At 49.6% G+C, this 57671-nt stretch carries 55 protein-coding genes (1 of these 55 cut by a window edge); 44 read left to right on the top strand and 11 right to left on the bottom strand.

All coding sequences use genetic code 11. The annotated features are described in order from the left end of the window. Positions 1 to 224: 224 nt before the first annotated feature. Positions 225 to 1034 carry a histidinol-phosphatase gene (locus tag BLS14_RS26120; protein WP_063566084.1) on the bottom strand — a complete coding sequence of 270 codons (810 nt, stop codon included), beginning with the start codon at positions 1032 to 1034 and terminating at the stop codon, positions 225 to 227. Positions 1035 to 1066: 32 nt separating this feature from the next. Next, positions 1067 to 1969 (bottom strand): LysR family transcriptional regulator, encoded by a 903-nt coding sequence (locus BLS14_RS26115; protein ID WP_063566083.1) that lies wholly within the window; start codon positions 1967 to 1969, stop codon positions 1067 to 1069. A 447-nt stretch (positions 1970 to 2416) separates the two neighbouring features. Between BLS14_RS26115 and BLS14_RS26110 the strand changes: the two genes are divergently transcribed. The 5 genes from BLS14_RS26110 (at position 2417) to BLS14_RS26090 (ending at position 7291) form a co-directional block, all read left to right on the top strand. Beyond that, positions 2417 to 2875 (top strand): chemotaxis protein CheX, encoded by a 459-nt coding sequence (locus tag BLS14_RS26110; RefSeq protein WP_063566082.1) that lies wholly within the window; start codon positions 2417 to 2419, stop codon positions 2873 to 2875. Between the two features lie 56 nt (positions 2876 to 2931). After that, entirely contained in the window at positions 2932 to 3705 is a 774-nt protein-coding gene (locus BLS14_RS26105) for an SDR family NAD(P)-dependent oxidoreductase (protein WP_063566081.1), read from the top strand. 212 nt (positions 3706 to 3917) lie between these two features. Then, positions 3918 to 5291: a DEAD/DEAH box helicase gene (locus tag BLS14_RS26100; RefSeq protein WP_090954660.1), complete on the top strand. Its 1374-nt coding sequence runs from the start codon at positions 3918 to 3920 to the stop codon at positions 5289 to 5291. A 27-nt stretch (positions 5292 to 5318) separates the two neighbouring features. Further along, positions 5319 to 6071 carry an ABC transporter ATP-binding protein gene (locus tag BLS14_RS26095; RefSeq protein WP_072735467.1) on the top strand — a complete coding sequence of 251 codons (753 nt, stop codon included), beginning with the start codon at positions 5319 to 5321 and terminating at the stop codon, positions 6069 to 6071. A gap of 2 nt (positions 6072 to 6073) precedes the next feature. Further along, positions 6074 to 7291, top strand: a complete 1218-nt coding sequence (locus BLS14_RS26090) for an ABC transporter permease (RefSeq protein ID WP_090954659.1) — start codon at positions 6074 to 6076, stop codon at positions 7289 to 7291. Between the two features lie 160 nt (positions 7292 to 7451). On the opposite strand, the gene BLS14_RS32765 is transcribed toward BLS14_RS26090, so the two are convergent. From BLS14_RS32765 to BLS14_RS26080, 3 genes are all read right to left on the bottom strand, one after another. Next, positions 7452 to 7589: a hypothetical protein gene (locus tag BLS14_RS32765; RefSeq protein WP_162842448.1), complete on the bottom strand. Its 138-nt coding sequence runs from the start codon at positions 7587 to 7589 to the stop codon at positions 7452 to 7454. Between the two features lie 283 nt (positions 7590 to 7872). Then, positions 7873 to 9171: an aminotransferase class I/II-fold pyridoxal phosphate-dependent enzyme gene (locus BLS14_RS26085; protein WP_063566077.1), complete on the bottom strand. Its 1299-nt coding sequence runs from the start codon at positions 9169 to 9171 to the stop codon at positions 7873 to 7875. Positions 9172 to 9349: 178 nt separating this feature from the next. Then, positions 9350 to 9967, bottom strand: a complete 618-nt coding sequence (locus BLS14_RS26080) for a pyridoxamine 5'-phosphate oxidase family protein (protein WP_064635740.1) — start codon at positions 9965 to 9967, stop codon at positions 9350 to 9352. A 136-nt stretch (positions 9968 to 10103) separates the two neighbouring features. Here BLS14_RS26080 and BLS14_RS26075 point away from each other — a divergent pair, with 136 nt between their 5' ends. Further along, on the top strand, positions 10104 to 11561 hold the full coding sequence (locus tag BLS14_RS26075; protein ID WP_090954657.1) for a MocR-like pyridoxine biosynthesis transcription factor PdxR: 1458 nt from the start codon (positions 10104 to 10106) through the stop codon (positions 11559 to 11561). Between the two features lie 121 nt (positions 11562 to 11682). Next, on the top strand, positions 11683 to 12468 hold the full coding sequence (locus tag BLS14_RS26070) for a helix-turn-helix domain-containing protein (protein ID WP_053783204.1): 786 nt from the start codon (positions 11683 to 11685) through the stop codon (positions 12466 to 12468). A 500-nt stretch (positions 12469 to 12968) separates the two neighbouring features. Here BLS14_RS26070 and asd read toward each other — a convergent pair whose 3' ends face one another. Together asd and BLS14_RS26060 are read right to left on the bottom strand one after the other, a co-directional pair. Continuing rightward, a complete protein-coding gene (asd, locus tag BLS14_RS26065; protein WP_063566074.1) occupies positions 12969 to 13760 on the bottom strand; it encodes an archaetidylserine decarboxylase in 792 nt (263 codons plus the stop codon). Positions 13761 to 13845: 85 nt separating this feature from the next. Continuing rightward, positions 13846 to 14976 (bottom strand): YheC/YheD family endospore coat-associated protein, encoded by a 1131-nt coding sequence (locus tag BLS14_RS26060; protein WP_090954655.1) that lies wholly within the window; start codon positions 14974 to 14976, stop codon positions 13846 to 13848. Positions 14977 to 15370: 394 nt separating this feature from the next. On the opposite strand from BLS14_RS26060, the gene BLS14_RS26055 reads away from it, so the two are divergent. Next, a complete protein-coding gene (locus BLS14_RS26055) occupies positions 15371 to 20602 on the top strand; it encodes a WIAG-tail domain (RefSeq protein WP_090954653.1) in 5232 nt (1743 codons plus the stop codon). 182 nt (positions 20603 to 20784) lie between these two features. Here the strand turns inward: BLS14_RS26055 and BLS14_RS26050 are convergent, their stop codons facing one another. After that, positions 20785 to 22350: a M4 family metallopeptidase gene (locus BLS14_RS26050; RefSeq protein WP_072735461.1), complete on the bottom strand. Its 1566-nt coding sequence runs from the start codon at positions 22348 to 22350 to the stop codon at positions 20785 to 20787. A gap of 763 nt (positions 22351 to 23113) precedes the next feature. On the opposite strand from BLS14_RS26050, the gene BLS14_RS26045 reads away from it, so the two are divergent. The 15 genes from BLS14_RS26045 to BLS14_RS25975 all read left to right on the top strand — a co-directional run bounded on the left by BLS14_RS26045 (position 23114) and on the right by BLS14_RS25975 (position 40042). Beyond that, positions 23114 to 24061 (top strand): glycosyltransferase family 2 protein, encoded by a 948-nt coding sequence (locus BLS14_RS26045; RefSeq protein WP_090954651.1) that lies wholly within the window; start codon positions 23114 to 23116, stop codon positions 24059 to 24061. A gap of 62 nt (positions 24062 to 24123) precedes the next feature. Continuing rightward, complete coding sequence (locus BLS14_RS26040; protein WP_256336679.1) at positions 24124 to 25239, top strand: glycosyltransferase family 2 protein; 1116 nt, start codon at positions 24124 to 24126, stop codon at positions 25237 to 25239. Further along, positions 25236 to 26009 carry a glycosyltransferase family 2 protein gene (locus BLS14_RS26035; protein WP_090954650.1) on the top strand — a complete coding sequence of 258 codons (774 nt, stop codon included), beginning with the start codon at positions 25236 to 25238 and terminating at the stop codon, positions 26007 to 26009. The genes BLS14_RS26040 and BLS14_RS26035 overlap by 4 nt, the downstream gene beginning before the upstream one ends. Then, positions 26006 to 26737 carry a sugar phosphate nucleotidyltransferase gene (locus tag BLS14_RS26030; protein ID WP_079696647.1) on the top strand — a complete coding sequence of 244 codons (732 nt, stop codon included), beginning with the start codon at positions 26006 to 26008 and terminating at the stop codon, positions 26735 to 26737. Before BLS14_RS26035 ends, BLS14_RS26030 begins: the two co-directional genes overlap by 4 nt. Positions 26738 to 27549: 812 nt before the next feature. After that, positions 27550 to 28314: a GT-D fold domain-containing protein gene (locus BLS14_RS26025; protein WP_244552230.1), complete on the top strand. Its 765-nt coding sequence runs from the start codon at positions 27550 to 27552 to the stop codon at positions 28312 to 28314. A gap of 64 nt (positions 28315 to 28378) precedes the next feature. Beyond that, positions 28379 to 29935 (top strand): glycosyltransferase family 2 protein, encoded by a 1557-nt coding sequence (locus BLS14_RS26020; RefSeq protein ID WP_176854761.1) that lies wholly within the window; start codon positions 28379 to 28381, stop codon positions 29933 to 29935. Positions 29936 to 30363: 428 nt separating this feature from the next. Further along, positions 30364 to 30639: a glutaredoxin family protein gene (locus BLS14_RS26015; RefSeq protein ID WP_063566643.1), complete on the top strand. Its 276-nt coding sequence runs from the start codon at positions 30364 to 30366 to the stop codon at positions 30637 to 30639. A 308-nt stretch (positions 30640 to 30947) separates the two neighbouring features. Continuing rightward, positions 30948 to 32288, top strand: a complete 1341-nt coding sequence (locus BLS14_RS26010; RefSeq protein ID WP_063566644.1) for an LLM class flavin-dependent oxidoreductase — start codon at positions 30948 to 30950, stop codon at positions 32286 to 32288. 194 nt (positions 32289 to 32482) lie between these two features. Further along, positions 32483 to 34126, top strand: coding sequence for an ABC transporter substrate-binding protein (locus tag BLS14_RS26005; RefSeq protein ID WP_063566645.1), 1644 nt, complete (start codon positions 32483 to 32485; stop codon positions 34124 to 34126). A gap of 42 nt (positions 34127 to 34168) precedes the next feature. Beyond that, positions 34169 to 35101: an ABC transporter permease gene (locus BLS14_RS26000; protein ID WP_062324145.1), complete on the top strand. Its 933-nt coding sequence runs from the start codon at positions 34169 to 34171 to the stop codon at positions 35099 to 35101. A gap of 55 nt (positions 35102 to 35156) precedes the next feature. Beyond that, a complete protein-coding gene (locus BLS14_RS25995) occupies positions 35157 to 36074 on the top strand; it encodes an ABC transporter permease (RefSeq protein ID WP_170867948.1) in 918 nt (305 codons plus the stop codon). Positions 36075 to 36098: 24 nt separating this feature from the next. After that, positions 36099 to 36647: an NADPH-dependent FMN reductase gene (gene ssuE, locus BLS14_RS25990; protein ID WP_090954647.1), complete on the top strand. Its 549-nt coding sequence runs from the start codon at positions 36099 to 36101 to the stop codon at positions 36645 to 36647. Positions 36648 to 36714: 67 nt separating this feature from the next. Continuing rightward, a complete protein-coding gene (locus BLS14_RS25985) occupies positions 36715 to 37587 on the top strand; it encodes a LysR family transcriptional regulator (RefSeq protein WP_063566647.1) in 873 nt (290 codons plus the stop codon). 70 nt (positions 37588 to 37657) lie between these two features. Then, positions 37658 to 38719, top strand: coding sequence for an LLM class flavin-dependent oxidoreductase (locus BLS14_RS25980; protein ID WP_090954646.1), 1062 nt, complete (start codon positions 37658 to 37660; stop codon positions 38717 to 38719). 96 nt (positions 38720 to 38815) lie between these two features. Beyond that, positions 38816 to 40042 carry an amidohydrolase gene (locus tag BLS14_RS25975; RefSeq protein ID WP_371121673.1) on the top strand — a complete coding sequence of 409 codons (1227 nt, stop codon included), beginning with the start codon at positions 38816 to 38818 and terminating at the stop codon, positions 40040 to 40042. A gap of 185 nt (positions 40043 to 40227) precedes the next feature. Here the strand turns inward: BLS14_RS25975 and BLS14_RS32760 are convergent, their stop codons facing one another. Further along, entirely contained in the window at positions 40228 to 40386 is a 159-nt protein-coding gene (locus BLS14_RS32760; protein ID WP_161490625.1) for a hypothetical protein, read from the bottom strand. Here BLS14_RS32760 and BLS14_RS32755 point away from each other — a divergent pair. From BLS14_RS32755 to folE2, 7 genes are read left to right on the top strand one after another with little or no spacing between them, the layout of a single operon-like run. Continuing rightward, a complete protein-coding gene (locus tag BLS14_RS32755) occupies positions 40371 to 40541 on the top strand; it encodes a hypothetical protein (RefSeq protein WP_176854759.1) in 171 nt (56 codons plus the stop codon). The genes BLS14_RS32760 and BLS14_RS32755 overlap by 16 nt on opposite strands. A gap of 42 nt (positions 40542 to 40583) precedes the next feature. Next, complete coding sequence (locus BLS14_RS25965) at positions 40584 to 41780, top strand: GTP-binding protein (protein WP_090954644.1); 1197 nt, start codon at positions 40584 to 40586, stop codon at positions 41778 to 41780. Between the two features lie 30 nt (positions 41781 to 41810). After that, complete coding sequence (gene rpsN, locus BLS14_RS25960; protein WP_063566651.1) at positions 41811 to 42080, top strand: 30S ribosomal protein S14; 270 nt, start codon at positions 41811 to 41813, stop codon at positions 42078 to 42080. 5 nt (positions 42081 to 42085) lie between these two features. Beyond that, a complete protein-coding gene (locus BLS14_RS25955) occupies positions 42086 to 43222 on the top strand; it encodes an NAD(P)/FAD-dependent oxidoreductase (protein ID WP_090954642.1) in 1137 nt (378 codons plus the stop codon). Next, positions 43216 to 44886, top strand: a complete 1671-nt coding sequence (locus BLS14_RS25950) for a nucleoside recognition domain-containing protein (protein WP_090954640.1) — start codon at positions 43216 to 43218, stop codon at positions 44884 to 44886. Before BLS14_RS25955 ends, BLS14_RS25950 begins: the two co-directional genes overlap by 7 nt. 27 nt (positions 44887 to 44913) lie before the next feature. Beyond that, positions 44914 to 45246 carry a DUF3024 domain-containing protein gene (locus BLS14_RS25945; protein WP_090954638.1) on the top strand — a complete coding sequence of 111 codons (333 nt, stop codon included), beginning with the start codon at positions 44914 to 44916 and terminating at the stop codon, positions 45244 to 45246. A gap of 45 nt (positions 45247 to 45291) precedes the next feature. Then, complete coding sequence (gene folE2, locus BLS14_RS25940) at positions 45292 to 46236, top strand: GTP cyclohydrolase FolE2 (RefSeq protein ID WP_176854757.1); 945 nt, start codon at positions 45292 to 45294, stop codon at positions 46234 to 46236. Positions 46237 to 46379: 143 nt separating this feature from the next. On the opposite strand, the gene BLS14_RS25935 is transcribed toward folE2, so the two are convergent. Further along, positions 46380 to 47438, bottom strand: coding sequence for a substrate-binding domain-containing protein (locus tag BLS14_RS25935; RefSeq protein WP_090954729.1), 1059 nt, complete (start codon positions 47436 to 47438; stop codon positions 46380 to 46382). Positions 47439 to 47700: 262 nt separating this feature from the next. Between BLS14_RS25935 and modA the strand changes: the two genes are divergently transcribed. Then, positions 47701 to 48573, top strand: a complete 873-nt coding sequence (gene modA / locus BLS14_RS25930) for a molybdate ABC transporter substrate-binding protein (protein WP_090954636.1) — start codon at positions 47701 to 47703, stop codon at positions 48571 to 48573. Next, positions 48570 to 49253 carry a molybdate ABC transporter permease subunit gene (gene modB / locus BLS14_RS25925; RefSeq protein WP_170867947.1) on the top strand — a complete coding sequence of 228 codons (684 nt, stop codon included), beginning with the start codon at positions 48570 to 48572 and terminating at the stop codon, positions 49251 to 49253. The genes modA and modB overlap by 4 nt, the downstream gene beginning before the upstream one ends. Before the next feature lie 143 nt (positions 49254 to 49396). Here modB and BLS14_RS25920 read toward each other — a convergent pair whose 3' ends face one another. Then, positions 49397 to 49915 (bottom strand): GNAT family N-acetyltransferase, encoded by a 519-nt coding sequence (locus tag BLS14_RS25920; protein WP_256336677.1) that lies wholly within the window; start codon positions 49913 to 49915, stop codon positions 49397 to 49399. Positions 49916 to 50198: 283 nt separating this feature from the next. Here BLS14_RS25920 and BLS14_RS25915 point away from each other — a divergent pair, with 283 nt between their 5' ends. From BLS14_RS25915 to BLS14_RS25865, 12 genes are all read left to right on the top strand, one after another. After that, positions 50199 to 50528: a hypothetical protein gene (locus BLS14_RS25915; protein WP_063566659.1), complete on the top strand. Its 330-nt coding sequence runs from the start codon at positions 50199 to 50201 to the stop codon at positions 50526 to 50528. Between the two features lie 294 nt (positions 50529 to 50822). Continuing rightward, on the top strand, positions 50823 to 51662 hold the full coding sequence (locus BLS14_RS25910) for a transporter substrate-binding domain-containing protein (RefSeq protein WP_063566660.1): 840 nt from the start codon (positions 50823 to 50825) through the stop codon (positions 51660 to 51662). A gap of 26 nt (positions 51663 to 51688) precedes the next feature. Next, positions 51689 to 52432: an amino acid ABC transporter permease gene (locus BLS14_RS25905; RefSeq protein WP_072735444.1), complete on the top strand. Its 744-nt coding sequence runs from the start codon at positions 51689 to 51691 to the stop codon at positions 52430 to 52432. 4 nt (positions 52433 to 52436) lie between these two features. Next, entirely contained in the window at positions 52437 to 53147 is a 711-nt protein-coding gene (locus BLS14_RS25900) for an amino acid ABC transporter permease (RefSeq protein ID WP_063566662.1), read from the top strand. Further along, positions 53144 to 53896, top strand: coding sequence for an amino acid ABC transporter ATP-binding protein (locus BLS14_RS25895; protein ID WP_063566663.1), 753 nt, complete (start codon positions 53144 to 53146; stop codon positions 53894 to 53896). Before BLS14_RS25900 ends, BLS14_RS25895 begins: the two co-directional genes overlap by 4 nt. A gap of 121 nt (positions 53897 to 54017) precedes the next feature. Further along, positions 54018 to 54305: a hypothetical protein gene (locus BLS14_RS25890; RefSeq protein WP_063566664.1), complete on the top strand. Its 288-nt coding sequence runs from the start codon at positions 54018 to 54020 to the stop codon at positions 54303 to 54305. 23 nt (positions 54306 to 54328) lie between these two features. Next, entirely contained in the window at positions 54329 to 54667 is a 339-nt protein-coding gene (locus tag BLS14_RS25885; RefSeq protein WP_063566731.1) for an alpha-helical endospore appendage domain-containing protein, read from the top strand. Next, positions 54664 to 54963 (top strand): hypothetical protein, encoded by a 300-nt coding sequence (locus BLS14_RS25880; protein ID WP_063566665.1) that lies wholly within the window; start codon positions 54664 to 54666, stop codon positions 54961 to 54963. The genes BLS14_RS25885 and BLS14_RS25880 overlap by 4 nt, the downstream gene beginning before the upstream one ends. A 1-nt stretch (position 54964) precedes the next feature. Next, the gene (locus BLS14_RS25875; protein ID WP_063566666.1) at positions 54965 to 55306 is read left to right on the top strand and encodes a hypothetical protein; all 342 of its coding nucleotides are present in this window, start codon (positions 54965 to 54967) and stop codon (positions 55304 to 55306) included. 22 nt (positions 55307 to 55328) lie between these two features. After that, complete coding sequence (locus tag BLS14_RS32355; RefSeq protein WP_139295735.1) at positions 55329 to 55508, top strand: hypothetical protein; 180 nt, start codon at positions 55329 to 55331, stop codon at positions 55506 to 55508. Between the two features lie 56 nt (positions 55509 to 55564). After that, positions 55565 to 56659, top strand: a complete 1095-nt coding sequence (locus tag BLS14_RS25870) for a CgeB family protein (RefSeq protein ID WP_063566667.1) — start codon at positions 55565 to 55567, stop codon at positions 56657 to 56659. 63 nt (positions 56660 to 56722) lie between these two features. Further along, positions 56723 to 57671, top strand: partial view of a CgeB family protein gene (locus tag BLS14_RS25865; protein WP_240321512.1) — the 5' portion only. It continues 191 nt past the right edge of the window; the window shows 949 of its 1140 coding nt (coding positions 1–949); the start codon lies at positions 56723 to 56725; its stop codon lies off the right edge, out of view.

Here is a 57671-nt window from a genome sequence, read left to right as displayed (position 1 = left end):
GATAATGCTGTTGGGACTCGCGCTTAGCGGGTTCATTTTTTTTGTCTGTATAAGTTTAACTATGGAATTTCTACACCAACACTCCGATGACAGAACTACTTTCTGTTATCGTGTAAATATTTAGTTGAACGTATATAACATCTTTTTTTATATTAGGATACAAAGAAAAACCCCCACAGCGTTTTTTTTTACGCCGCCGTGAGGGCTATTGTGGTGCTCTATGTTTAAAACGGTACAACTTGCATTTGTTTCTGCTTGAAGTATACCCATTCGGTGAATCCAATCTCTTGCAGACGTGTACGAACGTCATCCAGTTCATCAGCAACACGCTGCGGTTTGTGGGCATCCGATCCGAAGGTCACTTTAACTCCGTAATGATGCGCACGCTCCAGAATGGCATCGGAAGGGTACCAGCCCCCACTGAGCTTGGTTTTACCCGATGTATTAATTTCAATAGCCACGTTCGATTCTGCAATGACCTGCAACGTTTCATCGATGGCTTGATCCGCGATAATATCCGAGAAAGGTGGATAATTTCCTTTCATGGCATCAATATGTCCGAGAATCTGGAACATACCGCTTCGGGCTGATTGCCGAATCAATGCATAGTAACTCTCTTTCACTTCAACCTTACGTGCATCGCTTAATCCGTTCCAGCGGGTTTTGTTGAATATGCTGACATCTTCCGTATGATGAACTGAACCAATAATATAATCAAAAGGATATTGCCCCAGTGTATTGCGATACAAATCGGCATGGACAGGGAAATAGTCGGATTCAATGCCAAGCAGTACATCAATTTTGCCCGCGTATTCTTCCTTCAGAGCCAGTACTTCTTCCACGTAATGACGCAATTCCGACTTGCCCATCGCGATTCGGGGAAATGCCTGCTCCTCGTCACTACCGAAGTAAGGTGTATGATCTGAGATACCGATGACCTGAAGTCCAGATTGAATACCTGCCTCAATATAGTCACGAATATTGCCGTCTGCATGACCACAACGAAAATGATGGGTGTGAAGATCAAATTTCATATGGAAATCCTTCCTTTCTCATGGCTCATTTATCATTCTGAACTGATGAACTGGGTCTCCGGCATGCCTTTGAGATCGCTCAGGAATTGCTGCATGGCCGAATTCACATAACGACTTGATTTGTAAATGACTCCGACAGGGTGACTGACTTCCAGTTCACTCAGTGGAATCATGCGCAGTGTGCCTTGCCGCAACTCGTGGGCAACGGATTGTTTGGATATAACGGCTGCCCCGAGATTAATCTCAACCATCCGTTTTACTTCCTCGCTGCTCGACAACTCCATAACGATATTGGGCTCAATATTATGTTTTTTGAAAATGCCTTCCGTAAAGCGGCGCCCCACTGTATCCGGAGATAGCAAGATCAGAGGTGTGCTGCGCAGGACATCCACCGCGGCATGCTTTTGCTTCGCCAGTGGATGGAAAGGAGATACCACAAGCTCGAAAGTATCATAATACAGCACAGACGTATTCAGGTTAGGATTACGCTCTGTAAGATAACCGATACCGATATCGACCATACCATTCTCGACCTGGGTATAGATCTGGGAGGAAGGCAGGGATTGGATACTGGTCTTGATGAGTGGAAATTGATCCTGAAAGTAGGATAAGACCCGTGGCAAAATCTGAATAGCAATGGATGTGGTTGTACCGAGTCTGATATGTCCCTGAGGGGTCTCATCGAGATCCATCAGCTTCTGTTTCAGCTCCCCCACGATGTCCAGCATACGTTCGGCATGTTGAAGAAATACCTGTCCGCGATCGGTGAGGGTGACCGGTTGGTTCCGATCGACAAGAACGGTTCTGAATTCATCCTCCAAGCTCTTGATCTGGGCCGAGACGGCGGGTTGAGTCAGATTTAGAAGTTCTCCGGCTTTGCGGAAACTCATCGTTTTCGAGATGGTAATCAGCGTCTCCAGTTGACTGATATTCATGTATGGCCTCCTTGCACGTAAAATGTCTTCTGTCTATCCATAGGTGGAATCCCGTAACTGGTCATTGTTCCGTTCCTTAAATTATAGGTGATTCAGGACAGCAGGGCAATGAAGGGAACATCATGGATTTGGGGAGGTCCATTAGAACGAGAAATTAATTTTATTTCAAGAAATTAAATTTTTAACATTTTAAGAAACAGTAAAAAAGTCCTAAATGCCTTTTGCCATGCCTCTCTATGGCAATTGTTCTTGCAACAGATGCGAGAAGCCTCGTTTTTTCGCTAGAATCAGCTATAAACATTTGCCCCGCGGATGACGATAAATTATAGTACACATGCCTTACCGAATTCTTGGTGAATTCTTGTACGTGATAAAGTATAATAAATTTATTGAATATGGGACTTTTGGTGTGTGACCAATAACCCAGTGTAAGGGGGACATTAGACAGTGAAAGCGGAAGTGATTAATCCTTTCCTGGAATCCGCACGGAACGTATTCGAACAGCTCATCCAGGTTTCGCCTTCCACCGGGAGTCTTGGCGTGAAAAATGTGGAGTACATTGCAGACCATGTCTGGATCGTGATCGGAATGACTGGACAACTGAGCGGAAACATCGTGTTTGGAATACAAGAGTCGGTAGCATTGAAAATCGTTTCTGCCATGATGGGCGGCTTTGTCATTACAGAAATGGACGAAATGAGTAAAAGTGCTATTTCTGAACTTGGCAATATGATTAGCGGCAATGCAAGTACCATCCTGTCCAATCAGGGTGTCGTTGTTGATATTACACCTCCACAAGTGATGAATTCTGAATACGTGAGTTCTTTTAGTGCAACGAAGGCATTGAGCATTCCTTTGCTGATGGACGGAATCGGTGAGATGGATATTCAAGTGATGATCTCGTAGAATAGAACCATACGCCTCTTGGGGCAATATGTGTTCAATACGGGAGGACATCGGGTATGTTGAAAGATCAGGTTGTTTTTATCACAGGTGCGTCGAGCGGAATTGGTGCGCTCTGTGCACAGATGCTGATAGAAGAAGGAGCCATCCCGATTCTGGCTGCCCGCTCGCGGGACAAGCTGGAAGAGATTGGTGCTTCGCTGAAAGGGCAACATGAACTACTCACGTTAGATGTAACGAATACTGAGCAAGTTCAGACAGCCGTGGATGCGATGTTGCAGAAATACGGACGAATCGATATTTTGCTGAATAACGCTGGTTACGGAAAATTTGCAGCGATGACGGATATGTCTGTGCAGGAATTCGATGAGATGATGGACGTTAATTACATGGGCATTGTTCGCTGCACCAAGGCAGTGCTGCCGCAGATGTTACAACGAGGCAGAGGGCAAATTGTGAATGTAGCTTCCATGGCTGGCAAGATCGGAACTGCAAAATCCGCTTCATATACGGCAACCAAACATGCCGTACTTGGCTTCAGCAATGCCCTGCGCCAGGAACTTCGCAAGACCGGAGTCACGGTAACGACCATTAATCCCGGACCCATCGATACACCGTTCTTCCAACGGGCAGACCCCTCCGGTAACTATGTTAATAATGTACGCTGGATGATGCTAAAGCCGGAAGAGGTTGCGGGGCATATGATCCGGGCGATGAAGAAGCGCAAGGAAGAAGTGAATCTGCCCAGACTGGCTTCGGCTGGAGTGTGGCTGTATCAGCTATTTCCGCGTCTCGCTGACAGGCTGTCGCACGGAGTAATGAATCAGAAGTAAGATGCAACAATGGGCATCATATATCGGATAAAAGAAGGGCTCCGCCGAGGGGCTTTTCTTTTTTTTGCGTGCAAAAACATGTTTCATGAATAAGATTTGGTCCGCAGGCTTTTTTCGCATATAATGAAAGGTAATGTGATGACAGGCTTCGGTTTTATTAGTACAAGCAGGGCTAGAGCATCAAAACGAATAAATTTAAAGGATGGACATACATGACGAATCAAACATTTGCTTCAATTGGCGTAGAACAGGATCTTGAGGCTGTACTCGCCAGACATGGCATCAACGAACCTTCACCGGTACAGGCACAGACAATCCCGGTTATTTTGGAAGGTCGCGATGTGGTTTCAAAATCGCAGACGGGAACAGGCAAGACACTCGCCTATTTGCTGCCACTGCTGCAATCCATCAAAAGTGATGTAAAAGGGACACAGAAGCTCATCATAGCTCCTACACAAGAGCTGGCGATGCAGATTGTCCGCGAGGCACAGCGCTATGGAGAAGAACGCAATATTGGCGTTCTGGGGCTAATTGGCGGCGCCGCAGTAAAACGTCAGATCGAGAAGCTGCGTGAACACCCGGAACTGGTTGTAGGAACGCCAGGACGTCTGAAGGAACTGATCACGCTGAAAAAGCTGAAAATGCACAACGTCTCCACGATCGTTATTGACGAGGCAGACCAGGTATTCCAGCTCGGCGGGGTAAGTGACGTGGACTTCGTATTGCGCAGTGCCCTGCGCGACCGTCAGCTCATTTTCCTCTCAGCAACGATTGATGAACATACCGCAGGACTTGCGAAGCGGGAGATGAAAGAGCCGGTACAGATCGGAATTGAACCGGACCGGGCAACTGCGGCGGGACTGGAGCATTTTTATTTTGTAGAAGAAAACCGCAACAAAATTGATATGCTGCGCCGTCTGGTTAGACAGTATAACCCGGATCGTGCCATCGTCTTTGTGAATGCTACCGAGGATATTGGCGAGGTTGAAGCGAAAATGAATCATCTGGGCTTCTCGGCAGCTGCGCTGTATGGAGATGCTGACAAAGTGACCCGCAGCAACGTGTTATCCGCTTTCCGTAACGGGAAACTGCAACTGCTGATCGCGAGTGAGGTTGCAGCCAGAGGACTGGATATTGAAGGTTTGCCGATGGTCATTAACTATGATCCTGCATTTGATTCGGAACACTATGTTCACCGTGCAGGAAGAACAGGTCGTATGGGTCGCAGTGGTATCGTGTTGTCGATCGTGGACGAAACGCAAATTTTCATTATGCGCAAGTTTGCGCGGGAACTTGGAATCGAATTGCCGGAACGTGTATTGTTCGGGGGTAAAGTGCTGGAGGCTGATCCGCGTCCGGATACGCGGCCTGAAGGACATTCTTTCTCCAGAAAACCAGGGCAGTCCCGGGATCGTAAACCTGGTCAGGCCAGCCGCAATGGCGGCGCCAGAACTGCTGCTTCGAATCAACGTCCGGCGGGCGGCAAGCCAGCTGGCAATACAGGCAGAACAGAACGGGACCAGGATCGTAAGAACAAGGGCGCTCCTAAATGGAGTAAAGGTAAAGAGCCACGCTCTGAAGAATAAAACCTGACGAAAGAGGTGCAGGGATAGATGGATAACGTTCAACCACCCGTATTGAAAATCAACGGGCTAAGCGGAGGATACAGTGCCAAGCGGCCGGTCCTCCACGGCATCGATCTGGAAGTTGGACGCGGAGAAATGGTCGGACTGATCGGATTAAACGGTGCTGGCAAAAGTACTACGATGAAGCATATTTTAGGATTGATGACCCCTCAACAGGGAGAAGTGCGGGTCATGGGCAAGAAGCGGGACGAAGATCCACAGGTATATCAATCCGCCATGGCCTTTGTACCGGAATCTCCTGAGCTGTACGACGAGATGACAGTCATGGAGCATCTGGAGTTTACGGCCAGAGCATATGGTGTTTCTGAGGCTGATTTCAAAAAGCGTACGGAGAAACTGCTCGACTTGTTCCGCATGAATGAGAAAAGTACCAGTCTGTCGACCCACCTGTCCAAAGGTATGCGGCAAAAGGTCATGATCATGTGTGCTTTTGTGGCGGGTCCGCCACTCTATATCATTGATGAGCCTTTCCTGGGACTTGACCCCCTCGGAATCCGCTCTTTGCTTGATTTTATGCTTGAAATGAAGGCTTCGGGATCATCCATTTTGTTGAGTTCACACATTCTGTCCACCATTGAAAATTACTGTGACCGTTTTATTGTCCTGCATCGAGGACAGGTCATTGCTCAAGGGACGCTGAATGAGCTGCGTACTCAATTCGGGGAATCGGATGCCACGTTGGAGCATATGTTCTATTCCCTTGTACAAGGCAGGGATTAAGCATGGATCTCAAGCAGTTATGGAAGCAAAGACGCACGGGATTCTGGAATGGAATTCTTCCTTATCTGGGTTATGTCATTCAGAGCGGCGTAGCCATGGTGTTCTTATTTCTCGTCATTGCGTTCTCCGCCTGGTATACATCGTTTGTACAGCACATTCCGGAGGGATTTCCGATTCGCTGGATAACGTTGCTATTGTTGGCGCCACTGGTGCTGTTTAGCAGCTATCGTACATATCTGCATCCGGCAGACATCGTATTTTTACGTCCGCAGGAATATCGGATGCACGAATATCTGAAAAACAGCTTTGCTCGTGGCATTATCTATAAAACCTTGGGTATGCTGCTCGTATTTGTAACGTTGTGGCCGCTCTATGTTCGAGCAGATCAGGATGCAAGGCCATTTGGCTGGTTTATCCTGCTTCTTCTGTTGTGGAAAGGGTTATCGAGCTATGGGGCTTGGCAAGAACTACGCATGGTGCAAATCGGTGCCGCTAGAGGATATCGTTTGCTCCGATGGGCTTTGGCTATACTGGCGATTGCCGCCTGGTTGTGGCAGCCTCCACAGCGCAGTATCTGGTTCCTGCTGCTGCTGGCCGTCGTTTATATCGTTGCTCTGCGTATCCCTCTGAAACATCGGGTTTCATGGGACCGTCTCATTCAGGTGGAGCAGGGCCAGGCTGGACGAGTGATGCGTACGCTGGGATGGTTCGTAGATGTGCCTTCATCAGGCCAAAAAGTAAGTTCTCGCCGCTGGCTCAGCAAATGGGGGAGTGGCCTCCCGTGGAACGCAGGGAAAGCCTATCGCTATCTGATCACCAAAACGTTCATCCGAACTGAAGTGTTCTCTATCGTTGTGCGCTTGGTTGTACTGGGCATGCTGCTGTCCTGGTGGACGGCAGGCAGTTATTTCGGGATTGGTGTATACCTGTTCTTCCTGCTGCTTGTGGGTATGCAACTGGGTGCACTGCGTCGCAGTCATGGTGAATCGTTCTGGATTATGATTTATCCCATCTCGGGAGAAAGTCGTCGTTTCCAGGTGCTGGGGTTCATCTCGAATCTGCATGCACTGACTGCCTTGCTCATGTGGCTGCCGATGCTGGTTGCGGGATGGAATGGACTGAGCATGATCGGAGCAGCACTGGTTCTTGGTGTGCTGGTCATCTACTTGATGCGACGTTCTCAGGGCAACAAGTGGTTGAAGGAAGAAGAGGATGAATGAACGATCAATCGAGCGTGTGACTAGTTAACGTTCAATGGCAACGCCGACTAGGGACGCTTGCGTAACATAACAAAAGAAGGGTATTCCGAGCTGTATCCCGGAATACCCTTCTTTGTGCTGTCAGCTTACCTTGTTCCGACTCCTGGTGAGGACGTATGAACTAACAGAGGAATGATTTTGTGATAATGACGAGCAAGATGAACAGAACGAGAATGGCACCTGTATTTGTAAATCCTCCTCCGTAACCGTAACCGCCGCATCCATAACCGCCTCTTGTTTCTTCAACTACTCCAGACATGGTCATTCCCCTTTCAAGTGGTGTTGGGCACGCCCTTGCGTACATCGTATATTATGTTCCTTGGGGATAGGCTGATTGGGCCGTTGCCCGGTAGAGCCTGAAAATTCATCGTTTTGGGCCTTTGCCCGTCAAGATAGCCACACGTTTTCAAAGCGGAACACAAAATACCCCTTTATATCGAGAGACATTCATCAGGATACAAAGGGGTTCGTATTTGAGTCAGGCAACGGATGCAAGTCCGCTCCCTGACTTATTTATTTGGATTAGCATTACTGCATATAAATTAAGTTGTCTGTAGATCCAAAACTCCACGATAGATCGTGTCGAACAGATCTTCCAGTCCGGATTCTTCAATACAGGAGAAGGCGATTCGCAGATCCGCCTCACCCAGCGCAATCGTACCGACGCCGTATTTCTGTAGCAAATGGGTCCGGAGCTGCTCTGCGCCGACATCCTTCAGCTTCAGGCACATGAAGTAACCGGAGTTGAACGGATAGTAATCCCATACCTCACCGTATTTACCGCTATCGAGGATGGATTTTACTTTGTTGGCGCGGCCTTTCATGATTTCAAACTTCTCCAGCTTCTGTGCTTCGAACTCAGGTGCTTTCAGCGCATCCAATACAAAAGTTTGGGAAGGATGCGGACCACTGGAGATGGTTGCCCGGATAATACCGAGTGTTTTTTGCTCCAGAGCATGGAGAACTGCAGCATCTTCATGGGCGTACGTGATGAATCCAACGCGGAAGCCCCATACGAATTCTTCCTTCGTGGCACCGTCAACTTTAACAGTTAACACACGTGGGTGGAGGTTCGCCAGTTTGCCAAACAGGGATTCGTGAATGGAATCTTCGAAGAAGAGACCAAAGTAGGCATCATCTGTCACAGCAACGACGTTCACACCAGCCTCAGCCGCTTGATGGATCGTATCCACGATTGCATCTGCTTCTTCGGCTCCAGGCGTATAACCTGTCGGGTTGTTCGGGAAGTTCAGCAGCACGATGGCTTTGCCTTTGTCCTTCTGCGCAAGCAACGCTTCGAGCAGGCCAGCACTGTTGAAGTTCAATTGATCATCGAACAGGGGATAATGAACTAACTCGCCATGACGACGAATTCCGAAGGTCAGCTCATAATTTTCCCAGTTTTTATCCGGATATATAACAGCGTCCCCTTCTTCGGCGAACAGGTCGGCTACGATACTCAGTCCATGAGTTAATGCGTTAGTCACAATGGGGTTACCAAATGTTTTACCTTCAAGGGAAGGTGTTTCCTTCAGCATCTTGTCTCTCCATACGGTCCGCAACTCAGGCTTCCCTGCAGGCGGAGCATAAGGGTACAAATCTTTCGGTTGGTATGCGGACAGCTTATCCTGAATAACAGCTAGGTGCATCGGCACACCGCCCTCCAGAGCAATACCAATCGTAGCATTGTAGGTTTTGGCCAGACTTGCTGCTTCAGCAGACTGACTCAAGATACCTTCTTTTGGAAAATAGATTTCTTTGCCGAGCTGCGACAGCATGGAGTAGACGTGACTGCTGCCTGCCTGAATACTTTCGTTCAACTGTTCAGCCAGTGGATTCATTCTTTTCATCCTTCCAAGTCTTTGGGATTCAACTGCCTAACATTATAACACCTTGCCTTGCCCCCGTCACGGAAATTACGCATAATGACAGTTTTATCACTTCACCGCGTTGTTGCAGGTGTTTTTGAGTGAGGTTAATGTTACTTCTCCCGATTGATTATACTATGGAAAATGAATGTTATTTCTGATGGAAAGGACAATATTTCCGCATCATTTCGGCAGTTTCTGCATCTCGTCCTTCGTTACGCTGTTCCAGTTCGCCGCTAATATGGTCAAAGCGTTCAGCAGAGAGGTTCTGTCCAAATTTGAACTTGGCACTGATCCGTTCAGGAACAATGCGAACCACAGCAACGGCTTTGAGATTACCTTTGTAGCGGGGATCAGCTGCATCAATGGGGACATATCCGCCCTGCGGCTGGAGTTTCTCCATAAAGCGTTGAAGAACCTGGCCCTTAACGTCCAGATCCTGAACCGGCTCTGCCTGTCCGAATGCCATTACACTTTTGAAAAAAGAAGTTGCCGGACAAGCTAATTCGGGATCACTGAAATAAGATGGAATCAGGGAAAACTCTTCTGCCACGGTAAAACTGACGGAGGAATCCTGCTTGATCTGTTTCATTTTCTCTCCGGCAAGACTGCCATGGAAATAAAAACAACCGTCCATATATACGAAGTTTAGCGGTGTTACCCGTGGCTGCCCGTCCGGACTAACCGTTCCCAGAAAACCAAAGGAGCATTGGTCCAGAAATGTTATCATTTCCTGTTCTTCATCTACATTGAATTCTTTTCTTCTCATCGGTGTTCCCCCTTGAATAGCATGTGGATTAAATCGCTGTACCTTAGCCATAACAATAGAACTTGCATTGACATATAAAAAGATCCAATTTACATTCACTTTAATAGACCAATTTATTTGGAAAAAGAGGTGCACGATGGAATTGTGGCTGCCTATGGATTCATACGTGGTTCAACACCGTTACAAATACGAGGCATTGTACCATGCCTTGCGTGACGCCATTCATGCAGGGACGCTGGTTGGAGGCACAAGACTGCCTTCCACTCGCGAGCTGGCACGTCAATATGAAATGTCACGCGGCTCCGTGGCACAGGTATATGACATGCTGCTGGCTGATGGTTACGTGCGAGCGCATAGGGGAAGAGGGACTTTTGTTTCGGACACCATAACAGCACAGGACCATGCAGAGCAGGAGGCAATGATTCAACTTTCTCCATGGGGAGAGCGGGTGAGTACGCTGAATATTCAGAATGAAAAGGAAAAACCGTCAGCCATTGACTGGGAGCAACGGGTCATCACCTTCCATGTACAGCGTATGCCTGCCGAGCATTTCCCACAAGCGGAATGGAAAAGTGCGCTGGCTGCCGTTCATCGGAGCGGATCGCATGAACGAAGTGGTGCTGCTGGAGACCTTGAACTACGTGAGGCCATCGCATCACATCTGAGGTGGACACGGGGCATTCAGGCTGAGGCATCACAGATCGTACTGTTTAGTGGTTCCATGCAGGGCATCACTTTGATAGCACAGCTGCTTATCCCTGAGGGGGCCGCTGTTGTATTGGAAAACCCGGGATATCAGGGAATTGCTCATGCCGTTAAGTCCTGCGGAGGAAAGATTATTCCAGCGGAAGTAGATACCGGGGGGATTATTCCGCATTCCTGGGAAGCACAGACGTTATTTGTGACACCTACTCGCCAGTTTCCTACAGGGGCTGTCCTTGGTCTGGACAGACGGAGAGCCATACTTGAATGGGCCTCGGAGCGAAATGCCGTCATTATTGAAGATGATTATGATAGTGAATTTCGCTGGGGAGGTAGGCCGATTGAACCGCTCAAAGTACTCGATCGTGAACAACGGGTCATTTATGTCGGATCGTTCTCACAAACGATGGTTGCATCCTTCCGGCTTGGTTACGCGGTTCTGCCACCCAGTCTGGTGCAGCCACTGATCGCTGCAAAAGCACTGTACGAACCCGTACCTCCTGCCCTTCTAGAGCAGCGTGCACTTGCGAAGTTTATGGCCCGAGGAGGGTATTTGCGCCATCTAAGACGGTTAACCCGTCTCTATGGGGAACGGCATGCTTTTTTTGTCAGTGAGATGAAGCGGGAATTACCGGAACCTTTCATCATGCAGCCTGGGGATGCTGGATTGCATATTTATGCTACGTGGAAAGGGGATATTGACAGTTACGAGCGGTTCAAGGCACTGGCTCAGGAAGAAGGTGTCGTATTCCGTGATGCGGTTCGTTATTGGCTGACTCCAGGTCCGCCGGCTGTGTGTTTTGGCTTTGCACATCTGGAGAAAGAGGAGATTGAAGAGGGGATAAGGCGAATGCGGTTAGCATGGGAGAAGTGCACATTTTCGTTTCGGTGAATTCCGCTGTATAATGGAATAAGACGTTTCGCTCCAGCAGGAGCAGAAATATATAAACACATATCGCATCATTTTTGATGCAGTATGCAAAAGAGATTAACTTTCAAGGGGGAGTGGCGACATGCTGCAGGCATCGCCGTCATCTTTTGTTATTTTGCCCGCCGTCGCCAAAATTGTCTGCGAACCGGGATGGAAGTGGCAGAAGCGGGAAAAACCGATGCAAAACTATGACTTATTTTATGTATGGAGTGGTGAAGGGACCGTTGTGCTGAATGACCGATCGTATGAAGTTGGCAAGGGTAGTTGTTTTCTGTTCAGGCCAGGCGATCACCCTACTGCAACACATAATAAGCAAAAACCGTTGGTACTAACGTATATTCATTTTGATGTAGATATACCCGTTAATGATGTTCCCCAGTCCTATCGTGAGGTACTGGAAACGGTGGAATTCGAGCACTTGCTGGCTCGTTATGTAAGACTGTTCCTATCCGATGTATATGGGCGGGATGAGGAGAGCCGACTGATTCTGAAACAGCTGATGATTCATTTGCTGCGAGCAGATACAGAAGCTCCTGTGGAGAAAAAGGTGAGCAACCAGTTGTCCGATGTCATCCAGGAGGTAGCTAACTATGTACGCCAGCATCCGGGGATAACACATCGCGTGGAAGACCTCGCTGCAAGGGCTGGATTATCGCCGCGATACTTCTCGATCAAGTTCAAGGAATTGATTGGTTCGTCCGTGCAATCCTATATCATTCGCATGCGCATTGAGCGGGCTGAGCATCTGTTGGTGCATACCGGCATGAATGTGACCGAAGTGGCAGATGCCCTGGGGTACCGCGATATCTTTTTCTTCAGTCGTCAGTTCAAGCAGTATACCGGCAAAAGTCCGTCCGAGATTCGTTAGGGCCTCTCTGTCCGGTAGAATATGGTAACGTTTCAATTCTGGGAAGCAGGGGTAAGTATGTAGCATTCCAGACGATCGAAAGGGGGAACTTGTGATGAACGGAAAACGTCGGGTCCGCAACCGGGGATGCTCTATCAGGGGCTTTAATATTTTCCGGAACCGCCTGCGCCGCTCCAAACCGGCAGAGGAAATGCAGGACGTATGGTTTTAAGGAATGGTCAGAAAACCAATATGACGAAGCTTAGCTTCGTATTGCATGTATACATGGAATGGGAACGGTAATCATCCTGACTTCTACATAGCTCTGAAGCGGATAATCGAATTCTCTGATCGGCAAAAGGTACTCATAGCCTGGACACTTTACCCTAAAAGGTGTTCCGGCTGTGAGTACCTTTTTATATTTATTTTTTTATATAGGCCAAAGTTCTGTGTAATCTGTTTCTTGAGATCAGAAATTAAAAAAGATGACTCCTGTTATTCAGGAATCATCTGCGTATTGCTCAATGGATTGGTTTTAACCGACCGAGCAATTCTCCCATTTTGACGGAGTCGCCAGGCTGCAAGCCTGGGTCCGGTTCGAATGTACCGCTCTGTGTTAACAGTACGACGGTGGAACCGAATTCAAAATATGCGAGATCATCGCCTTGTGCCCATGAACTTACATCCGCACCAGCGTACTGTATGCTGCTCACATTCATTGCGCCTACTTTCACGACAGCAACTTCTCCATAATCATGAGCAATATACGTAATGAGCCGTTCGTTCCGACTCAGCACCGATTTCATATGGGTCAGACCAAAATCATTTACGGGATAAACCTTGCCCTTAATATGTTCACTCTCAATGCGGCGACCGCTAACAGGAGCATGAATGCGGTGATAGTCGCGTGGGCTGAGATACAGGACAAAGGCATAACCGTGCTTGTACTTCTCCAGATGTGGTGAGTGGTTTAATAATTCAGCAAGTGTATAATTTTGTCCCTTAACATTCAGGAGCGTTCCAGCAGATACAGGACCGGCTGCCGTGATTTTGGCATCGACCGGACTGATCAGTGCATGTTCTGAAAGTTCAAGCGGGCGCATGCCCGGTTTAAGTTTACGGGTAAAGAAATCATTCAATGAACGATATTCCTTCCAGTCTTTCTCAGCTTCCTGAACAGGGATGTCGTAGGTCCGGACAAAATAAGGGATAAATGCCTTGCTTCCCCGGCTCTTGGAGAAGGCTCCCACAGTCCGGGAGATCCATTTGCGAGAAGAAAGCTCGGTCATTAACCGCAACAGCGTTTTTGCCATGAATATCCCCCTTAGGGTTAGTGCGAACTTCAAGGCCGGCAGGGCCGGCCGTTCTGCATAATATTGACACAGAATGCCCACGAAATCAATATAGGCCGCGATCATACGTCTGGGGTTGCCTTGGTATGCGCGAATTCTGCTCCAGCAGCAGACGTCCATAAGCCATCGGCTGCCGGTAGCTGGCTTTCCAAGTCTCCGTCATTCCGGCCTTGCGGAAACCGTAGCGCTGATCCCTTCCGTTGCATTCGATAAAATAAATCTGGCCCTTCTCTGTGATCCCCAGATCAAGTCCGAGGTCCGCAAGATGAGGCAGGCTCGAAGCCAGCGTCCGTGCGATTCGGAGCCCGATAGACCGGATTCTGGTCTCCAGTTCAAGTGCATGCCAGTCGGTTGCCTGCAAGTCAAGAGCTTCAGCCAGCGTCATGACTTTGCTGCCTTGGGCGATATTCGTGACAAACGTATGCGCCGGAGCCACCTTGGCGAATATGCCTGTAATCGCCCACAATCCGTCACTTCCTCGTTGCACGGATACCCGCAGATCTACAGGTCTTCCCTCAAAACGAACCAGAGGTATGCGTTCTTCAATGAGATAGGCATGCCGGAAAATACGGCGCAGGGTGGCTGATGGCAGTTGTCCCTTATTCAGTCGAAAGGTGGCCCATCCCTTGCGTGAAGCCCTTGTCTCACATGTCAGTTTCCATTGACCGTCCTTTTGGAATATCCGCATAATGCCGTGACCGATGCTTCCGCTGCATGGCTTGATCACCAGATCATCGTAATGTTCCATCATATATGCCAAAGAATCAGGTGTAGCTTTGACCGCACGGGGGAGATGTTGCCTGAGACCGGGGTCCTGATAAAGCATCTCGTGAATGTGGTCTTTGCGGTATCGATTGCGGACATTGTAAACCTGTATGCCCTGCAACAGCAGTTTGGTCACCTGATGCTGCTCCGAACGGCGAAGCTGGAGAGCCCGGTTATGAATAACGGAGGGCAATGGCATCCTTTGACGAACGTATATACCCTCTTTTTTTACATAAGCCATACAGGTTTTGTTGTCCGCATCCACGTCTTCCAGCCGCAAAAAACAAGGGGTTAATCCATAACAGGCCGCTGCCTGTTCAACATTCGCGAGTGATTCCTGACCCGTCCTTCCAGCCGGTATCCCCCGGTACATGCGTGAATCGAACAGAATACCGATCGTTTCTTGTAGCATGACCGTTCCTCCTTCAATGTTATCGCGACCATGGATCGTCCATCCATGGAATGCCGGCCTGTCACCGCATGGTTGGACATCACGATAACGCAGACCGGAATCATGATGCTTCGATATGCATCAAAGAGTGCTCTTTCCAGCCCTTTGCATCATATGGATTTATGCAAATGGCTTACATGATATCGTATGACATCTCTGGGGTAGGGGCGTGGACAGCCGCCTTACATAAGTGAACGGGTACAGCCTATTTCAATAGGGACAGCTCGATCATTCATACCTTGAAGCTTGTGCAGCGATGAAAATGTAACCCACCAAAGTCATGAATTACAGTGGCAGATGCCCATACGGACGCATATGATGCCGGAGACGAACGTTAGAGGAAGGAGCTAGCTGCATGAGTAAAAAAGGCAATAAGAAGGTTCCTACGCCAAAACTGCGGCATGTGAGTCCTAAATTTAAGGAACTGGATCTGACCAATCGACGGTCAGACACAATGGACTCAGGTTTCACTTCGAATAGGGAAGAACGCTTGAATACAAATAAACGGAATTCGAAGGCCATTCAGGCATCAGAAGAATTCCTATCCGAATCAATGGAGCTACCTGCTTCAACGAACGAGCTGGAAGACCTGGAGATCGTAACCAAAGCCATCAAACCGGAACCCGTAGAGTCTGATAGCGAGAAAGTCGTCGAGACGCAAGATATCCTGGAAAAGCAGATTCAGGTCAGCAGCGTGGCTCCGCTTGTTTTGGAAGAAGAGCTGGGTATCAACAAGCAAGAAACAGCAAGCAGGGACCGGTTGCAGATCCTGAACCAGAACCAGATGCCTGGTCATACCGGACACTATATCTACACGGACGACTTGAGTGAATTTGCTGTTACGGAGAGCAAACTGGCTCCTTTCTCTGTGGATGCCTCCAAGCTGAAACCGGATGCGGTCGGCAGTGAAGCATTGCAGGATTATGCGGTGACCAGCATACACATAGCAGACGGGGCCATTGTTTCAGCGAAACTTGCGGAAGCGTCTGTATCTGAGGAGCACCTGATTGACGGCTCTGTGTCTGGTCATAAAATACGAAATGCTTCTATTGCAGGTGAGAAAATCAGAGATGGCAGCATTACTTCTCAGAAGCTTGGCAACCAGGTCATCGATTCGGCCAAAATTGCCGACGGTTCCATCGGCACAAGACATCTCAGCCGCATGCTGGTAACGGAAGAATTAATCAAGAATCATGCCGTAACTGGAGACAAGATTGCGATTAGCGGGGTGGATACAAGACATCTCACGGGGGGAGCTGTGAATACCTCCAAACTGGCTGACGATGCAGTGACTACATCCAAAATTCGGGAAGCTGCTGTCACAGGCAGCAAAATCGAAGAACTATCCATCGAGTCTCACCATATTCAGGCAGGTGCTGTTAAACAGACACATCTGGCAGAAGGGTCTGTCGGTCGTTCACAACTATTAAATGGCAGTATTGGAAGTGACCAGATAGAGGATGGGTCCATACAAACAAGACATTTAGCTGAGGGTTCACTAAGTGGAAGACATCTCTTGGACGGTTCAATCGGATCAAGCCAGATTCGCGCTCATTCTGTTGGCAAGGAGCAGATTGGCAATGGAGAAGTGGGCAGTGAGCATTTGACGGAAGGTGCAGTAACCAGCAGCAAACTGGCAGACCAGTCTGTGGGAACAGCAAAATTGCTGGAGCAGTCCATTACGGCATCCAAGATCTCTGATCAGAGCGTCATTTCTTCCAAAATTGCGGATGAAGCCGTACAAGGTAAACATCTTGCCAAAGGGTCCATTCGTGCGGAACACATTGCGAATCGGGGAATTACACCGGTACATGTGGACAATTCCGCAATTCACTCCATTCACATTGCAAGTGGGAGCATCGAGGCAACTCATCTATCTACCGCAAGTGTGTCCGGAGATGCTCTCGCAGACGACGTGGTGTGTGAGCGGCATCTTGCAGAGTCGGCCGTGGGTACGTATGAATTGCAGGATGCTGCCGTTACAGACGTTAAACTCGCGGATGGAAGTGTGACAACAGAAAAGCTTGGAACGGCATCGGTGAGTAGCAGAGCGCTTGCCCCGGGAAGTGTTATATCCTCGCATCTTGCGAGTGGTGGAGTCACAGGTACACATCTGGCTCCAGGCAGCGTGGGTTCCGAGGCTCTGAGACCTTATGCAGTGAAATCGGAACATCTGACAGAACATGCCGTAGGTGTGCCTCATCTTCAGCCAGGCAGTGTTGAAACGGATGCGATTGCACGGGCCGCGGTCACAACAGATAAATTGGCTATTGATAGTGTAACTTCAGCCCAGCTGGCTGGCGGGTCCATTTTTCCGCCTCATCTAACAGATCATGCGGTTACCTCCCCCAAGCTTTCACCAGAGAGTGTTGCCACAGATAAACTGGCGGATTTTGCTGTCACGTCAGCTAAACTGGCAGACGGCAGCGTGACTTCTTCCAAGATTATGGCAGAGAGCATTAACGCCAAACATATTCCATCAGGAACCATTCGCGGATATCACCTGAAGCAGCATGCCGTTTCCTTGGAACATTTGTCGGAAGAAATACGCTCGCCGGAATTATTCGCTGATGGCAGTATTACCGGCAACAAACTTCGGCATGACTCCATAAGTGCGGACCATTTGACAGCAGACTCGGTATCGGGGACAGAACTACAACAGGCTGCTGTAGGTAGCGAGCACTTGCAGCCATCCGTTGTACAATCTGTCCATCTGGCTGAAGGCAGCGTGAAATCTGACCATTTGGGAACTCAAGTAGTGAGCTCACAGCATCTGAAGGCAGACATCATTCATGAGGAGCATATTGCTGAACAGGTGGTCACATCGCATCACTTGGCACCTGGATCTGTTGAAACAGACCATCTGGCACCTTTATCCATTACAGCGGCTCATCTTCAGCCAGGTTTGATTAGTGGTTTGCATCTTCAGGCAGAGTCGACAAGTGCTGTTCACCTGCAGCAAGGAGCTGTGCATTCCCGTCATATTCAAGATGGTGAGATTCTTCCTCATCATATCCATGAACGCAGCATCGGAACGTCTCATCTGGAAGAAGAAGCGGTAAGTACGATTATATTGCAGGATGAATCTGTAACACGCTCCAAACTAGCAACTGGTAGTGTGGATGGCAGTAAATTAGCCGCAGGAACCGTATCGGCTACTCACATTGCCAATGAAAGTGTGCAGACCCGTCATATCCAAGAAGGAGCAATCCTTGCTGATCATATTCAAGAGTGCAGTATTGGCTCAGTTCATCTGGATGAGGAGTCTGTAAGTGCGGTTCATTTGCAAAATGGATCTGTAACAAGTGCCAAACTGGCGGATGGCAGTATAAACGGCAGCAAATTGCTTGAAGGAACCGTATCGGGGATTCATATTGCGTCCGAAAGCGTGCAATCCGAGCATATTCAGGCAGACGCCATTCATGCTGACCATATTCAGGAGCGGAGCATCGGCACAACCCATCTGGAGGAGGAAGCAGTAAGTGCGATTCACCTGCAAAATGGGTCTGTCATCAGTGCCAAACTGGCCGACGGCAGTGTAACCGGCAGCAAGTTGATCGAAGATGCGGTGTCGGGAATCCATATCGCCTCTGAAAGTGTGCAATCCCGCCATATCCAGGCAGGAGTAATCCTTGCTGACCATATTCAGGAGCACAGCATTGGCATGCTTCACTTGGAACAGGAAGCAGTAAGTGCCATTCATCTGCAAAATGGATCTGTAACAAGTACCAAGTTGGCCGACGGCAGTGTAACCGGCAGCAAGTTGCTTGAAGGAGCAGTATCGGATATCCACATTGCAGACGATAGTGTGCAATCCCGTCATATTCAAGAGGGAACAATCCTTGCTAATCATATTCAAGAGCGAAGCATCGGCACAGCACATTTGGAAGAGGAATCGGTAAGTGCCATTCATTTGCAAAATGGATCTGTAACGAGTGCCAAACTGGCGGATAGCAGTATAACCGGCAGCAAGTTACTCGAAGGTACGGTATCCGGAATTCATATCGCATCGGAAAGTGTGCAATCCGAGCATATTCAGGCAGGAGCCATTCAAGCTGATCATATTCAGGAGCGAAGCATAGGCACAACCCATCTGGAAGAGGAAGCAGTAAGTGCGGTTCATCTGCAAAATGGGTCCGTAACGAGTGCTAAATTAGCTGACGGTAGCATTAGCGGCAGCAAATTGCTCGAAGATGCTGTATTGGGGAGCCATATCGCGTCGGAAAGTGTGCAAACTCGCCATATCCAGGCAGGAGCGATCCTTGCTGATCATATTCAGGAGCATAGCATTGGTACGTCCCATCTGGAGGAGGAAGTAATAAGTGCGGTTCATCTGCAAAATGGATCCGTAACGAGTGCCAAACTGGCCGATGGCAGTGTGAGCAGCAGCAAACTGCTTGAAGATGCGGTGTCGGATGTCCATATTGCCAATGGAAGTGTGCAATCCAGTCATATCCAAGAGAGAGCCATCCATGCTGACCATATTCAAGAGCGAAGCATTGGAATCTCCCACCTCAAAGCGGAATCGGTCAGTTCGATTCATCTGCACAATGGTTCCATAACAAGTGCCAAAATGGCTGACGGCAGTGTAAACGGTAATAAATTGCTTGAAGGTGCGGTATCGGCTATCCACATAGCAGACAAAAGTGTGCAATCTCGGCATATTCAGGATGGAACGATTCTTGCTGATCATATTCAGGAACGCAGTATTCGCACAACCCATCTGGAAGAGGAAGCAGTAAGCGGGATCCATCTACAGAATGGGTCCGTCACAAGTGCCAAATTGGCCGATGGCAGCGTGAACGGCAGCAAACTGAGTGAGCAGAGTATTACCTCTAATCATTTGAATGCGGGGATTGTAGGTCCGGCGCATTTGAGCGAAGAGATATGGAATGCGATTCGTCAGTTCAGTGGAGAAACGCTGGAACAACTGGCAGCTATCAAAAGACAAGAGGGATTGCTTCAAACAGAAAATGAGGTTGTACCGCCATCACAGCCGGCAATTGTCGTGGAACCCTCAAGTGTCGATCTGAAGGAAACGCAGTTTATCCAGACGTCGGGTCAGGAGCTGGGGCAACAACAAGAGCATCCATCGCAAGCTAACCAGCTTGGAGATTCATTGACGACAGCTGGCACGGTCCAGCCACAGCTACCGCTACCACAGCCTGAATTTTCACATGAGATCGATGGAATTAAGGAGTTCAAGCTGAGGGAGCAAGCAGTTAAGCAGGAGCATTTGAGTGATGGAGCTGTTGGAAGCAGCCAGTTGCAGCATGGAGCTGTGGGTCCTGAACACCTGTCATTCCAGCCCGTACGAAGTGTCAGCCGTCAGCCTGTGGTGCAGCAGTTCGGTATGGAGGCCTTTATATTGCCTGAGGATGAACAGTGCGTGGAAGTAACGGTAGCCTTTGAGGAGTCGTTTATATCGGAGCATTATGTGATTGTAGCCATGTGTAATGATCGGGGATTCCAGGTATCGCTCCTCTCCCAGAGTGAGGATGAAGCCGTACTGGAAGTGTCACGAACTACGGGCTCCACACACACCTATGGATTGTTGTCATGGATTGCCGCTGGGCCTTCCGTGTAAGAATGCGAGATCATGTGTCCTCATTCAAGACATCTGTAGACGAATGATTTCACATGTTTAAATAGACAAAAGCGGTTCCCGGATATGTCCGGGACACCGCTTTTTTTCATATATAAGCTTGCTCCGTTCGGACGATGAGGGGTGCCTGAACGATTTAATATGAGTTCAACAACGAATGATTCTTACAGTCCTACAGCTTGATAAGCTTTGGTAATTGCAGTAGCTTCAGCCGAAGTCGCTCCGTACAGATCTTTAGCGGCTTGGATTGTCGCTGTTTTGGCAGCAGCAAATTTGGATGTAGGTGTCAGATAGTTCACGAGTGTGCTGTAGAAGATTTGAATGGCTTTATCACGCCCGATCCCTGTTACAGTGACACCATTATGTGTACCGCCTTGAGCTGCAAGATAGTACGCTTTGTTAATGATACCGCTGTTGGTATGAACGCCTCCGTTGTCCGCTGTTCCAGTATAACGGTCAGCGTATTTGTCAGGTTGTCCATACAATGTAGGGTTGGATAGGGAGCGCAGTGCATCACCTGCAATGTTAGGGGTGTAGACATCGTCGCCAAGCAACCAGTTTTTGCTTTGGATCGTATTTCCGAAAATATCAGCGAAGGCTTCATTTAATGCACCTGGCTCATTGCGGTACTCCAGATTGGCTGTATACTCAATGACACCGTGAGTCAATTCGTGGCCTACTACATCCAGATCACCAGATAGTGAACGGAAAGTCGTTCCATCACCGTCACCAAATACAATCTGTACTCCGTTCCAGAATGCATTATTGTAGTTGGAGCCATAATGCACAGTGGATTTAATGAGCAAACCGTTGCCATTAATACCGTTGCGGTTGAATTTGTTTTTGTAGAAATCATACGTGGCAGCAGCATGGGCGTGGGCATCTACGCCAGCACGATCAGTCCATACGTTATCGGAATCTGTCAGGAGTGTACCTGGAATGGAGGAACCATTGTTTGCAGTGTAAGTTTCAATCCCATTGCCGCGAGTGGTATCTTTCAGTTGGAAGGTACTGCCGGATTGGGTGGTTGTAAGGGTTTTGGTATCACCAAGTACACCTGTACCTGTTCCTGTTGCGAAGTTGATGAGGTCATATTGAGATACGATACTGCCGTCAACGGCATTCACGAAATATTTGGTACGTAATGGGGCAGGATCCAGCACATTGACTTCGGTAATGTAAACAAGGTAGGTTTGGTTGTCCTCTTCATTGTGGTAAATGTTCAACTCGGCTTCAGGGGTTTTCTGTGGTTCGCCAAGCTCTCCAACGCGGGAAGTGGCTTCTTCCGATGCAATCTTGATCGCATCTTCTGCACTGATTTCAGCGACACCGTCATTAGGGATAGCTTGTTCTTCAACTGGTGGGAGATCTCCAAGTGCGGATGAAACCTGGCCTGTTTTGTCTAGGTGGATCGTTTGCTCGGCACCGTAGACTGGAATGCCCTTAATGTACTGCTTCAGGCGGAAGTGTCTTACACCAGAGGTGTCCGTAGTCCTTTTAATAATTTTGAGTTGGGATTTCACGTCGGAATTCAGGAATTGTTCCTGTTGTCCAAGGAAATTGAAGATTGTTTCGTCAGAACCGCTGTTCAACTGGATACCCTCCTCAGAGGCATAAGGGGCCTGCAATGGAATGGACTGATCAGACAATGGAGCTGCAGCAGCAGAAGATACGGAAGCGAGCAAAAGAGCTCCTCCAAGAATTGTTGGCATAACTTTAGCAAATTTCATAGTAAACTCTCCCATTCTCAATATGATTTTTTTGGAAAACACATAATTATGCCAATCTCGGTTGGAGTTCCGTCTGCAACTTGGGCAGCGCGGAGTGTGGGGCTGAATCTGAAACGTGGAATATGACAAGAAACGATAAGGAACAAAGTCGGCAGAGCCTGTATGCCTGTGGTTGGGCGTGTCAAAGGAGTACCGTTTATCCGGTTCAGCCATGAGGCTTAATCGTTCATTGTGGTTCCTCTTTCAGAAGCCAGGGGTCTTGTCCACTTGCGAAGCAGAAGATGTTCTTACGGAGCCGGGGTGTTCGTTCCGGGTTCACATAATAGAGCCTGAACTACGTATTGAACGGCATCACTCCTCTCAAGGTACATGCAACAGAGCAAAAACAGCCTCTTGTATCATCCTGTACGCATAATTAACCCCAGGTCAATTAACAGGAATGAAAAAAGATTACTAAGGAACGTTTGTTCCTAATTAGGATTTTTTTGTCAATTTACTGCTTGCAACGTATATTATCACAATGTAAAAGTTTGGAAAAGATGCAATTTTAAATTTTTCTTAAAATTGTGTCTGAAGTAGGGGAGCCGTAGCATATTTCGCATATTTTGACGAATTCTGTCTAAATAAATGGATTGACTGAGCCGGGTGGCAGACAGAACCTGCTCGGTTCAAGGACATACGCCGTTTCCACTGCTCCATGAATACATAGAATAACGTGTACTCCCTTTGCATGCCGATGATGTACACCCGGGAGGTGACTGTGTTGCAAAAACGCGGTAATACAGCTTTTTATGCAGCCAAATCGAATCTGGCACAAAGAAAAGCGCAATTAAAGAAGCGTCGTTTGAAATCTGCTTACAAAAAGGGTACAAAGGCCTACAAGTACGTAATTCCACCCGTGGAGCAAACGGAATTGCCAGCATTCGGAGCTGAGCATGCGATGAGAGAGACACTTGCACAGGATTCGACGTACTCGCATAAACCACTGCTTTCGGTCATTATACCTGCCATGAATGAAGAGCGAACCATTGGTGCAGTCGTGCGTCAGTCGCTGCGGATATGCCGTGATGCTGAAGTGCTTGTTATTGTGAATGGTTCAACGGATGGGACGGCAGCAGCGGCAAAAAGGGCAGGGGCACAGGTGCTTCGTTATGCCGAAGCTTTGGGACATGATGGAGGAAGAAGAATCGGTGCAGCGGCAGCTCGTGGCAGGGTGCTGTTGTTCACGGATGCAGACATTCCAATTCCGGCAGAACATCTCGCGCCTTATGTGCGAGCGGTTCTGGACGGGACGGATGTGGCGCTTAATGATTATAACGGACCGGTGGCGCGTATCCCTGTTCACCCTGTGGTAGAAGCCAAACATGCGCTGAACAGCATGCTCGCGAGACCTGATCTGCAAGGGGCTTCCATGACAGCCATTCCGCATGCATTAAGTCGCAGGGCACTTGAAGTGATTGGGACGGACACACTGGAGATTCCACCATTGGCACATGCAAAGGCGGTTACCAACGGGTTGAAGGTGCGTGCCGTCCATCATGTGCCTGTAGGCAAAATGAACGCAGTTCGAGTCAAGAAACGAAGCGGACCTGACCCGCTCAGTCAAGTGGTCTGGAATGATCATCTGACAGCGATCAGGTGGATAACCGATACACTTGGCCCACGCGGAGGACATTCCGATCTGCAGCGTGTTCGTAGCCTGACGAGGTGAGCATGTTGCCTAAAACAAGAAAGAAACCTCGTCAAAAGATGCAGCATGCTGGAGGTGAGGAAATGAAGGAGCGTTCAGGGGGTGTCCGTCGTCAACGGACAGCAGGCAGACGAACACCAAGGAACAGAACCAGAACCATGGGCAGGAAGAGCCTGACTAAATCGCCGCTAAAGAGTTCAGCATCGAGCAGGTTGGCAATGAACAAGTCCGTATTGCATGAAGCATTCAGCGCAGGGCAACGGGCAGGACGCATGACGTTGGAAAATGAACAATCGATTGAACAACATGCGCGTTCAACATGGCAGGAGCATGGGGCTGCGATCTCAGCGGAGCTAAGGAGTTATTCTGCTGCAATGCAGGCAGGGAAAGCATTCATGCAGGGTTATGCTCAAGCTGCGGGACGCTCATTGAATATTATTCCACTTGCCCTGAATAAACCTGCCGCTGCAGTCGTCTGTGCCTGCAATGAGGAACTTACGCTGGGGCAAGTACTTGTACAACTGAAACGTTTACCGCTGACAGATATCGTTGTGGTATTGAATGGAACAACGGACAACAGTCTGACACAGGTGCTTGAACAGCCTGGCATCACGCTGGTCTATGAACCTGACCGGGCGGGACATGATGTAGGCCGCGCCTTGGGGGCCAAAATGACGGAGGCGGAGACCCTTCTCTTTGTGGATGGGGATATGGTCGTCCCGGCAGAGCAACTCGCCCCGTTTCTGTATGCGGTCGACCGGGGAGATGACGTGGCACTGAACAATCTTTCATCGCTGTTGCCTCCATTTGCCCGCCAGGATGAAGTGAGCCGGATCAAGGCATATCTCAACCGTGTGCTTAATCGTTCGGATCTGGGTTCCAATTCGTTGACGGCTGTACCTCATGCCCTCTCACGTAAGATGATCCAGATCGTAAAACCGGAGGCGCTGGCCGTTCCTCCCAAGGCGCAAAGTCTAGCCATTCAGCATGGATTAAAAGTGACTGCACCCAGTCAAGTGGATGTCATTCGTTCCAATCGCCTGCGTTCCACCAATACGGGCAGCGGCAACGAAGTCGCCCGATTGATCATTGGCGACCATCTGGAGGCGATTGCAACCTGGCTGGATTTGGGCGGCAATAAGTCACAAGCTCGATCCATTTCTCGTGCTGAAGTGGCCTACAGGAGGAACGCCAGATGACACTGACGAGTATTATTATTCCGACGTACAACGGGCTGGAACTGCTGAAGCCGTGTATCGATGCCATTCGAAAATATACCGATTCTCATACATCTTATGAAATCATCGTTGTGGATAATGGCTCGGTTGACGGAACAGCAGCGTATTGTGCACGGGAACGAATTCGTTTTGTTCGGTTGCCGGACAATCGGGGTTTCCCGGCGGCTTGCAATGCCGGGCTCCGTGCAGCCTGTGGTGATGAGCTATTGCTGCTGAATAACGATGTTACAGTTACCACCCGCTGGCTCGAAAATCTGCGGGCAGCCCTCTACAGTGATGCAAACATTGGTATTACAGGTCCGGTGACCAACTATGCAAGTGGTATCCAGCAGGTAGAGCTTGAGTTCCGGGACATGGTACATTTTCAGGAACTGGCTGCTGCCAACAATATAGTCGATTCTTCCAGATGGAAGGAAGTCAGACGAATTGTCGGCTTATGTATGCTCATGCGGCGAAGTGTGATGGAGGACATTGGTGTGCTTGACGAAGTCTATTCGCCGGGACACTATGAAGATGACGATTATTGCTACAGGGCCTGCCAGAAAGGCTATCGTTTGCTAGTATGCGGGGATGTCCTGGTGCATCATCGCGGCAGCGCGAGTTTCCTGAAGACCGATCCTGTAGCTTGGAAACAGTTGCTTGAGCGCAATCGATCCATTTTTATCAACAAATGGCATGTCGATCCCCTTAAATATATTGAGACATCCGATGAAGGAGGGATAGTGGAATGAAAGGTGTAATTCTTGCTGGCGGAACAGGAACACGACTGTATCCTCTGACCCGGCTGATTAACAAGCATCTGATTCCAGTCGGCAAGCATCCGATGATTATGTATGGCATCGACAGACTCCGCCAGGCAGGCATTGAAGAGATATTGATAGTGATCAACAAACATTCCGCTGGGTTATACACGGAGTATTTGGGTGGTGGAGCAGATCATGGCGTCAAGCTGACGTATCGGATTCAGGAAAAGGCAGGCGGGATTGCCGAAGCATTGGATCTGGCGACATCGTTTATCCTTCCTGGAGAGAAATTCGTTGTGCTGCTGGGAGACAATCTGTTTAGCGACGATTTGAAGCCTTATGTGGATAAGTATATGCAGCAGCCTGCGGGTACAGCTCGTGTTTTGCTCAAAGAAGTGGACGATGCACGGCGGTATGGGGTACCGGTGTTTGATCCGCAGCATCCGGAACGAATCTCATACATTGAGGAAAAACCGAGTGATCCGAAGACCTCTTATTGTGTTACTGGCATATATATGTATGATGACCATGTATTCAACCTCATTCAGAACATTGCGCCTTCTGCACGCGGCGAACTCGAAATTACGGACGTGAACAATCATTATGCAGCAGCTGGAGGACTGGAATACGATATTTTGCAAAAATATTGGAGTGATGCAGGGACGTTCCAATCGCTTCAGGAAGCAGCCATCCGCATGAAGGGTCAACTGCCCTAAAATATATGCGCCTGATGCTGCCGCTGTGAGAGGTCCCATGAGAGCAGAACAACCTGCGCCGGAGCCGGAAGAATGCTCCGGCGCTTTGTGCAGCGGCGGCACTCCTCGTGCATGCCAAGGGAGGGAATGCCGTGAGAGTAGCAAAACGCAGCGACTTGGGCAGGAAGAAGACACTGGGCGGTCATGCCGGCTCCTTGTACGTATCTGTGGGAGTGCAGCCCAAAGCAAGTTCGAATCACGAATGGGGAAACCAAGGCGCGAAGCAGGGGAATGTGGAACTCGCAGGAATAGAGCGCAAGCTTCTTGCAGAACCGAAAGGCAAAGCCAGCGGGCGCACCGGCGCAAGACGTGGTGCGAGCGCTGGATCACGAACCAAAACGGGAGCGAAAACAGGCGAAGGGCGTGGCATTGCAGGCACCCGCGTAAAATCAGGCGAGCGTGCAAGCGTGAGCCGTGGCCGTAAAGGGGCGCGAGCCAAAACGGGCAAGCGCGCAGTTGCAGGCCGCGGGCATGCTGCGCCACGAGGCGGGCGGGCCGCAGGCGCCCGCGCCAAACAGCGCACGGCTGCGCAGCGTGCGCCCGGGCCAGCACCGCAAGCCAGCACGCCACAGGCGCTGCCTGCCAGCGGTGCTGGTCCCGCCCCGCCGCAAGCGACACACCGACACGGTGGTGTCGCCCCCGCGGGGCGGGAAAGCGCTGCCGCGCATGCTGGCAGCGCAAGGGCAATGGCGCCTGCGCAGCCGGCAGCAGCGCCCGAGAGCGGCTACGCCGAGGGCTTCCGCGACGGCGTGTTCGCGGGCGGGGAGGCGCTGGTGGCGCAGCACATCCCGCCCGATCATATTCTGCCTGCCGTGGCGGCGGCAGATCTGATCGAGGCGGGATTCCGCCAATATGCGCCCACCCTAACCCGGCTGGCCAGCCCTCATGAGATGGCTGTCCATATCCAGGGGGCGCTGGATGCGCAGCGCCCCCTGTCCGTCGTTCGCCTCGGAGATGGCGAACTGCTGACCCTGGCAGCCGATACGGTGCTGCCAGGCGAACAAGTGCAGGAGCTGGCACCGTTTCTGCCTTATGCAGGGGTGCCACGCTCCACCCCAGACATCCGCGCTGAGCTCGCGGAAGCCATTCGCGGCGCGGATTGGATCGGTGTCCCCATCTCGCGTGCGCCTACTTTTCAGGGACTTTTATTTCCAGTATTGCGCCATTTCGGCATTGACTGGTCCCGTCTGAATCTGACCAGTTCCACGATTAACTACAGCCTGCATCATTCGGGTCTGTTGTTGCCTGTGGTACAGGGGCGCCGGGTGCTGCTGATTGGAAGCCAAGCTGCAGAGCTCGGGGCGTTGTTGAACGGCCACGGGGTGCAAGTGACAGGCATTATAGGAACAGTGGATGGTGTTGTGGATATCCCGAGAGTGATGCAGCAGACTGCGGAGCATTCGTTCGATATCGCTCTGGTAGCAGCAGGAATTCCGGCCGTCATTCTGTGCCGCCGAATCGCTGGTGAACTGGGGCGGGTTGCCATAGATTTTGGACATTTGGCTGACAAATTGGTTACAGGAGAGCTTCATCTCTAATGGACGATCTGGTGCGACGTTCATCGTAACGCGCATTTGGATGAGGGGAAATGGAGGAAGCAACATGAGCACATCAGGCAGACGTTCAAAACAGCGGAAAGCATCATCCGAAACCGTTGTTTTGCATGCAGCTCGAAGCCGGAGTGGAGGGAAGATTAGACGCCAAGGCTCAGGCAAACGGGCAGCCAAGAACGCAAAACTGTATAAGCAGGGCTACCATAGAGGCTATGATGAGGGCGTACGACAGGGGGAAAGCTCATTCGGGCTGGTATTCGAAGGCGTAAGCATTATTATTCCGACGTACAACCAGCGCGAATATGTCCTGCAATGTGTGTCCAGTATTGAAAAGCATACACCGGCCCCCTTTGAAATTATTGTTGTGGATAACGCATCCAAGGATGGCACGGCGGAAGCCGTGCTTCGCAAAGGTGGCATGGTAAGGGTCGCTGCGCTGGATAAGAATCGTGGTTTTGCCGGCGGTGTCAATCATGGACTGATGATGGCGAGGGGGCGACATATCGTCGTGCTGAACAACGATACACTGGTCACCCCGGGCTGGTTGGAAAACATGATGACCTGTCTTGACAGTCATCCCGAGATGGGAGTTGTGGGTCCGGTTACAAATTACATCGGCGGAGATCAGCAGATTGAAGTCCCATACAGTGATGTGGATGACATGTGGTCTTTTGCTGCCCGACATAATCGCCCGGATGCCACGAAACATCGGGAGACCGACAGGCTGGTCGGATTTTGCTGGCTGTTCTCACGGGAATTGCTTGAGCGGGTAGGTTATCTTGATGAAGGTTACGCCGTGGGCAATTTTGAAGATGACGACTGGATCATTCGGGCGAAGCTGGCGGGATACAGGCTGGGGGTAGCTGGAGATGCCTTCATACATCACTACGGAAGTGTAAGCATGAAGGCGCTGGGAGAACAGGATTATGAAGTCGTAAATAAGGATAACGAACAGTATTATACTCAAAAATGGGGAGATCCCCATGCGTTGGTTGCCGATACTTCTCGGCTCTCGTTGCGTGCCAAGGTGTCGACCAGTCAGCAGGAGAACAAGACACCCCTGGGCAAGACAGACACCCCTGACCTGCGACAGCGCATTTCCACTAAGGGCAGCAGCGATGTAACTCATAAGCTGAGACGCAGTACGGACTTTTACCCGGAGGGTTGTTTCATCTCTGATATCAAGGGCGATGTTTATCGACTGATGCGTGGACAGCGACGTAAGCTGAATATCCCGGTTCCACGCGGCATTTCTCCTGTTTTGGTTGCAAAACCGGATCTGCTCGGCGTACCCGCAGGTGAGCCGCTGGTATCTGCGGGTGAGGTACAGGGCTGGCCCCTGGAAAGAAGTCATGTTCATGCTCAACCCGTTCAGAGCAACCGGGATGCGCTGGAGGAAGGCATGATTGTTGCCGCGACGAATGAAAGGGATACATGGTACCAGATTAGTGGCAATAAACGCAGGAGGTTTGCAACCCCTTATGCTGCGGAACGGTGGGGAGTGCAATTCGGGCATATCGTTCATGTATCTGCGAACCAATTGCGTACGATCGAAGAAGGCTGGCCCATTATAGCTCCTCCCCAGCTCTTGAACGAAGATTTGTAATGACCGGGTTCGGCTGCCTTGTATATCGGCACGACAGCATGATGCGGAATGTGATGTAAAGCGTATCGCTATACATCTGTCCGCATCCGAACTATACATATATCACGAATCACGAAATGAAACGATAGAGAGATTAGCAAATTACTTTTCCACGAGCATTTTGTATAAACTCCAAGAGCGTCATCCGAACATTTTTAACATGGTTAGGGATGCGTTCAAGGAATAATGGGAGCTCTTGCAGAGCTCTTTTCAAATTTAAAATTTAATCTTTCTATCCTCTTATAGGTTTATTCTATTGGAAGATCCATTGACGCTTGAAGAGGTGAGGAGTACATTTATAGCCATAATTCTTATTTAACAGATAGGAATTAATGGTCTGGGTGGTAATCCATCCTGATCTGACAATGAATCAATCAGGAGGTATGCCGATGTCTTCTACATCGAAAAAAGTAGTGCTCTGGAGCAAAACAGGCTGTCATTTCTGCGGAGAGGTTAAGGCATTCCTAACGGCCCGCAACCAGCCTTTTGAGAACATCGAAGTGCAAGGGAACGATGTGCTGAGGGACGTGCTTGAAGCCAAATATGGCATTCGACATGTACCTGTCATTGAGGTGGGTGGAGACGGCAAGTATGAAGCATTGCTGGAGCCCGATCTGGAGAAACTGGCGGAACTTCTCGCCCAGCCTGATGAAGCAGCAGTCTGACCGGACGTGGCAGATCTCTTGATAAAGCAGTTTCCGGCTGCTAAAGGCTGACATATCAGTGTGCAGCAGTCGGGGACTTTTATAAGCTCTAATCCATCCTCTTATTCAGATATCCAATCCTTATATAGAAAAGTTCTATAAGCAACGCTGTTGACCGATGTGCGGGGCAGTGATAAGATTTGTGAAATTAAAGCTGACCAAACTCATAGGAATAGTTAACTTTTGAATTTTCTTCATTCGTAATCCATATCAGATCGGACTTTAGAAATTTCTTGATATATCCTAATCCAAGGAAGGCGGAATGTAATATGACGGCTCAGCGCAGTTTGAAATTTGGAGCGATTGTCCACGGTGTCGGAGGTAGCATGACGACTTGGAGACACCCGGAGATTCAATCGGATGCCAGTGTGAATTTTGAATTTTACAAACGCCAAACGTTGAAGGCAGAAGAAGGCAAATTCGATCTCGTTTTTATCGCTGACGGTCTTTATATTACCGAGAAATCCATACCTCACTTCTTGAATCGATTTGAGCCAATCAGTTTGTTGTCCGCCCTGGCCGCCATTACGTCACGAATCGGTCTGGTTGGAACACTTTCCACCTCCTATAGTGATCCATTCACAGTTGCCAGACAGTTCGGTTCCCTTGATCTGATCAGTAATGGCCGCGCTGGTTGGAACGTGGTTACATCCCCGCTTGAAGGCTCAGCCAAAAACTACAGTAAAAGCAACCATCCTACCCACCCGGAACGTTACCGGATTGCAACGGAATATTTGCAGGTGACCAAGGGCTTATGGGATTCGTGGGAAGACGATGCTTTTGTAAGAGACAAAGAAAGCGGCGTTTTCTTCGATCCATCCAAGCTGCACACACTCAATCATGAAGGAGAGTTCTTCTCCGTACAGGGTCCACTTAACATTGCACGTTCAAAGCAGGGGCAGCCGGTTATTTTCCAGGCAGGTTCTTCAGAAGATGGCAAGACCCTTGCTGCTAAAGAAGCGGATGCTGTTTTCACAGGACATGATTCAATTGAGGATGCACAGGCCTTCTACAAAGATGTCAAATCCCGCGCAACAACCTATGGACGTTCCACACAGGATATCGTCATTTTGCCAGGGATCAATCCAATTATCGGACGGACAGAAGAAGAAGCAGAACAGAAATATCAGGAGATTGCCAGCCTGGTCACTATCGATAAAGCGCTGGATTACCTGGGACGTTTCTTCGAGCATCATGACTTCTCCCAGTATCCGCTGGATGAACCATTCCCTGAATTGAATGGCATCGGTAGCAACAGCTTCCGTAGTGGTACGGACAAAATCAAGCGGGATGCCAAAGAGCAAGGATTGACGCTGCGTGAAGTAGCCCTGCGGGCAGCAACACCGAAGAGCAAATTCCTTGGTACACCGGAGCAGGTGGCTGACAAGATCCAGGAATGGTTCGAAGCCGAAGCGGCGGATGGATTCATTATTCATTCCGAACTGCCAAGTGGATTGGCCGATTTTGTGGAACTGGTTGTTCCGATTCTGCAAGAGCGTGGCATCTATCGCACCGAATATGAGCATGACACATTGCGTGGAAATCTCGGTGTGCAAATTCCGGTGAATCGTTACACGGCTGCCCGGGAGCAAGTTGGAACCGAGGCTTGAGAAACAATTAGATAGCTGAAATTCGGCAGTAGTCTAGGAATGAGGTATCCGGATGAAATATTCGGATTGCATATGCGGAAGGTGCCGAATGATGACCTAAAACCAAGTTAACGGATAGGTTATGTTGATAAAAAATCTATAATTCATTAATTCAATGAATCAATGACACCTGTATACACAGAGGGGGAAGCTATATGAACAGGTCTATCTCATGGATGAAATATATGGCATTGGCGGCAGTATTGGTGCTGGTATTATCCGGTTGCGGAGCGGCAGGTAACTCGAACAGTGCAGTTCAGGCTTCCGGTGGGGAGCAGGCGGCTGGGCAAGCAGAAGGTGGGAATCTAACCTACGCACTCGCCACATCGCCGGATACGCTGGACCCACATCGAAGTGGCCTTGCAGTAACCGTACGTGCGATCCGAACGATCTATGACAATCTGGTGGTACAGCTGCCGGATGGTTCCATTAAACCTTGGCTCGCCAAGGAGTGGAGTGTATCGGAGGATGGCAAAAGTTATACGTTTAAACTGCGTGAAGATGTGAAGTTCCATGATGGCACACCATTTAACGCGGAAGCCGTGAAGTTCAATCTGGATCGGGTAATCGATCCGGCCACCAAAGCCGCCAATTCCCTTGCCCTGATTAGACCTTATAGCTCCTCGGAGGTCATTGATGAATACACCATTAAGGTAAATCTGGAACAACCTTCGCAAGCTTTTCTCGGTAACTTGAGTCAGGCCTTGCTAGGAATCGTATCACCTACAGCCGCCAAGAAATATGGGGATCAACTGGGTAAAAATCCTGTGGGGACCGGTCCGTATACCTTTGTGAAATGGGATGAAAATGCGGATATCGTTGTCGCCAAAAACAAGGATTACAACTGGGCTCCCGCAACTGTTGAAAATGAAGGCGCCCCGCATATTGATACGATTACGTTCAAAATTGTACCGGAAGAAGCAACGCGTATCGGCAGTGTTCAGAGTAAGCAAGTACTCGCAGCGGAGACTGTTCCGCCGCAAAATATTGCTGCCCTGAAGAACGATCCGAACCAGCAATTGCTTCAAGCCAATACCGTTGGTTTGCCGTATACTCTCTTCTTCAATCTGCGCAAAGCGCCTTGGGATGATGTGAAAGTCAGACAGGCGGTGCAATCTGCAGTTGATGTGGAGTCCATCGTGAAGACACTGTATCTGGGCAACTACGAACGCGCGTGGTCTGCACTGTCTCCGGGAATCCTCGGTTATGATACTTCTCTGGAAGGAAGTATCAATCCGGATATCAACAAGGCCAATCAGCTGCTTGATGAGCAAGGTTGGGTCAAGGGAGCAGATGGCATTCGTGAAAAAGATGGTAAGAAGCTGACCCTGCATTATGTGGACGGTTCGCCGAACCGGGAGAAGCGTAACGACATTGCAGCGATTATTCAGCAGCAACTCAAGCAGGTGGGTATAGCTGTTGAGGTTGAAATTACGAAGGACGTTGCTACGGTCATCTATCAAAACTGGGATTATGATCTCTATGGCAACAGCCAGGTCAATTCTGATCCGAATGCGCTCTATGCCTTCTATCATACGAGTGCAGAAGGTGAACGTCCGACATTATCTGGCTTATCTGATCCGAAGATCGATAAACTGCTCGAACAAGGAGCGGTGGAGACCGATCCGGATAAACGTGTGGATATCTATAATCAGATTCAGCAATATCTGATCGAGCAAGCTGTAATTTTGCCGATCTATGTGTTCCCTTATACAGTGGCTGCATCCAAGTCGGTGCAGGGCATCAAGTTTGATTCACTCGGTTATCCGTTGTTCAACGATGTTCGGATTCAGCCATAATACGAAACGTCAATTATGCAGACAGGAAGGAGACGACCCGGTATGGTTCAAACGATACTGACAAGACTTGCTACATCGCTTCTGGTTATTTTGGGAGCTTCGGTGTTGGTGTACTGCATCATGTATCTGCTGCCGGGTGATCCGGTCCTGCTTATGCTGGACCCGTCATCGGCAACACCCGAGATGATTCAGAACCTGCGGGTTCAGCTGGGACTGGATCAGCCGTTTTACATCCAGTTTGCCAACTATTTCGGAGACATGCTGCGCGGCGATTTCGGCAAATCAATGATCAATTCCGACCCGGTGCTGCCCAAAATATTGGAACATTTCCCTGCCACACTGGCGCTGACCGCGCTCAGCTCAATCATAGCGATAACCATTGGTATTACGCTCGGCGTATTGTCTGCCATTCATCGTAATGGCGTGATTGATTTCATCGCCCGGCTCGTTGGATTGTTTGGCATCTCCATGCCCACCTTCTGGACCGGCATTCTGTTGATCCTGTTGTTCTCGGTTCAGCTTGGCTGGTTCCCGGCGATGGGCTCCGACGGATTCAGTTCATTGGTGCTTCCAGCTGCAACACTAGGCCTCGTCGGTGCGGGTTTCATCGTACGTATGGTGCGTAACAGCATGCTGGAAGTGGTGAACGAGCCGTTTATCGTGGCATTACGAGCAAAAGGTCTTTCACAGCGGACCATCATGTACGGTCATGCACTGCGTAATGCACTGATTCCTGCGGTGACGGTCATCGGCATGTTGATTGGTGATTTGCTTGCAGGAACCGTCGTGGTGGAGACGGTCTTCTCCAGACAGGGCATAGGCAGAATCATCGCGGATGCGTTGATGGCCAAAGACCTGCCTGTTGTGCAGGGCGTAGTCTTTTTCACAGCAATTATCTATGTCGTGTTGAATTTATTGGTGGATATCTCTTATGCGTACATTGATCCCAGAGTTAGGCGTGCAGTCCGAACGTGAGGACGGATGGAACAGTCTGAAACATCTGAACGCGTAGTGAGGAAGGAGGAGTCTTATGAGCATGAAACCATTGGTGGGTGACGAAAAAGGTTGGACGGCCAGAACAGGGCGTTTACGCCTCTGGAGTCGCCGTCCCCTGCGTCAACGCGTCTCATTCACGGTATCCCGTTTATTCTTTTATGCAGCTTTGCTGGTCGTGGTGTTTACCGTCACTTGTGCAATCGTGCCGGGATGGATTGCACCTTATGATCCAACTCAGATGATGACGGATGCCATCCTGCAGGCTCCCTCTGCTGCGCACCTGTTTGGGACCGATTATTTTGGCAGGGATATCTTCAGTGTGGTTGTGCATGGCAGCAGGGATTCACTGCTGATTGGATTTGCCTCGGTGCTGGTGGGTGGTCTTGTGGGCAGTGCTCTTGGCATTATTGCCGGCTATGCAGGAGGTGTTTTGGACACAATCACCATGCGTGCCGTCGATATTCTGATGGCTGTTCCAGGCGTGTTACTGGCATTATCCGTTGCGGCAGCGTTGGGACCTGGACTGCTTAACATTGCACTGGCTGTTGCGGTATCCTCCATTCCAGGATATGCACGGGTGATGCGTGGGCAGGTCATGTCCGTTAAAGGTTTGCCTTTTATTACAGCTACACGTTCACTTGGGGGCTCCAATGCCCGTATTTTCTGGAAGCATGTACTGCCTCATTCGTTGTCACCTTTGCTGGTTATGGCGACGCTGGGCGTGGGTACCTCCATTCTGACAGGCTCCGGGCTCAGCTTTCTTGGACTTGGTGTGTTGAAGGAAATTCCGGATTGGGGAGCGTTGCTCTCGCAAGGGAGAGGTTATCTGACGGTTGCCTGGTGGATCTGTACCTTCCCGGGACTTGCAATTACCATGTTTGTGCTGGCGGTTAATCTGATTGGAGACGATATTCGCGATCGGTTGGACCCCAAAGTAAATGGAGCGGCTTGACCGCTATTCCAAGGAGGAATCATGATGTCACATGTCGTTATTATTGCCGGATCGCCTTCCAAACGTTCGCGTCTGACAGGCCTTACGGATTACAGCAGCAATAAATTAAAAGAGGCAGGCATTACCGTTGAGGTGATTCATGTAGCAGACCTGCCAGCGGAAGATCTAGTGCAGGCCAAGTTTGATAGCTCTTTCATTCGTGATGCGCTCGCTGTTGTTGAAGCAGCGGATGCAGTCATCGTGGCAACACCGGTATACAAAGCATCGTACTCAGGTGTGCTGAAGCTGTTCCTGGATCTGATCCCTCAGGAAGGACTGCGGGGCAAGCTTGCTCTTCCATTAGTCATCGGCGGCTCGATTGCCCATCTGCTCGCGATCGATTATGCATTGAAGCCTGTTCTGGCAGCACTTGGTGGAAGACATATTCTCGGCGGAGTATACGCAGTTGATCAGGGAATTGATCGACTCGATGACGGGAAATATGTGCTTTCGGCGGACATTACTACAAGATTGAATCGTTCCCTGGAAGAATTGATATTGACTCTGGAAAAGAATGGTATTACGATATCATAAAACCAAGTAAATTCATTGGATAAATAGATATAGATAACGTCTGCGGACGTGGATTCGGGGGGCGCTTATGAATATTGAGAACATTGAAGCATTTGTATATATCAATCATTACGGAAGCTTCAATAAGGCTGCCGAGGTACTCTTTTTGTCCCAACCTTCTGTCACCGCTCGTATTCAGTCCCTTGAACGTGAACTCGGCTGCAAATTGTTTGACCGTCTTGGCAAACAGATTGTGCTCACGGAAGAGGGGAGAAAGTTCCTTCCCTACGCCCAGCAGGTGCTGCAAGTGATTCAGAAGGGCAGACAGAAAATACAGCAACGCCGTACGACGCCCGATGCACTTCGACTCGGCAGTACGGTATCCGTATCTAACTATGTCATTCCCGACTTTCTGCCCAAAATCAAGGAAGCTTACCCTGAGGTGAACATCAAACTGACTACAGCGACGACGGACCAACTCGTCGCCAAGCTGCTGGGTCAGGAAATCGATCTTGCTTTTGTGCGGAAGGTCATGCATCCTGCGATCCGTACGGTTGCTTTTTATGAAGATCCAATCCAGTTATACGTGTACAAAGGCCATCCATTTATTGAACGCGGGCATGTCAGCATGGAGGCGATCAGGAATGAGCAGCTGGTCTTTTTTGAATGTGGTTCATTGGACTGGCTGCGCATTCACCGGGCCTTTGACTCGCTGGAGCACCCGCCGGATATTACATATCACGTTGATAATTCGGAGACGGCGAAGAAGCTGGTGAAGCAAGGAGCAGGTATTGCGTTTCTCCCAGGTCTGACAGTGCAAAAGGAAGTGCAGGATCAGGAGCTGTTTCCTATTCAGGTACATGAGGTTGCAGGTGTATCATTGCAGATCAGCGTCGTTACGTTAAAAGAAGAACATTCGCCTTTTGCAGAGCCTTTCGGGGAACTGCTGCGGCAGCTATAGAGACTTATTAACGGAAGTAAGAACGGATTTTAAAAAGTCAGGTTCGGCATGATCGAAGGAGGAGAATATGATGGGTATTCGTGTTGGCATATTGGATCAAACCCCGATCTATGAAGGGGAGACGCCGATTGATGCTTTTCGGCATACGATTGAATTGGTACAGCGGGCTGAACAGCTTGGATTTCATCGTTTCTGGGTATCGGAACATCATGATTCAGGTCATGTTGCCGGCTCCTCACCGGAAGTGCTCATTTCCCACTTGCTGGCGCATACAGAGCGGATTCGTCTCGGTTCTGGCGGGGTGATGCTGCAACATTATAGTCCTTACAAAGTGGCCGAGAACTTCAATGTGCTTTCTGCGCTTGGTCCGGGGAGAATTGATCTGGGTATTGGACGTGCACCGGGAGGATTGCCCCGCTCCACGCAGGCACTACAGCAAGGGATTCAGGAGGCCGCTTCACTGAAAGAGAAAATCAATCAGGTGAAGCAGTTCATTCATAATGAACCGCATGAAGACGAAACACATCCTTTGGCCGGCTTGAGCGCTGCGCCGGTATCCGAAATCCCGGCCGAGCTATACGTGCTTGGAGCAAGTATCGATAGCGCAGGCATGGCGGCAGAATTGGGACTGCCTTATGTATTTTCATTGTTTATTAATAGCAATACGGAGGTTGCTCTGGAGGCTCTGCGAACTTATAGGGAACAATTCGACCGCACACATGGACGGGAGCCGTATGCCATCCTCGCTATATCATTGATTGTGGCGGAAAGTGCGGAAGAAGCCGAAGGACTGGCAAGTGAACACATGCTGGTTAAGATCCATCTGGAGAATGGCAAGGTATTGACGGTTGGTTCCGTGGAGCAGGCGGAAGAATTCGGACGGCAATCGAACGAGAAGTATCGGATCGAGATTCTGGAGCCAAGTGTGACGAGAGGTACGAAGGAAACGGTTGGTCCGACTCTGGCGAAGTTCCAGCAGGATTTTGCCGTGGATGAACTGATTGTTACCACAGCCACACGTGATTTTGCCAAGCGTATTCGTTCATTTGAACTGTTGCGTGAGGCGCTGGATGAGCAGGGACTGGGCGAATTTGCGCATGAGTCGACACCTGCGCAAGCGGTGATCGGTTAGGCATATATATGTTATAGAGCATACCTGTTGAAGTGACCCGTGTATTATATTAACCCATCTTACATGGCACATACGATGATAAAAGGAGGCAATGTCGTGAGCAGTGATCTGAAACAGCCTGAGCAACAGGCAGAACTTGAAGAACAGAGCCGCAAGCATGAATTTTACGTTGGGCAGGATGAAAAATTCGCAGAGCACTTAACCGCGATTCGGCGACATTTGCATCGTAACCCCGAGCTATCCGGAGAGGAACGGGAAACGACAGAAGCCATTCGAGGCTGGTTGGTGGAGGAAGGGGTACGGATTGCAGATGAATATTCGCTGCGAACGGGCCTTATCGCTGAAATTGGGCAGGGCAATGGCCCGGTAGTGGCCTTACGCGCAGATATTGATGCCCTGCCGATCCAGGAAGAAACGAAGCTGGAGTATGCCTCGCAAATCGCTGGCCGAATGCACGCCTGCGGTCATGATGCACACACCGCCATTTTGATCGGTGCTGCACGATTGTTGAAACAGCGAGAGTCCCGGCTGCCGGGCAAGGTTCGTTTGATTTTCCAGCCTTCGGAGGAGAAGGCGACGGGGGCACGGCAGGTTATTCAGAGCGGAGCGCTATCCGAAGTTCAGTCTATTTTTGGGTTGCATAACAAACCGGATCTGCAGGTCGGTACGGTAGGTATCCGTGAAGGAGCGCTGCTTGCAGCGGCAGATGGTTTTGTGGTTAAAGTGGAGGGTGTCGGAACCCATGCGGCAGTTCCGGAAGCGGGCATTGACCCGATTGTGGTGGCCTCTCATATTGTGACTGCATTACAGGCCATCGTGAGTCGTAATGTTGGAGCACAGGAGAGCGCCGTGATCAGTGTGACCAAAATTAACAGCGGCACCGCTTGGAACGTCATTCCTGAAGAAGCCATATTGGACGGCACCGTGCGTACCTTTGACGAGAAGGTGCGTGCCCGGATTCGCGAGCGTTTCAATCAGGTGGTTGCCGGTGTCGCAGCAGCCTATGGGACACGGGCTACCGTGCGCTGGATTCAGGGACCACCTGCCGTGGTCAATGATGCGTCATTGGCTGCAGCGGCTGAGCAAGTCGCGAGCGAGGTGGGGTTGAACAGTATCCGACCGATACCTTCCCCGGCTGGCGAAGATTTTTCCTTTTACCAAAAGGAGGTTCCGGGACTGTTCCTCTTCCTCGGAACGTCAGGCCCACACGAATGGCATCATCCTGCATTCGATGTGGACGAACGGGCACTGCCGCTTGGCGCACATCTTCTGGCAGCGCTGGCTGAAGAGTCACTGCAAAAGTTGCAGTCAAATGGCGAGTAACTGATAACTGCTAGTTAAATACGTGAATACGTAAGTACGTGAATAATGAATAAGATAATATGCTAATACAATAGCGAATGGACGTAAAAAACGGTGACCTCAATCAGGTGGCCGTTTTTTGCAGTTTCCGTATTTTTAATTTAGTAGTTGTGGTTCTCCATATTGTATGAACGAAGAGTGCGGGATCAATCTGACATCGGGCGCAGCAGACCACGGCTGATCAGCAGTGTAGTCATGCTGTTTGCTTCATACGTATTTGGAGCCACCACGACCTTTCTTCCGCTGTATATGGTATCGACCGTGAAGGAGAGCGGGGGTGTTTTTAACGATGACCTATTTGTCATATATGCTGCCTGCCGATTCCAGATATGAGACAACAACGATCGGAGGACGATCCGTGACCCAAGCGGCCACCTCGCGCGAGAAAAACAAAAATGATTTGACAACATGGTTCAACAGGATTATAGTCATTGTTGTTAATCGTAATAATTACTATTAAGGTCAGAGGTATATGGACCACAACCATAAGGAGTAGATACACATGACACAAAAGCAGGTTCCGGTAACTGTTCTTAGCGGTTACCTCGGTTCAGGTAAAACAACCGTTCTTAATCACGTACTGCACAATCGGCAGGGGCTCAAGGTCGCCGTCATCGTTAATGACATGAGTGAGGTCAACATCGATGCCGCTCTGGTGAAGGGTGAGGCGACGTTGTCGCGCACCGAAGAAAAGCTGGTGGAGCTGTCCAATGGCTGCATCTGCTGCACCTTGCGGGATGATCTGATGCAGGAGATTGAGACGCTGGTGAACGAAGGCAGGTTTGATTATATCCTGATTGAATCCACAGGCATCAGTGAACCTGTGCCGGTAGCACAGACCTTTACATATGCAGACGAGGAGTCAGGTATTGATCTGACAAGTCTGGCGAAGCTGGATTGTCTGGTAACCGTCGTGGATGCCCATCGATTCTGGCATGATTTTGCCTCAGGGCAGAGTCTGCTGGATCGGAACCAGGCCACAGGTGAGGAAGATACCCGCGATGTTGTGGACCTGCTGATTGATCAGATAGAGACTTGTGATGTCCTGTTGCTGAACAAATGTGATCTGGTCGATGACGTGGAGCTGAACAAGCTTGAAGGTGTCATCCGCAAGCTTCAGCCTAAGGCCAAAATCATTCGGACTGTGAACGGACAGGTCAACCCGTCTGAAATTTTGAGTACAGGTCTCTTCGACTTCGAGAAAGCAAGCATGTCCGCCGGGTGGATTCAGGAGCTGGAGAAGGAATCCCATACACCGGAGACCGAGGAATACGGTATTGGCTCCTTCGTGTATCGTCGTCGAAAACCATTCCATCCTTCTCGTCTGGCTGAATTCATGAGCTACTGGCCGGAAGAAGTGGTGCGTGCCAAAGGGCTGGTCTGGCTCGCGGCTAAAGGGGATGTTGCTGCAAGTCTGAGTCAGGCGGGATCGTCGATTCAGTTTGGCCCTGCCGGACATTGGGTTGCGGCATTGCCGGAAGCTAATAAGGAAGAAATTTTGCGTGCGGAGCCAGATGTGCTGGAGAAGTGGGATGCGCAGTGGGGAGACCGTCAGACCGAGCTGGTCATGATCGGGATTGAAATGGAGCGCGTCATCATTGAAGACGAACTTGACCAATGTCTGCTCAGTGATGAAGAAATGCAGGCCGATTGGGGGCATTTCGACAATCCTCTGCCTTGGCCAGTTGAAGTCGTATAAAAAATAAATTTATAAAAGGAGCTGTAAACCATGGCCAAAAAATCAAAAGTGGTACGTGAAAAACAACGTCAGGCAACCGTAGCCAAATATGCGGAGCTGCGCCGGGAACTGAAAGAAAAAGGGGATTATGAAGCGCTGCAGAAACTGCCGCGCAATGCTTCCCCAACCCGATTGAAAAATCGCTGTGAACTGACAGGCCGTCCGAGAGGATATTTGCGCAAGTTCAAGGTATCGCGGATTGTGTTCCGTGAGCTGGCTCATCAAGGGCAAATTCCGGGCGTCACGAAGTCAAGCTGGTAAGACACATGCATGATCCATTTGATTATGATTGTGTAATTGTTGGAGGGGGGCCAGCGGGGATCGGCATGGCCTCTGTCCTGCAGGATCTGGGAATGCCTCGTTTTACTGTGCTGGAACGCAGTGAGGTGGGGGCAACTTTTCTGGCGTGGCCGGAGGAAATGCGTCTGATCACCCCTTCGTTCACAAGCAATGCCTACGGCATGATGGATCTGAACGCCGTGGCTTTGAATACGTCTCCAGCGTACACACTGGGAACAGAACACCCGACAGGGTTGGAGTATGCGAAGTATTTGCAGGTGGTGAGCCAGTTCAAGAAATTGCCTGTGCAAACGGGAGTAGATGTTTCGGAGGTTATTCCGGAGGAGAAAGGCTTCAGGGTCGTGACATCCAATGGACAACTGTGGACACGCTATGTCATCTGGGCAGCAGGTGAATTTCAATATCCGAGACTGGACCGGTTTCCTGGGGCTGAGTATGGTGTGCACAGCAGTTTATTTTCCAGCTGGACGGCGGTTCAGGGAGAAGAATGTGTCATCGTTGGTGGCTATGAGAGCGGTGTGGATGCAGCTATTCACCTGAGTAAACTGGGGAAAAACGTAACGGTAATCGACCGTAATGGACGAGGACTCGCCAAGGGCAGCAGTGATCCAAGTGTGGAACTAAGCCCCTATACGAAGGATCGCCTGCGCGCGGCGATGATGGATATGCGAATACACATGATGCAAGGTTATGAGGTCAAGTGGATTGAACCGGATGAACCGGGCGGTTATGTTCTCTATTGCGAGAACGATTCCGGAGAGTCCCGATTGCTTAAGACGGGTCAGGCTCCTATTCTGGCGACCGGGTTCCGCAGCAGTTTGCACCTGATTGAGAATCTCGTCGAGCGCAACAAGGAAGGTCAGCTGCAATTGGGAGCGGCGGATGAATCGACGATTGCCCCCGGACTGTTCATTACTGGACCACAGGTCATGCATGGTCAACTCCAATTTTGCTTCATTTATAAATTCAGACAGCGCTTTGCGGTTGTGGCTCAGGCCATGGGTGAGAGGCTCGGGCTGGATCTGGCTCCGCTGGAAACCTATCGCAATGAAGGCATGTTTCTTGATGATCTGTCCTGCTGCGGTGAAGACTGCACATGCTGAATTCGGTTGTGGAGCAACCCGAAGAACTTCGTAAAGTGGTGCTGGTTGGCTTCGAATCCGCGGGCAAATCGGCTCTGTTTCGGGGACTTACGGGCAGAGATAGAGGCGAGGAATCCAATGTTCGGGGCTCCACGGTGACCGTCCGCAGGGCGGAGTTGCTTGAGCACCAGCTTGAACTACTCGATACACCTGGAATCCGGATGAAGGATGACAGTGTCACGACCATGCTGACGTTAAATCAGCTCGCAGCTGGTGACACAGTAATCTTGGTCATCCGCGGCACGGATGTGGTGCAGGAACTGCCTTTACTGCTCGGTATGCTGGATGTCACAGGAAAAAATGCTGTATTGGTGCTTACGTTTGCCGACAAATGTGGTCCGGGATTATCGGCTCAGGTTAACTATTATCGTAAAGGTCTGGGCATTTCCGTTCTGCCGCTCAATACAAGGGAAATGGATGGAAACACCCAAGACCTGATATGCCGGGCGATTGTTGCCGCCAGACCAATGAAGAGGCATCCGGAGCTCGCATCACCTCCTGAATCGCCTGTGGACGAACCGCAGACAACGATGTTTGAGCATACGGTTTGGGGACGTTTTGTGGCTTTGGCTGCACTGGTATTATTATTTGCAGCACCGGTGTATGTGGCCTATCTGTTCTCCGGCTGGATACAACCGCTCGCAGATGCCTGGATTCTTGAACCGCTCCATCGCATGACTGCGGGATTATGGAGCCCGCTGCAGGCGATAATGCTTGGAGATTACGGCATGATTAGTCTGGGCTTGTATTCGTTTATATGGGCCTTTCCGGTCGTATTCCTGATTGGGTTCAGTGTGGCGGCGACGGAGGAGAGCGGACTGAAAGACCGGATTACCGACTCGCTGGATGGGTGGATGCGCAAAATCGGCATGAACGGCAAGGATCTGATTCCGGTCCTCAGTGGTTTTGGGTGCAATGTCGTGGCTGTGTTCCAGAGCCGTACCTGCAGCTCCTGTACACGAAAGGCCTGTGTTTCAATGATTTCCTTCGGTTCTGCTTGCAGCTACCAGATAGGAGCTTCTCTATCCATATTCAGTTCCGGCGGCAAGCCGTGGCTGTTCTTTCCTTATATGCTTGTACTGGTACTTGCGGGTGCAATTCATACACGTCTGTGGAATCGAAATCGGCTGGATGACACGCTCCCGTTACATGCTAACCGGACCTTTCTGCAAAAGCCATCATGGCGCTCTGTTAGCTGGCGCGTTCGGTCTGTCATGAAGCAGTTTCTCGTGCAGGCGATGCCTATTTTCATCGGTATTTGTGTGGTGGCTACGTTGCTGGAGCAGACGAGGATATTGTCTGCCCTGACTGGCGCGTTGACGCCGGTACTTGCGATCTTTCATCTGCCGGGCGATGCCGCAGGCGGCATTCTGTTTTCCATTTTGCGAAAAGACGGATTGTTGGTGCTGAATCAGGATCAGGGTTCCTTCGTTGAAGACTTGAGCGGCGGGCAGCTGTTTATTCTTGTGTACCTGGCTTCCACGTTAACGGCATGTCTGGTGACGATGTGGACCATTCGCAAGGAGTTGGGAGCAGTCTTTGCCATGCAACTGGCAGGCAAACAGCTCGTAACGTCACTGGGCAGTGCATTTATACTGGTATGGCTATGGAACTGGATTGCATAACGATGTTGATGAAAGGGTGTGATCTCCATGTTGGACTTGTTTACCATTCGAAGAATTCAATCGGTGATGAACGGTTATATCCATGAGAAGGTCCCGGCACCACTGCGCACCATGGTGAAATTAACGTATGAGATGAATGACAATGAACTGATTTTGACCGAGGAAAGGCCTGCTGAAGAACGATATCAGTGGGACAAACTGCATATTGCCCGATTTTACTGGGAAGAGAATCAGTGGAAGGTATATGCCAAAGACGGACACAGTAGCTGGAATGTGGTAGACGTTATTGAGCCTTGTCCTGATTTTGAAGATCTGCTAGAGCAGGTTGAGCGGGACGAAGCGGGTCTGTTCTGGCGCTGAATGCGCGGTTTTTAACGCAAATATGTGCTGGAGGGAGGGTTTGCAATGCAAAAGGTACAACAGAATAACAGGATTAGCCGAGTAGTGAACGATTCTTTTATCATGCCGGATAAAACTGAGCGCTTGCGGTTATTCGGCTCCGTTGATCCGATACAGGGAGGTAAGCCTGTACGGAAAGAAGAGATGCAAGATTTGCAGAATAGCAAAAATGATTTTCTATTTGAGCTGCAGCAAGTCGGTATTGATCAGGTGAAGTATCCTTTGGATGTCATTTCGGCCAAAGATCCCGTTCGATTGTCCAGCATCGGAACGTTCCGGCTGACGACTTCGCTGGATCGCGAATCGAAAGGCATTAACATGAGCCGCTTGATGGAGCAGCTTCAGCACAGTCGCGGTGAAGGGTTAAGTGACCGGATTCCGGATCTCGTTGCGCTGACGCAGCAGATGGCCGAACAGATGAATCAGGCGAAGGCAGAGCTGAAAGTGACCTATCCCTGGTTCTACGAACGAACCGCCCCCGTAACCGGTTTGTCTGGACTAAATCATTCTTTGGCTACGGTTCATGTCATCTGGGAAGCTGGAAAATCTCCTGTTCTGAGAACAGGTTTACATATACAGGTCACGACGTTATGCCCATGTTCAAAGGAGATCAGCGAATATAGCGCGCACAACCAGCGGGGGTTATTGCGTATCCAGGTACAAGCCAACCCGGGAGAAGCGCTGCCGGGCTATTGGAAGGAAGAGCTGTTGAATGTGGCGGAATCCAATGCAAGTAGCTGTCTTTACCCCATACTCAAAAGGCCTGATGAGAAACGGGTCACGGAACGTGCATATGAGAACCCGCGATTTGTGGAAGATATCGTCAGGCTGGTGGCGGCAGATCTGTATGAGAAGCACTGGGTCAATAAATTTAAGGTAGACTGCAAAAATGAAGAGTCCATTCATCAACATGATGCCGTAGCTCGTATCGTATATGACAAGTCGAGATAACGATAGTGTGAGGGATAAGGAATTCATTTTATTTTATATCACTTTACAATATGAAGAGAAAACAGAAGAACCACCGTCAGAGCTTCAGCGGCGGTTCTTCTGTTTTTTTTAGCGATCCTATGAGCAATCCAAGTGCCATTGCACTAGACTTCATACAAAATTTCACCCGTTCGGGATACATCATACCCATCAAATGATTGCAGTTCCTGCCTGAATTCCGGTGATTGCAGAATGCGCAGTACTGATTCTATCCACGCTTCGTTCCCTTGTTTCTTCAGCATGACCAGATCGTAACGTTCCTGAACAAGTGGAATAAAATCAACCTGACCGACAAGTCGTGCAGCCTTCTCGCTGCCGATCCCTACATCGGCTTCGCCGGAACTGACCTTGGCAGCTACACCCATGTGACTGGTTTCTTCCACGTCATACCCAATCAGCTGGGAAGCAGGGATACCATGCAGACGCAATTGTTCATCCAGTAATACACGTGCACCCGACCCTTTCTCCCGGTTAGCCAATCGCAGCTCAGGCTGCTTCAGATCTGTCCAGTTTTGCAAGCCCCGCGGGTTACCTCGTTGCACATACAGCCCGGCAGGCCGTGTTAGCAGATTCACGACGACATATGACCAGCCAATCAGGATTTTGCGAATGTAGGGCAGATTATATTCTCCTGTATCTCCATCCAGCAGATGGGTACTGACCAGATCGGATTCCCCACGGTACATGGAGATCAAGCCATCGAGACTGCCCATGAACGAACGCAGTGGACGAATATCCCGTGTGTGCTTTTCCATATATCGCATGAGAATATCGAGGCTGACATCCTGTCCTGTAATGACCAGATGACGGGCCGAATGGGCTGGCGAAGGATTGCCCGTCATGGAGGTAGTGGCTGCGAATGTCCCTCTGGATAGAGGCGAAGCATTTGCAGCGGAATGAACGACATGATTGGTCGGATCACTTCCCGTCCCGAAATGAGATTCAGTGGGGTGAACTGAATCCACAGCGGCCCGGTGCGCTGGCGATTGAAGCTGCTTGGAGCGCTGTTTATAAGCCTCCAGATCGGTGGCGTCAACACGCATTTGTTTGCCGACGCGATAAGCGACGAGGTCTCCCTTTTTAATTAGATCGTAGACCGTCAGTTTGGATATTTTGAGTAGCTTGGATATTTCTTCGGTGGTATAGGATTGCTCCTCCGTCATCAGTGAAGATCCTCCTTCAAGGTGCAGATCATATAACGTTTCGTTCATCAACGCTCATCATCCCAGATAAACGCTGGGGTCTCTTGTACTATACCATTAACAGCCAGAGGGGATAAACTCGCCCACCACAATTCAGCTATCGATGGCTTGCCCATCAACAGACACGTCAAAGACTACCTTCCTATTTCAATGATCTTATGTATAATGAAATATAATTAATTATATATAGTTATAACTAAACATAACATCGGGGGAGAAGTAGATGAAAAAGAGTATTGGATATGTGTTGGGGAGTATGTCACTTGGAATGGCTCTCGTATTGGCCGGTTGTGGTGCAAGCACAGACAGTAAAGATACATCCACAGCAATGGAACAAACGGGTACAACACCAGCGACATCAGGTGAGAGTTCAACGGCTGGGGCAACAGATCCTCAGGAAAAGGTGGAGCTAACGATCTCAGCGGCAGCCAGTCTCACGGATGCCATGAAGGAAATTGAAACGAACTTTGAAGCCGCGAATCCCAATGTGGAGCTTAACTTCAACTTTGGTGCATCCGGTGCATTACAACAGCAAATTGAACAAGGCGCGCCAGCAGATGTTTTTGTATCGGCTGCGACCAAAAATATGAACGCGCTCGTGGATGAGAAGCTGATTGCATCCGGTGATCAGACGAATTTGCTGCAAAATTCATTGGTAGCCATCATTCCAGCGGATCGTTCAGATACCGTAACAAGCGAGAAGGATCTGACGGCTGATTCTATCAAGACCGTAGCGATTGGTATACCGGAAAGTGTGCCTGCAGGAACCTATGCGAAGGAAGCACTGACCAATGCCAAACTTTGGGATCAGTTGGAAGGTAAGCTTGTACAGGGCAAGGATGTCAGACAGGTTCTGCAATATGTAGAAACCGGCAATGCAGATGCGGGGTTTGTGTACAAAACGGATGCACTCACTTCTGATCAGGTGAAAATTGCATTTGAAGTGGACAAGAACAGCTATACACCAGCCAATTATCCAGTAGGGATTATTGAAGGTACGAAGCACCGGACAGAAGCAGAACAATTCTACACGTATTTGCAAACGCCTGAAGTGCTTGATGTATTTGCTAAATACGGGTTCTCCATTCCGAAATGAATGTGAGCGCAATAGACTGGGCGGTATTCTGGCCACCGGTTCGTCTTTCTCTTCAAGTTGCGTTGCTGTCCAGTGTGATCGCAGCAGTGTTTGGCATCGCTGTGGCCTGGAAGATGTCGCGTACCTCGTTCCGTGGCAAAATTTTTCTGGAAACGGCATTTATGCTTCCGCTTGTGCTTCCGCCGACCGTGGTCGGATTCATCTTACTCGTGTTACTGGGGCGTAAGAGCCTGCTCGGACAGTGGATTGAAGCCATCTTCTCCGCACCTGTCATTTTCTCCTGGTGGGCTGCCGTGATTGCCTCGGTGGTGGTTGCATTCCCATTGGTATATCAGACGATGAAATCCGGCTTTAGCGGGATTGATAAGGATCTGGAAGATGCAGGCCGCTCCATCGGAGCGAATGAATGGCAGGTATTTCGTTATATCTCACTTCCGCTTGCAGGGAGAGCGTTGATGACGGCGTTCATCCTGGGTTTCGCTCGTGCACTGGGGGAATTCGGGGCCACACTCATGATCGCAGGTAATATTCCGGGCAAAACGCAAACCGTACCCACTGCGATCTATGTTGCTGTGGATTCGGGCAATCAGACGATGGCCTGGATGTGGACCGGCTCTATTATTATCATTTCGTTTATCATGCTGCTCTTAACCAGACAGCCGCGCGACGGGAAGGCATGATGCGGGCTATATAAAGTGAAAGCGATAAGGATTAGCATTCAAAAACCCGCTCAAGGAATCTTTCCTCGGAGCGGGTTTTCATTTACACAGGCGGCGTATATCGTATATCATGTATGTTTACGTTCGTCCAAGCCGCTATTTGTTCAGCATGTTTGAACAGAAGGCGTCTTATAACGGGAAGGATCGAGTGTTTTAACCATAAATACAATCTCTTCCTGCCGTTCAGGTGTCTGTACCGTTTTGTGATGAAAAGGTTCATATCCCCTCCGTTCATACATGGGAGCAAGCCAGGGATGGCGGGTCGCCGTTGCCAGAAATACGGCAGGAGCATCAAGCTTCTGTAGAATGATATGTTGCTCAACCCAATCCAATAGTTTAGAGCCATAGCCCTGGCTTTTATGGGCCGGACTTACCGCGAACCAGCGGATGAAAGGATAGGGGCTGATGGCTTGCCGCTGTACATCTTCGGCTCGATCAAGGGTAACCGTGGCAATGATTTCTCCGGCTTTTTCAAGAATATAGCATTCATGCTGTACAATATTATTCTGTATAACTTCCAGTGTAGCGTGTCCGGCTGGAAAAGGAATGTTCAGGGCCCGAATCGTTTCATAGGCATCAACGGTAACAGCCTGCAATTGTTCGGCATCTTCAAGTGTTGCCAATCGGTATTGTTCGGTCATGGTCGATCAATCCCTTCTACGAAAATTAACTATTCCAACCTGTTAAGTTGGTTTAATATTTTGGTGTTATTTTATCATGAAATTCATGGTTGGAATATAATTCTCGAATCAGATCTGTCTATAAGCCCATCGAAAGCTTCTATATGTAAAAATGACAAAACTTTTTCCAATTTTACTCGTTTCAGGACTCGCCTAAACCATGCTCTATCCTGTAAAATAGAACTAACTGATTCCAGCCAAGAACTGAAATAAGGAGAGACGACTAATGAATACGAAACCTGATTGCGGTATATCGTTGCAAATCGACGACTATCTGGATCTTTTGCATTTTGCCATCCAAATCGAGGATCAGGAATGGCAGCAGTCCCTTATCCACCAGCTCAAAATATTTCAGCCGGAAGCGGAGCAGCGCACACCTGAAGAAGAATTATGGATGAGATTTGATTATATCAACAGTAAACTAACAGGTCTCTGCCACCAGATTCACGCGGCCCATTCAACGGATGAACGTAAGAAGTTTGAAGAACGAATCGGACTCTTGCAACTGCAGCGTATAGAAGTAGCTCGTAAGATTAAATGGGCTAGTCGCAGATAGATGCGTATTTGAATTTAATATGATCTGCAATTGAAGAAGCGATCCCCAGCCTGGTTGGAGGATCGCTTCTTTTGGTTTACTTTTGGATTAGGGAACGGGTGAAGCATAGAGAAGTTCTATAACGTTATCAGGATGTCCTATTAACATATATATTGCCTAGGTATGACATACGATGCTATTCTTTGTTCAACCTAATTCCGACTATACAAGTGTGAATGGTTAGTTAAATCAAAGATGAGGAATGGGAGTACACATCATATTGGCTGAAATAACAGCCTGTGGAGGAGATCGGGAATGGTTAATCAATGGGGGATTCAGAAATTCCGGACAGCATTGCTGTTCATTACTATGTTGGTGGTACTGGCGGGTTGCAGTTCAGGCAATGCATCGAATGAATCGGATTCCGCATCTGCGTCCGGTCAAGATAAAGTGAAGAAGATCATTGTGGGTACAGGTACTCAATTCCCGAATGTTTGCTTTATTGATGAGAATGGCAAGCTGACGGGGTACGATGTAGAACTGATCCGCGAGATTGATAAACGATTGCCTGAATATGAATTCGAGTTCAGTACAATGGAATTTAAAAACCTGCTGCTTAGTCTTGAAACGAAGAAAATAGACCTGATCGCTCACCAAATGGAAGTGAATGAAGAGAGACAGGCCAAGTTCCTTTTTAATGACGAGGCATATAACATTTTCCCTAATAAAATCGTTGTAAGCGAGAAAAACCAGGATGTAAAATCCATCGAGGATCTGAAAGGTAAAAAACTGATTGTTGGCGCTACGAGTAATGCGGCTGTACTGGCTGAGAAATGGAATGCAGCGAATGGAAATGCCATCGACATTGTGTATTCCGGAGCAGGAGAAGATACGAATACCCAGATCAAAACAGGCCGAGTGGATGCAACCATCAGCACGCAGTTTGCCATCGATTATCAGAACAAAGTGGTGGATGCACAGTTAAAGACTGTAGGAGAGGCTCTGTCCAACTCCAAAGTGTATTTCATTCTGAACAAGGATGAGGAAGAGCTCAAAACAAAAATTGATGAAGCGCTCAAATCAATCAAGGAAGATGGAACATTGAGCAAATTGAGCACAGAGTGGCTGGGAGCCGATTACACGGTTGAGGAATAGTTCGTTGAGAAAGGTGAGCGACGGTTATGGGTAAATCATTCGATCTGTCATTAGTTCTGGATTTCGTCCCTGAACTGCTGCGATATTTGCATATTACACTGAGTGTACTGGGCGGTTCCATTGTGCTCGGTTTGGTGGGCGGTGTACTTCTGGCGGTTCCGAGGTTATACCGGATTCCGGTGCTGAGCCAGCTCGCGACCCTGTACGTCTCTTTCATGCGGGGCACACCGATTCTCATCAAGTTGTTTCTGGTCTATTACGGATTACCTGAATTGCTCAAGCCTATAGGCGTCGATCTGTCCAGGACCGATCCGCTGGTATTTGTCATCGTGACTTATGCGTTAAGTGATGCAGCGTCCTTTGCGGAAATCTTTCGCGGAGCTGTACGCAGTGTGGACAAGGGTCAGACGGAAGCGGCTTATGCTGCGGGCTTGACCACGTTTCAGTCGTTTCGGCGCATTGTGGTTCCGCAGGCGCTCATCGTTGCTTTTCCAAATATGGCGAATACGTTGATTGGTTCGTTAAAGGATACGTCACTTGCTTTCTCGATTGGGGTCATGGACATGGTGGGCAGGGGGCAAACGCTGATCTCGGCTACATCGCATGCACTTGAAGTGTATATCAGTCTGTCGATTGTTTACTATGTTATCGTGCTTGTACTTGAAAAAGGGTTTGCTATCGCAGAACGCAGACTCCAGCGTCACGAACGTAAGAAAGAATTCCCTGGGCCAGTGGTTAGAGCTGAACGCCTGAAACGAATAGCGGGGTGAGCGAATGTCTATTGATTTCAACTTTATCTATACATCTTTTTTCCAGATTCTAAAGGCATTGCCACTAACACTCGTCATTACGATTGTACCGTTGATCGCAGGCTTTGGCATTGGTCTGGTTACTGCTTTAATTCGAATCTATAAGGTTCCCTGGGTCTACCGGATCGCTGATTTCTATGTTTCGTTTTTTCGGGGGACACCGATGCTGATGCACTTGTTTCTAATCTATTACGGGATTCCGTTGATCATCGACAAGCTTGCAGCCCGGTACGGCTGGGCCTTTCAGTCTTCCTCCATCCCGATTCTGGTGTTCGTGCTCATCGCCTTCTCGTTGACTGCCGGATCTTATATGTCCGAGATTATCCGTTCCGGTATTCTTGCAGTGGACACTGGGCAGATGGAAGCTGCACATGCCGTGGGCATGAGTACCTCCCAGGCAATGAGACGCATTATTTTACCGCAGGCGGTGGGTGCGGTTCTGCCGAATCTGTGCAGTATGTTTGTTGGTTTCCTGCATGGATCAACACTCGCGTTTACCGTATCACAGATGGATATTCTCGGGAAAGCGGATGTGGTGGCTTCGGTCAGTCTGAAATTTCTGGAGGCTTTCATTGCTGCCGCATTGATCTATTGGGGTCTGACGGTGATTGTCGAACGGATTACAGCTTTGCTGGAACGCAGAGTTGCCGTGTACAGCAAAGGAGGGGTGTCATGATATCACTGACGAATATACACAAATCTTTTGGTCAGCAGGAAGTGTTGAAAGGTATTGATCTGACTGTGGAGCAGGGGGATGTTGTTGCCATTCTTGGACCGAGCGGGTCCGGCAAAACGACATTGCTGCGCTGTGTGAATTTTCTTGAACGTGCCGATGAGGGCAAGGTACAGATCAGCGGATTAACCGTAGACTGCAAGCATGCCCGCAAACATGACATTGTGCAGTTGCGGCGAAAAACGGCGATGGTGTTCCAGCACTATAACCTGTTCAAACATAAAACGGTACTGGATAACGTAACGGAAGGATTAATCGTCGCTCAGAAAATGTCCAAAGCCGATGCTCGTGAACGAGCCTTGCGTGTACTTGAACAAGTGGGCCTGTCCACCAAAATTAATGAGTATCCCAGCATGCTGTCAGGTGGACAACAGCAGCGGGTAGGCATTGCTCGGGCGCTGGCACTGAATCCAGAGGTAATTCTTTTCGATGAACCAACCTCGGCGCTTGATCCTGAACTTGTAGGTGAGGTGCTGTCGGTCATTCGATCGATTGCCCAGGAGGGTATCACCATGATTGTTGTCACCCATGAAATGGGTTTTGCCCGCGAGGTGGCAAATCGAGTTGTATTCATGGATGGGGGTTCCGTAGTGGAAGAAGGAACACCGGAGGAAGTATTTGCGCGGCCCAAACAGGAACGTACCCGCCAATTCCTCAGCCGGTACTCATCCGATTGGAGTTACGTCATCTGACGATATAGGCGCAAGCTGGAGTAACTGACGATCCCGGCCCGGCATATGCTGTAGCAGGCAAATGCTGATAGGCCGGGTTTTTCTATGGGTGAAGCAGGCCGTGACGGTAAGGAGGAGGACCATGCAGAGCAAAATCGATGAAATACTCACACATATTGCACATTCTCACCAGCAGGTTGCACGTGTACTGGATGCCAAACGTCAAGTCGCTGTGCGCATGTCTGAAATCATCAATCATTTGCCGGATATCGAACCGGAGCTGGATGGCGTTGACGGTCTGCTGGATAGCTCGGGACAAATCAACAAAAGCATCATCTCCTATTTGGGAGGCCTGGCAGACTTGGAAGAAGCCGTAGCCGAAACGCTGACTCAGGTGATGCGGGAGATGGCGGGTCAAGAGGAAGAATAAGCCCGGAAGGCGGGTGAATGGACATGAGCAGAGAACAAAGTCTCATACTGATGCTGGATGCAGCAGCCAAGATGCAGTGGAATATTGCCCTGATTTTGGAGGCCAAGGCGATTGAAGCCGAGAAGGTAAGGAACTGGGCGTTAAATCATTTGAATGGTGAGTCTTTTCTGACGCATAGCGATCAGGTGGCAGAGCCACTCAAAATGCATGATCAACTGGTGGAAATACTAGAAGGATTGACCCGAATGGAAACCGGATTATGCAACAACCTGAAGGCCATCATGGTGCAGAACGATGGTGAAGAAGGCGGCATGGATGGTGGCATGTTTGGCGGCATGGATATGGGGGATCTCGGAAAATGAGTCTGTTGCGGCGTGAGCAGGAAGCGAAACTGTCCCTCATTGAGTCCATTGCACACAGTCAGCAGGCGCTCGCCCGCATTCTGGACAGTGTGGCCAGCGTGTCTGCCCACTCGGAAGTATCCGCCCGCAGTCTGGCCGAGAACATTCGTTTGCTAAGCCGTTATCAAGAGGAGATGTCCCGGATGGTTACGGGGATAAGGCTGGCCCGAATCCAGCATGGGGAGCCTGGTGTGCCATGGCTCAAAGACCCTGGATATGCGATACGCATGGTCCGGAACATACAGGAGGAATGTTGACATGTTAAAGAAGAAAAAAATACGTCTGAGAACCAAAAGAGCTTTGCTTGCTCGCGGGGCCCGTCTGCGTAAAATCCGTAAACTGCGTGCGGTCAAAGGCAAACGTGTGCTTCACAAACGTACCCTCAAAGGACGCAGTGCGTGGCTCAAAAAAAAGAAACGTGCGGTACGACGGCACCGGAGTGTGAAGCCCGCACAACCTGTCGTCCCGGCTACCCCTACCGATCCGAACCCGGACAGCGCGTACAGCCAGGGGTACAACGAGGCGTACAACGAAGGATTCAACGCGGGTTTCGCCAAGGGATTCGAGGACGGACATCAGTTGGCTTACAAAGCGCAATAACAGAGTAGGTGTACATTTTCGGATGACTATAGATGCATGTCCAGTGTATGACGATTGCCCGGGGGGACGGATCCCTCCGGGTTATTTGTATCGCTGCAAAAGCGGACATGCCCGTGCAGGCGGTTGTGGAGGGCAGACGCCAATTTTGCGCCTTGCAGGACACCCGTCCATGATGCATCTGACCCCGGGGCATATCCTTTAGAGGGAACACCAATCTCGGGGAGAATCTGAAAGTGGGATCTCCTGAAGGAAGACAGGGTGAAGGATGTGGCAAAACGACGACACCGGCCGCCTACAGAAGCGGAGATAGCTTACCGTGGCGGATATGCAGAAGGCCGCAGATTTGGCGGCTGTCAGGCCATGATGGAGCGAGTGCAGATGTTTGAGCCGACCGTGCGGAATATGAAAGTGCTGTACATTCCGCAAGGATTCGATGCCATCGATGAAGGCGTCATTGGAGCCTTGCAGCAATCTGTTCGTGAATGTGTTGTCGGATCGCCGGCAAACATGCTGCAGGAAGCCAGCCAGCACATGCCCGATCTGGTGCTGGTCATGAATGGACTACACGTATTTCCTCCCGATCATCTGGAACAGGTGAATGGCATAAGGGGACTTGGAATACGAACAGCAGTATGGTTTGTGGATGACCCGTATTTTACCGAAGATACGACAACCATCTGTCAGCATTACGATGTCGTGTTCACGCATGAGGAAGCGGCCGTGCCGTTCTATACTGCACATGGAGCAGGTCGGGTGATCTATATGCCGCTGGCAGTGAACCCGGGAATGTTTCAACCAAGGCGTACGGCGCCGCAGCATCAGTATGACATTTGTTTTATCGGCACCGGATTCTGGAACCGAATTGCACTGTTCGATGAGCTGGCTCCTTTTCTGGCGGACAAAAAGGTATTCATTGCCGGCAGCCAGTGGAACCGGCTGAAACGCTCCGACATCCTGGGCCGATTCATCCATGAAGGCTGGATTGATCCTGGAGCGACAGTGGATTATTACAATGGCGCCAAAATCGTGATTAACGTACACCGGACTTGCGAGAATGGGGAAGACAATCGCAATACGCATCATCTCCAAGGCCATTCCATTAATCCGCGGACGTATGAGATCAGCGCCTGTGGCACGATGCAGATAACGGATGCACGCAATGATCTGCCACGTTACTACCGGCCTGGATATGACATCGAGACCTTTACAACCGCGGCTGAACTTCAGCGCAAAATCAAATATTATCTGCACCATGAAGAGGAACGGCGAGCCCTGGCTTGGCGAGGGCTGCTTACCACACTGAACCAGCATACGTTCACTCGTCGTATTGCTCAGCTGCTGGAGCACGTGTAAATTCTCTTTCTGCAGGGCAACAGCGTTAGAAAACCCTATCCCAAAAATAAAAGGAGTGGCGGTATGTCTCTCAAACACCGTAAAACGAGAAAGTCTCATGCACCAGTGCTCAGTCTGGCTGACCAAGCACGCAAAAACGGGCAACATGCCGGATATGATGCGGGCAAGGAAGAAGGATATTTACGTGGCCGTGCCAACTATATCGTCAATTGTGCACAGGAGCCATTGCCTTTCCGGCAGCTTCACGTGCTGTATGTATCTTCGGGTAAAGGATTCCCGTATTCCCCACTGGACGAAGCCATCATGGCAACATTGCAGGGCATGGTTGCCCAAGTAACTCTTTCCGATCCACGTCAGCCTGTATCCGAAATTGCGTTGCAAACCCGTCCTGACCTGGTGCTTGTGCTGGATGGCATGGATATTCCGCTGGAACATCTCGATGCGATTCGCCAAGCAGGCATTCAGACGGCAATTTGGCTCACGGATGATCCGTACTATACGGATATGACGCTTGAGACAGTACAGCATTTCGATCATGTGTTCACATTGGAACTGAACTGTGTCGAGTTGTACCGACAAAACGGCTGCCCTTCTGTTCACTACCTGCCCTTTGCTGCATTCACTAATCATTACTTCCCAATCACCACACCATCTGCATTACACCGGGATGTCAGTTTTATCGGATCGGCCTACTGGAACCGGGTGTATTTCTTCAATCCGATCATGGCACAGCTGATGTCACACAATACCGTATTTAATGGCATCTGGTGGGATCGCCTGCCTGACTATGCTGCTTACGGTGAGAAGATCGAACTGGGTCGCTGGATGAGTCCGCAGGAAACGAATGATGTCTATAACGGCACCAAAATTGTCATCAACCTTCACCGCTCCCATGAAGACGATTCCGTTAACAACAACCATGTTAAAATTTCACCAGCTTCCCCGAATCCGAGAACATTTGAAATTGCGGCGTCTACGACCCTTCAATTGACCGATGCGCGGGATGACCTGG

It is taken from the genome of Paenibacillus sp. OK060 (assembly GCF_900101205.1).
GTDB classification, from domain to species: Bacteria; Bacillota; Bacilli; order Paenibacillales; family Paenibacillaceae; genus Paenibacillus; species Paenibacillus marchantiae.
Note: the sequence above shows the minus strand (reverse complement) of the source record. Positions and strands in the feature narration are given on the sequence as shown.

Bases quoted from the DNA above. Each gene is read 5' to 3' on its own strand.
- BLS14_RS26115 (WP_063566083.1), bottom strand. From the start codon at position 1,969: ATGAATATCAGTCAACTGGAGACGCTGATTACCATCTCGAAAACGATG.
- BLS14_RS26100 (WP_090954660.1), top strand. From the start codon at position 3,918: ATGACGAATCAAACATTTGCTTCAATTGGCGTAGAACAGGATCTTGAG.
- asd (WP_063566074.1), bottom strand. From the start codon at position 13,760: ATGGCAAAAACGCTGTTGCGGTTAATGACCGAGCTTTCTTCTCGCAAA.
- BLS14_RS26055 (WP_090954653.1), top strand. From the start codon at position 15,371: ATGAGTAAAAAAGGCAATAAGAAGGTTCCTACGCCAAAACTGCGGCAT.
- BLS14_RS32755 (WP_176854759.1), top strand. From the start codon at position 40,371: ATGACCTATTTGTCATATATGCTGCCTGCCGATTCCAGATATGAGACA.
- BLS14_RS26105 (WP_063566081.1), top strand. From the start codon at position 2,932: ATGTTGAAAGATCAGGTTGTTTTTATCACAGGTGCGTCGAGCGGAATT.
- BLS14_RS26040 (WP_256336679.1), top strand. From the start codon at position 24,124: ATGAAGGAGCGTTCAGGGGGTGTCCGTCGTCAACGGACAGCAGGCAGA.
- BLS14_RS25950 (WP_090954640.1), top strand. From the start codon at position 43,216: ATGCTGAATTCGGTTGTGGAGCAACCCGAAGAACTTCGTAAAGTGGTG.
- BLS14_RS26085 (WP_063566077.1), bottom strand. From the start codon at position 9,171: ATGAATCCACTGGCTGAACAGTTGAACGAAAGTATTCAGGCAGGCAGC.
- ssuE (WP_090954647.1), top strand. From the start codon at position 36,099: ATGTCACATGTCGTTATTATTGCCGGATCGCCTTCCAAACGTTCGCGT.
- BLS14_RS25880 (WP_063566665.1), top strand. From the start codon at position 54,664: ATGAGTCTGTTGCGGCGTGAGCAGGAAGCGAAACTGTCCCTCATTGAG.
- BLS14_RS26010 (WP_063566644.1), top strand. From the start codon at position 30,948: ATGACGGCTCAGCGCAGTTTGAAATTTGGAGCGATTGTCCACGGTGTC.
- BLS14_RS25895 (WP_063566663.1), top strand. From the start codon at position 53,144: ATGATATCACTGACGAATATACACAAATCTTTTGGTCAGCAGGAAGTG.
- BLS14_RS26060 (WP_090954655.1), bottom strand. From the start codon at position 14,976: ATGCTACAAGAAACGATCGGTATTCTGTTCGATTCACGCATGTACCGG.
- modB (WP_170867947.1), top strand. From the start codon at position 48,570: ATGAATGTGAGCGCAATAGACTGGGCGGTATTCTGGCCACCGGTTCGT.
- folE2 (WP_176854757.1), top strand. From the start codon at position 45,292: ATGCAAAAGGTACAACAGAATAACAGGATTAGCCGAGTAGTGAACGAT.
- BLS14_RS26080 (WP_064635740.1), bottom strand. From the start codon at position 9,967: ATGAGAAGAAAAGAATTCAATGTAGATGAAGAACAGGAAATGATAACA.
- BLS14_RS25980 (WP_090954646.1), top strand. From the start codon at position 37,658: ATGGGTATTCGTGTTGGCATATTGGATCAAACCCCGATCTATGAAGGG.
- BLS14_RS32355 (WP_139295735.1), top strand. From the start codon at position 55,329: ATGACTATAGATGCATGTCCAGTGTATGACGATTGCCCGGGGGGACGG.
- BLS14_RS25945 (WP_090954638.1), top strand. From the start codon at position 44,914: ATGTTGGACTTGTTTACCATTCGAAGAATTCAATCGGTGATGAACGGT.
- BLS14_RS25905 (WP_072735444.1), top strand. From the start codon at position 51,689: ATGGGTAAATCATTCGATCTGTCATTAGTTCTGGATTTCGTCCCTGAA.
- BLS14_RS25985 (WP_063566647.1), top strand. From the start codon at position 36,715: ATGAATATTGAGAACATTGAAGCATTTGTATATATCAATCATTACGGA.
- BLS14_RS25955 (WP_090954642.1), top strand. From the start codon at position 42,086: ATGCATGATCCATTTGATTATGATTGTGTAATTGTTGGAGGGGGGCCA.
- BLS14_RS26120 (WP_063566084.1), bottom strand. From the start codon at position 1,034: ATGAAATTTGATCTTCACACCCATCATTTTCGTTGTGGTCATGCAGAC.
- rpsN (WP_063566651.1), top strand. From the start codon at position 41,811: ATGGCCAAAAAATCAAAAGTGGTACGTGAAAAACAACGTCAGGCAACC.
- BLS14_RS25875 (WP_063566666.1), top strand. From the start codon at position 54,965: ATGTTAAAGAAGAAAAAAATACGTCTGAGAACCAAAAGAGCTTTGCTT.
- BLS14_RS25915 (WP_063566659.1), top strand. From the start codon at position 50,199: ATGAATACGAAACCTGATTGCGGTATATCGTTGCAAATCGACGACTAT.
- BLS14_RS26015 (WP_063566643.1), top strand. From the start codon at position 30,364: ATGTCTTCTACATCGAAAAAAGTAGTGCTCTGGAGCAAAACAGGCTGT.
- BLS14_RS25965 (WP_090954644.1), top strand. From the start codon at position 40,584: ATGACACAAAAGCAGGTTCCGGTAACTGTTCTTAGCGGTTACCTCGGT.
- BLS14_RS26050 (WP_072735461.1), bottom strand. From the start codon at position 22,350: ATGAAATTTGCTAAAGTTATGCCAACAATTCTTGGAGGAGCTCTTTTG.
- BLS14_RS26030 (WP_079696647.1), top strand. From the start codon at position 26,006: ATGAAAGGTGTAATTCTTGCTGGCGGAACAGGAACACGACTGTATCCT.
- BLS14_RS26005 (WP_063566645.1), top strand. From the start codon at position 32,483: ATGAACAGGTCTATCTCATGGATGAAATATATGGCATTGGCGGCAGTA.
- BLS14_RS26020 (WP_176854761.1), top strand. From the start codon at position 28,379: ATGAGCACATCAGGCAGACGTTCAAAACAGCGGAAAGCATCATCCGAA.
- BLS14_RS26070 (WP_053783204.1), top strand. From the start codon at position 11,683: ATGCTGCAGGCATCGCCGTCATCTTTTGTTATTTTGCCCGCCGTCGCC.
- BLS14_RS32765 (WP_162842448.1), bottom strand. From the start codon at position 7,589: ATGTCTGGAGTAGTTGAAGAAACAAGAGGCGGTTATGGATGCGGCGGT.
- BLS14_RS26095 (WP_072735467.1), top strand. From the start codon at position 5,319: ATGGATAACGTTCAACCACCCGTATTGAAAATCAACGGGCTAAGCGGA.
- modA (WP_090954636.1), top strand. From the start codon at position 47,701: ATGAAAAAGAGTATTGGATATGTGTTGGGGAGTATGTCACTTGGAATG.
- BLS14_RS32760 (WP_161490625.1), bottom strand. From the start codon at position 40,386: ATGACAAATAGGTCATCGTTAAAAACACCCCCGCTCTCCTTCACGGTC.
- BLS14_RS25935 (WP_090954729.1), bottom strand. From the start codon at position 47,438: ATGACGGAGGAGCAATCCTATACCACCGAAGAAATATCCAAGCTACTC.
- BLS14_RS26090 (WP_090954659.1), top strand. From the start codon at position 6,074: ATGGATCTCAAGCAGTTATGGAAGCAAAGACGCACGGGATTCTGGAAT.
- BLS14_RS25890 (WP_063566664.1), top strand. From the start codon at position 54,018: ATGCAGAGCAAAATCGATGAAATACTCACACATATTGCACATTCTCAC.
- BLS14_RS25885 (WP_063566731.1), top strand. From the start codon at position 54,329: ATGAGCAGAGAACAAAGTCTCATACTGATGCTGGATGCAGCAGCCAAG.
- BLS14_RS25910 (WP_063566660.1), top strand. From the start codon at position 50,823: ATGGTTAATCAATGGGGGATTCAGAAATTCCGGACAGCATTGCTGTTC.
- BLS14_RS25995 (WP_170867948.1), top strand. From the start codon at position 35,157: ATGAGCATGAAACCATTGGTGGGTGACGAAAAAGGTTGGACGGCCAGA.
- BLS14_RS26000 (WP_062324145.1), top strand. From the start codon at position 34,169: ATGGTTCAAACGATACTGACAAGACTTGCTACATCGCTTCTGGTTATT.
- BLS14_RS25900 (WP_063566662.1), top strand. From the start codon at position 52,437: ATGTCTATTGATTTCAACTTTATCTATACATCTTTTTTCCAGATTCTA.
- BLS14_RS26035 (WP_090954650.1), top strand. From the start codon at position 25,236: ATGACACTGACGAGTATTATTATTCCGACGTACAACGGGCTGGAACTG.
- BLS14_RS26075 (WP_090954657.1), top strand. From the start codon at position 10,104: ATGGAATTGTGGCTGCCTATGGATTCATACGTGGTTCAACACCGTTAC.